The organism is Nocardiopsis sp. JB363 (assembly GCF_900143625.1).
Lineage (GTDB): Bacteria > Actinomycetota > Actinomycetes > Streptosporangiales > Streptosporangiaceae > Nocardiopsis.
Genome location: NZ_FRFF01000008.1, coordinates 1 through 42,390, shown reverse-complemented (window position 1 = coordinate 42,390; position 42,390 = coordinate 1). Strand labels below are relative to the sequence as shown.

At 68.8% G+C, this 42,390-nt stretch carries 44 protein-coding genes; 25 read left to right on the top strand and 19 right to left on the bottom strand.

The annotated features are described in order from the left end of the window. Nucleotides 1-117 precede the first annotated feature (117 nt). The 12 genes from BQ8420_RS02410 to BQ8420_RS02360 are packed head-to-tail and all read left to right on the top strand — an operon-like array spanning nt 118 to nt 9,880. Entirely contained in the window at nt 118-576 is a 459-nt protein-coding gene (locus BQ8420_RS02410) for a hypothetical protein (protein WP_235005878.1), read from the top strand. After that, the gene (locus tag BQ8420_RS02405; RefSeq protein ID WP_087096137.1) at nt 570-1,442 is read left to right on the top strand and encodes a hypothetical protein; all 873 of its coding nucleotides are present in this window, start codon (nt 570-572) and stop codon (nt 1,440-1,442) included. The genes BQ8420_RS02410 and BQ8420_RS02405 overlap by 7 nt, the downstream gene beginning before the upstream one ends. Before the next feature lie 40 nt (nt 1,443-1,482). Next, nucleotides 1,483-2,157 (top strand): SAF domain-containing protein, encoded by a 675-nt coding sequence (locus BQ8420_RS02400; protein WP_087096136.1) that lies wholly within the window; start codon nt 1,483-1,485, stop codon nt 2,155-2,157. Then, a complete protein-coding gene (locus BQ8420_RS02395) occupies nt 2,157-2,903 on the top strand; it encodes a hypothetical protein (RefSeq protein ID WP_087096135.1) in 747 nt (248 codons plus the stop codon). Before BQ8420_RS02400 ends, BQ8420_RS02395 begins: the two co-directional genes overlap by 1 nt. Beyond that, nucleotides 2,900-4,258 (top strand): CpaF family protein, encoded by a 1,359-nt coding sequence (locus BQ8420_RS02390; RefSeq protein WP_087096134.1) that lies wholly within the window; start codon nt 2,900-2,902, stop codon nt 4,256-4,258. The genes BQ8420_RS02395 and BQ8420_RS02390 overlap by 4 nt, the downstream gene beginning before the upstream one ends. Further along, entirely contained in the window at nt 4,246-5,103 is an 858-nt protein-coding gene (locus tag BQ8420_RS02385) for a type II secretion system F family protein (RefSeq protein ID WP_087096133.1), read from the top strand. The genes BQ8420_RS02390 and BQ8420_RS02385 overlap by 13 nt, the downstream gene beginning before the upstream one ends. Beyond that, the gene (locus BQ8420_RS02380; protein WP_200815762.1) at nt 5,100-5,993 is read left to right on the top strand and encodes a type II secretion system F family protein; all 894 of its coding nucleotides are present in this window, start codon (nt 5,100-5,102) and stop codon (nt 5,991-5,993) included. The genes BQ8420_RS02385 and BQ8420_RS02380 overlap by 4 nt, the downstream gene beginning before the upstream one ends. Nucleotides 5,994-6,015: 22 nt before the next feature. Then, nucleotides 6,016-6,189 (top strand): hypothetical protein, encoded by a 174-nt coding sequence (locus BQ8420_RS32175; RefSeq protein ID WP_200815761.1) that lies wholly within the window; start codon nt 6,016-6,018, stop codon nt 6,187-6,189. A gap of 9 nt (nt 6,190-6,198) precedes the next feature. Further along, nucleotides 6,199-6,558: a TadE/TadG family type IV pilus assembly protein gene (locus tag BQ8420_RS02375; RefSeq protein WP_200815760.1), complete on the top strand. Its 360-nt coding sequence runs from the start codon at nt 6,199-6,201 to the stop codon at nt 6,556-6,558. Then, the gene (locus BQ8420_RS02370; protein WP_087096132.1) at nt 6,555-6,965 is read left to right on the top strand and encodes a TadE family protein; all 411 of its coding nucleotides are present in this window, start codon (nt 6,555-6,557) and stop codon (nt 6,963-6,965) included. Before BQ8420_RS02375 ends, BQ8420_RS02370 begins: the two co-directional genes overlap by 4 nt. Further along, nucleotides 6,962-7,375: a TadE/TadG family type IV pilus assembly protein gene (locus BQ8420_RS02365; protein WP_087096131.1), complete on the top strand. Its 414-nt coding sequence runs from the start codon at nt 6,962-6,964 to the stop codon at nt 7,373-7,375. Before BQ8420_RS02370 ends, BQ8420_RS02365 begins: the two co-directional genes overlap by 4 nt. A 21-nt stretch (nt 7,376-7,396) precedes the next feature. Next, nucleotides 7,397-9,880 carry an OmpA family protein gene (locus BQ8420_RS02360; RefSeq protein WP_087096130.1) on the top strand — a complete coding sequence of 828 codons (2,484 nt, stop codon included), beginning with the start codon at nt 7,397-7,399 and terminating at the stop codon, nt 9,878-9,880. Nucleotides 9,881-10,050: 170 nt separating this feature from the next. On the opposite strand, the gene BQ8420_RS02355 is transcribed toward BQ8420_RS02360, so the two are convergent. After that, nucleotides 10,051-11,862 carry a BCCT family transporter gene (locus BQ8420_RS02355; protein ID WP_087096129.1) on the bottom strand — a complete coding sequence of 604 codons (1,812 nt, stop codon included), beginning with the start codon at nt 11,860-11,862 and terminating at the stop codon, nt 10,051-10,053. A gap of 610 nt (nt 11,863-12,472) precedes the next feature. Between BQ8420_RS02355 and BQ8420_RS02350 the strand changes: the two genes are divergently transcribed. After that, complete coding sequence (locus BQ8420_RS02350; RefSeq protein WP_087096128.1) at nt 12,473-12,706, top strand: hypothetical protein; 234 nt, start codon at nt 12,473-12,475, stop codon at nt 12,704-12,706. A 259-nt stretch (nt 12,707-12,965) separates the two neighbouring features. Here BQ8420_RS02350 and BQ8420_RS02345 read toward each other — a convergent pair whose 3' ends face one another. After that, complete coding sequence (locus BQ8420_RS02345; RefSeq protein WP_160049264.1) at nt 12,966-14,039, bottom strand: aromatic acid exporter family protein; 1,074 nt, start codon at nt 14,037-14,039, stop codon at nt 12,966-12,968. Between the two features lie 114 nt (nt 14,040-14,153). On the opposite strand from BQ8420_RS02345, the gene BQ8420_RS02340 reads away from it, so the two are divergent. Next, nucleotides 14,154-14,993 (top strand): SMP-30/gluconolactonase/LRE family protein, encoded by an 840-nt coding sequence (locus BQ8420_RS02340; RefSeq protein ID WP_235005879.1) that lies wholly within the window; start codon nt 14,154-14,156, stop codon nt 14,991-14,993. Between the two features lie 235 nt (nt 14,994-15,228). On the opposite strand, the gene BQ8420_RS02335 is transcribed toward BQ8420_RS02340, so the two are convergent. From BQ8420_RS02335 to BQ8420_RS02325, 3 genes are all read right to left on the bottom strand, one after another. Beyond that, nucleotides 15,229-17,148: a S9 family peptidase gene (locus BQ8420_RS02335; protein ID WP_087096127.1), complete on the bottom strand. Its 1,920-nt coding sequence runs from the start codon at nt 17,146-17,148 to the stop codon at nt 15,229-15,231. Nucleotides 17,149-17,255: 107 nt separating this feature from the next. After that, on the bottom strand, nt 17,256-18,008 hold the full coding sequence (locus tag BQ8420_RS02330; RefSeq protein WP_087096126.1) for a MerR family transcriptional regulator: 753 nt from the start codon (nt 18,006-18,008) through the stop codon (nt 17,256-17,258). Nucleotides 18,009-18,083: 75 nt separating this feature from the next. Continuing rightward, nucleotides 18,084-18,461, bottom strand: coding sequence for a MerR family transcriptional regulator (locus BQ8420_RS02325; protein ID WP_087096125.1), 378 nt, complete (start codon nt 18,459-18,461; stop codon nt 18,084-18,086). A 214-nt stretch (nt 18,462-18,675) separates the two neighbouring features. Between BQ8420_RS02325 and BQ8420_RS02320 the strand changes: the two genes are divergently transcribed. Together BQ8420_RS02320 and BQ8420_RS02315 are read left to right on the top strand one after the other, a co-directional pair. Further along, on the top strand, nt 18,676-19,701 hold the full coding sequence (locus BQ8420_RS02320) for a triacylglycerol lipase (RefSeq protein WP_160049263.1): 1,026 nt from the start codon (nt 18,676-18,678) through the stop codon (nt 19,699-19,701). Nucleotides 19,702-19,822: 121 nt separating this feature from the next. Further along, nucleotides 19,823-20,290 carry a MarR family winged helix-turn-helix transcriptional regulator gene (locus tag BQ8420_RS02315; RefSeq protein ID WP_087096123.1) on the top strand — a complete coding sequence of 156 codons (468 nt, stop codon included), beginning with the start codon at nt 19,823-19,825 and terminating at the stop codon, nt 20,288-20,290. 58 nt (nt 20,291-20,348) lie between these two features. Here the strand turns inward: BQ8420_RS02315 and BQ8420_RS02310 are convergent, their stop codons facing one another. Together BQ8420_RS02310 and BQ8420_RS02305 are read right to left on the bottom strand one after the other, a co-directional pair. After that, nucleotides 20,349-21,074 carry a flavodoxin family protein gene (locus tag BQ8420_RS02310; protein WP_087096142.1) on the bottom strand — a complete coding sequence of 242 codons (726 nt, stop codon included), beginning with the start codon at nt 21,072-21,074 and terminating at the stop codon, nt 20,349-20,351. 83 nt (nt 21,075-21,157) lie between these two features. Next, a complete protein-coding gene (locus tag BQ8420_RS02305) occupies nt 21,158-22,207 on the bottom strand; it encodes a methyltransferase (RefSeq protein WP_087096122.1) in 1,050 nt (349 codons plus the stop codon). Between the two features lie 122 nt (nt 22,208-22,329). On the opposite strand from BQ8420_RS02305, the gene BQ8420_RS02300 reads away from it, so the two are divergent. From BQ8420_RS02300 to BQ8420_RS02285, 4 genes are all read left to right on the top strand, one after another. Then, nucleotides 22,330-22,959: a TetR/AcrR family transcriptional regulator gene (locus BQ8420_RS02300; protein ID WP_087096121.1), complete on the top strand. Its 630-nt coding sequence runs from the start codon at nt 22,330-22,332 to the stop codon at nt 22,957-22,959. A 153-nt stretch (nt 22,960-23,112) separates the two neighbouring features. Next, nucleotides 23,113-23,250: an N-acetyltransferase gene (locus tag BQ8420_RS02295; protein WP_235005876.1), complete on the top strand. Its 138-nt coding sequence runs from the start codon at nt 23,113-23,115 to the stop codon at nt 23,248-23,250. Between the two features lie 355 nt (nt 23,251-23,605). After that, a complete protein-coding gene (locus tag BQ8420_RS02290) occupies nt 23,606-25,492 on the top strand; it encodes a S9 family peptidase (protein ID WP_087096120.1) in 1,887 nt (628 codons plus the stop codon). Between the two features lie 166 nt (nt 25,493-25,658). Next, nucleotides 25,659-26,987 (top strand): MFS transporter, encoded by a 1,329-nt coding sequence (locus BQ8420_RS02285; protein WP_087096119.1) that lies wholly within the window; start codon nt 25,659-25,661, stop codon nt 26,985-26,987. 113 nt (nt 26,988-27,100) lie between these two features. Here the strand turns inward: BQ8420_RS02285 and BQ8420_RS02280 are convergent, their stop codons facing one another. The 3 genes from BQ8420_RS02280 to BQ8420_RS02270 form a co-directional block, all read right to left on the bottom strand. Continuing rightward, a complete protein-coding gene (locus tag BQ8420_RS02280) occupies nt 27,101-28,207 on the bottom strand; it encodes an LLM class flavin-dependent oxidoreductase (RefSeq protein ID WP_087096118.1) in 1,107 nt (368 codons plus the stop codon). Nucleotides 28,208-28,359: 152 nt separating this feature from the next. After that, complete coding sequence (locus tag BQ8420_RS02275; RefSeq protein ID WP_235005875.1) at nt 28,360-29,235, bottom strand: DUF5996 family protein; 876 nt, start codon at nt 29,233-29,235, stop codon at nt 28,360-28,362. A gap of 260 nt (nt 29,236-29,495) precedes the next feature. Continuing rightward, on the bottom strand, nt 29,496-29,933 hold the full coding sequence (locus tag BQ8420_RS02270; protein ID WP_087096141.1) for a CoA-binding protein: 438 nt from the start codon (nt 29,931-29,933) through the stop codon (nt 29,496-29,498). A 529-nt stretch (nt 29,934-30,462) separates the two neighbouring features. Between BQ8420_RS02270 and BQ8420_RS02265 the strand changes: the two genes are divergently transcribed. Then, nucleotides 30,463-31,074: a flavodoxin family protein gene (locus BQ8420_RS02265; protein ID WP_087096117.1), complete on the top strand. Its 612-nt coding sequence runs from the start codon at nt 30,463-30,465 to the stop codon at nt 31,072-31,074. Nucleotides 31,075-31,101: 27 nt separating this feature from the next. Here the strand turns inward: BQ8420_RS02265 and BQ8420_RS02260 are convergent, their stop codons facing one another. Next, the gene (locus BQ8420_RS02260) at nt 31,102-31,782 is read right to left on the bottom strand and encodes a GntR family transcriptional regulator (protein ID WP_200815758.1); all 681 of its coding nucleotides are present in this window, start codon (nt 31,780-31,782) and stop codon (nt 31,102-31,104) included. Between the two features lie 80 nt (nt 31,783-31,862). Here BQ8420_RS02260 and acnA point away from each other — a divergent pair, with 80 nt between their 5' ends. Then, complete coding sequence (acnA, locus tag BQ8420_RS02255) at nt 31,863-34,577, top strand: aconitate hydratase AcnA (RefSeq protein WP_087096116.1); 2,715 nt, start codon at nt 31,863-31,865, stop codon at nt 34,575-34,577. 70 nt (nt 34,578-34,647) lie between these two features. Here the strand turns inward: acnA and BQ8420_RS02250 are convergent, their stop codons facing one another. The 8 genes from BQ8420_RS02250 to BQ8420_RS02210 all read right to left on the bottom strand — a co-directional run bounded on the left by BQ8420_RS02250 (nt 34,648) and on the right by BQ8420_RS02210 (nt 40,929). Continuing rightward, nucleotides 34,648-36,189: a tripartite tricarboxylate transporter permease gene (locus tag BQ8420_RS02250; protein WP_087096115.1), complete on the bottom strand. Its 1,542-nt coding sequence runs from the start codon at nt 36,187-36,189 to the stop codon at nt 34,648-34,650. A 1-nt stretch (nt 36,190) separates the two neighbouring features. Further along, nucleotides 36,191-36,736: a tripartite tricarboxylate transporter TctB family protein gene (locus BQ8420_RS02245; RefSeq protein ID WP_087096114.1), complete on the bottom strand. Its 546-nt coding sequence runs from the start codon at nt 36,734-36,736 to the stop codon at nt 36,191-36,193. Nucleotides 36,737-36,761: 25 nt separating this feature from the next. Beyond that, nucleotides 36,762-37,772 carry a tripartite tricarboxylate transporter substrate binding protein gene (locus BQ8420_RS02240; RefSeq protein WP_087096113.1) on the bottom strand — a complete coding sequence of 337 codons (1,011 nt, stop codon included), beginning with the start codon at nt 37,770-37,772 and terminating at the stop codon, nt 36,762-36,764. 34 nt (nt 37,773-37,806) lie between these two features. After that, nucleotides 37,807-38,193, bottom strand: a complete 387-nt coding sequence (locus tag BQ8420_RS02235; protein ID WP_087096112.1) for a universal stress protein — start codon at nt 38,191-38,193, stop codon at nt 37,807-37,809. Nucleotides 38,194-39,076: 883 nt separating this feature from the next. Continuing rightward, entirely contained in the window at nt 39,077-39,271 is a 195-nt protein-coding gene (locus tag BQ8420_RS02225; RefSeq protein ID WP_087096139.1) for a hypothetical protein, read from the bottom strand. Between the two features lie 225 nt (nt 39,272-39,496). Continuing rightward, nucleotides 39,497-39,823, bottom strand: a complete 327-nt coding sequence (locus BQ8420_RS02220; RefSeq protein WP_087096111.1) for a hypothetical protein — start codon at nt 39,821-39,823, stop codon at nt 39,497-39,499. A 62-nt stretch (nt 39,824-39,885) separates the two neighbouring features. After that, nucleotides 39,886-40,437 carry an ATP-binding protein gene (locus tag BQ8420_RS02215; protein WP_087096110.1) on the bottom strand — a complete coding sequence of 184 codons (552 nt, stop codon included), beginning with the start codon at nt 40,435-40,437 and terminating at the stop codon, nt 39,886-39,888. Between the two features lie 3 nt (nt 40,438-40,440). Next, the gene (locus tag BQ8420_RS02210) at nt 40,441-40,929 is read right to left on the bottom strand and encodes an ATP-binding protein (RefSeq protein ID WP_143847068.1); all 489 of its coding nucleotides are present in this window, start codon (nt 40,927-40,929) and stop codon (nt 40,441-40,443) included. A 185-nt stretch (nt 40,930-41,114) separates the two neighbouring features. Between BQ8420_RS02210 and BQ8420_RS02205 the strand changes: the two genes are divergently transcribed. The 3 genes from BQ8420_RS02205 to BQ8420_RS02195 all read left to right on the top strand — a co-directional run bounded on the left by BQ8420_RS02205 (nt 41,115) and on the right by BQ8420_RS02195 (nt 42,324). Next, nucleotides 41,115-41,873 (top strand): Scr1 family TA system antitoxin-like transcriptional regulator, encoded by a 759-nt coding sequence (locus BQ8420_RS02205; protein ID WP_087096108.1) that lies wholly within the window; start codon nt 41,115-41,117, stop codon nt 41,871-41,873. Then, on the top strand, nt 41,870-42,055 hold the full coding sequence (locus tag BQ8420_RS02200; protein ID WP_087096107.1) for a DUF397 domain-containing protein: 186 nt from the start codon (nt 41,870-41,872) through the stop codon (nt 42,053-42,055). The genes BQ8420_RS02205 and BQ8420_RS02200 overlap by 4 nt, the downstream gene beginning before the upstream one ends. 86 nt (nt 42,056-42,141) lie before the next feature. Beyond that, on the top strand, nt 42,142-42,324 hold the full coding sequence (locus tag BQ8420_RS02195) for a DUF397 domain-containing protein (protein WP_087096106.1): 183 nt from the start codon (nt 42,142-42,144) through the stop codon (nt 42,322-42,324). Nucleotides 42,325-42,390 lie beyond the last annotated feature (66 nt).

Sequence of the window (42,390 nt, the reverse complement as noted above, 5' to 3'; positions counted from 1 at the left end):
CCCGACCCCGACCCCGTCCCCACCCCGCCTCGGTTCCGCATCGCCTGCGGAGTACATCGAAGGGATCAGGCCGCGATGAGTTCCGGCTCGGCCCATATGACGGCTTACGCAGCCGTTTTGCTCTTACTCTGTGTCACCGGTTGCTCCATAGCCGCCCCGGAGGCCGAGGAGGCCACCGACACCGAACCCTCCGCTTCCCCCGCCGGTGAGGAGGAGGACGCCCTGGCCGCCTACACCGGAATGTGGGACGCCGTGGTGGCGGCCTCCCACGGGGACGAGGAGGCCTCACGCGCCCTCGACGACCACGCCGTCGGAAGCGCGCGCGAACTCATGCGCACGGCCCTGGCCGAGGCGGCCGCCGGCGGCGAGACCGAGGGGGAACCCGCCTTGGACCCCACCATCGACGTCGAGGGCCCCGAACGCGCGGTGGTCGACGACTGCGTCGACGACTCCGACTGGGGAACCGGCGGGACCAAGGGAACGGCGGGAGCACGACGCGTGGACGCCACGCTCATCCACGACGGACTCGCCTGGCGCGTGTCCGAACTGCGCATCTGGGAAGCAGGATCATGTTGAGACCACTACCCCCCGCGGCGGCCACGGCCGCCGCGGTGCTGGTGCTCGCCACCGTGAGCGCCGCATCACCTGCCCACGCCGACGACGGTTCCTTCCTCGGCAGTGTCGAGTGCGGGAGCTCCGGCGGCAACGGCTGTCAGATCCGGTTGCAGTGGCTGCTGGAACACGGCGGGGCCCCGGGCACACCCGGCACCGACGGGTCCGGCGGCGCCGGCACCGGTACGGGCTCGGACGAATACGGCCACGTCGATTGGGACGCCATCGACTGGGACGACATCGGCGTCGACTGGGAGAACGACATCGACTGGGGCGCCATGGACTGGGACGCCATCTTCGCCGAGGCGGAAGAGGGCGAGGAGGGCACCGACCCCTTCGCGACACTGGAGGAGGCCATGGCCTCCTTCGAACTCCCCGAACCGACGATCGCCACCTCCCCGGGCACCGACTCCCTGATCCTGGTCAACGCCCCGCTGTGGCTGTGGGTCGAACCCGAGGGATGGGACGCCGAATCCGTCTCCGCCGAACTCGGCCCCGAGTCCCTGACCGTGACGGCGGCCCCCGTACGCACCGTCTGGACCATGGGCGACGGCACCACCGTGGAGTGCGAGGGCCCCGGCACACCCTTCGACGCGACGACGCACGAAGCCGACTCCGAGTCCCCGGACTGCGGGCACGTCTACACCTCCGCCTCCGACACCTCCGACGCGACGGGTGAGACCACCCGAACGGTCACCGTCCACGTGCTCTGGGACACCGAGTGGAGCCTCTCCAACGGTGACAGTGGTGCCCTGGACGGACTCGTCAGCACCTCCGAGGTCGACCTCACCGTCCGTGAATCCCACGGACTGGTCACGGACACCCAGTGACCACGGACACCCGGTAACACCGAGAAGAACTGAGACAGACGTGGTCGAGACGACGACGGCCCCGCCCCTCCGGGCGGGGCGCCCCGCACAACAACCCCCCACCGTACGGCTCTCCAGCGGAGGCCCCAAGCGTTGGCGCTGGCTGCTCTTGGCGCTGACCCTGACGACGGCGGGCGCGCTCGGCGGGGTCATCGCCCTGGAACGCCTCGATGACCGGACCGGGGTCGTGGTCGCCGACGGCGACCTGTCCGCCGGCCACATCCTCACCCTCTCCGACCTGCGCGTATCCGAGATGACCATCTCCTCCGACATCTCCTTCGTGGACGCCGGACGGATGGAGGAGATCGTCGGGCAGACCCTCACCCTGCCCGTGGTCGAAGGCGGTGTCGTCCCCGAGACCGGGCTCGGAAGCGACGCGGAGTTCCCCGAGGCCGACCGGGCCCTGGTCGGCGCCACCCTCCAGCCCGGGCGTTTCCCCGCCTCCCTGGGCGCGGGCGCCAACGTCTCGGTGATCGTCGGCGGTGGCGAGGAGACCGAGGAGGGCGCCCCCCAGGCCTACCTCGCCCTGGTACGCACCCTCACCCCCGACCCCGGGGTCGAGGGTGCCGTCAACGCCGAGCTGCTGGTCTCCTCCGCCGACGCCGCGCGCATCGCCGACGCGGCGGCGGCCGGGCAGATCAGCCTCGTCCAGGTCCACCCGCGTGGAGGGCAATGATGACCCGCACGGTCGCCCTCTTCTCCCTGGGCGGATCCCCGGGCGTGACCAGCGTGGGCATGGCCCTGGCCGGGGTCTGGCCGGGGGAGGAGCCCGGGGTCCTGATGGAAGCCGACCCCGCCGGGGGAGCGCTCTCCGTCTGGCGGCGCGTCCCCACCGAACCCGGACTCACCAGTCTCGCCGCCGCCCTACGCCGGGGCAGCGCCGACCTGGAGGAACACACCCAGACCCTGCCCGGCGGCCTGCGGGTCTGCCCGGCGCCGGTGACCGGCGAACCGGCCGATGGCGCGGTGCGTCTGCTGGGCCGTCAACCGCTGTCGTTCTCCACCATGGCCGCGCCGGTCGTCGTTCTGGACCTGGGGCGCCTGACCACGTCCTCCCCGGCCCACGCCCTCGCCGCGCGGGCCGACCACACCGTGCTCGTGGTCTCCGAAGGGCTCACCGAGCTGCGTCGCGCCCGTGAGCACCTGCTCTCCCCGACCTTCCCCGGCCGTGACCTGCGCGTGGTCGTCTCGGGTGGCAGGGGCGGCGTGGGCGAGATCGCGGACGCCCTCGGCCCGGCCGTGTGGGGACGCGTTCCCGCCGATGACCGCTCGGCCCGGTTCCTACGGGGTGAGGGCGACCTCGCCCGTCCCCGGCGCCGCCCTCTGTTCAAGGCGGTCGGCGCCCTGGCGACGGAACTCGACGCCACCGAACCAGAGCGGCCGTTGCCTTCCGTGCCACAGGCGCCGGAGGTGACGGTATGAGCCACCCCGACGGCATCGGAGTGTCCGAACTCGACCGTTTCCTCGACCCGGAGGCCGGCCGGAACGAGGCCCGATGGGTCGCCTACGTGTCCGCCGAGACCGCCAGGCGCATCACCGACGAGACACGCGGCGAGGACCCCGACACCCCGGCCGAGCACCGCGCCCGCGCCGACCGGATCATCGCCAACATCCTCGACGAGGAGGCGCGCGCCGCCCTGGCCCGGGGCCGCGCCCTGCTGGCCCCCGAGACCGAGGCCGCCATCGCCGCCGCCTCGCTCGCCCAGGTCACCGGGGTGGGGCCCCTCCAACCCCTGCTCGACGACCCGGAGATCGAGAACATCAACATCAACGGTGTGGACGCCTGGGTGCGCCTCGCCGACGGCACCCGCCGCCTGCACGCGAACCTGTTCGACGACGTCGAGGACGTCGTGGTCCTGGTCCGCCGTTTGGCCGCCGAGTCCGCGAGCGGAGAACGCCGCTTCGATCCGGGCGCGCCCATCCTGGACCTGCAACTTCCGGGCGGTGAGCGCCTCAACGCGGTCATGGCGGTCTCCCGTCAGCCGTCGGTGTCGATCCGCCGGCACCGGCACACGCATTCGTCGCTGCGCCGACTGGAGAAACTCGGCACCCTCGACCCCGCACTGGTGTCCCTGTTCCGGGCCGCCGTCGCCGCGCGCCGCAACATGGTCGTCACCGGAGGCACCGGCGCGGGCAAGACGACACTGCTGCGCGCCCTCGCCTCGGAGATCGAGCCGACCGAACGCCTGGTCACCATCGAGGACGTCTTCGAACTGGGCCTGGACAAGGACCGCGAGGCCCACCCGGACTGCGTGGCGTTGCAGTCCCGTCCCGCCAACATCGAGGGCGTCGGCGAGATCACCATCGCCGACCTGGTCCGCACCGCGCTGCGCATGTCACCCGACCGCGTCATCGTCGGTGAGACGCGGGGCAGCGAGACCGTACCCCTGCTCAACGCCATGAGCCAGGGCAACGACGGCAGCCTCACCACCCTGCACGCGGCCGGCTCCGCGGGCGCCTTCACCAAGCTGGGCGCCTACGCCGCCCAGTCCGCCGAACGTCTGCCGCTGGAGGCCACCGCCTCCCTGGTGGCGTCGGCGGTGCACCTGGTAGTGCACGTGTCGGCCCTGCCCACCGGCGAGCGCAGGGTCACCAGCGTCCGCGAGGTCGTGGGCGCGGAGGGGCAGAACGTGGTCTCCAACGAGATCTACCGCTACTCCTCTCGCCAGGGTCGCCTGGACGCCGCCCCGCCCAGCCCCGACACCCTCGACGTGCTCACCGACCACGGCTTCGACCCCCAGACCTTGTACGCGCGGACGGCGGGGTGGGGCCGGTGAACACGCTCCTGCTCGCCACCGCCGGCGGCGTCGTCGGCCTCGGTGTGTTCCTGCTGTGCTTCTGGGCGGCTCCACTACTGGTCGAGCGCGCCCGTGACCGTAGACCCCTGCGACTCCCGCGCCCGGGCAAGGTCGTCTTCGCGGTCGCCGCCGGTGTGAGCGTCTGGTTCCTCACCGGCTGGCCCGTGGCCGGGGTGCTGGCCGCCGCCGGGCTCTGGTGGGCCCCGCGACTCTTCGGCGGCGACGCCGAACACAAGGAACAGGTCGAAGGGGTCGAGGCGGTCGCCGCCTGGACCGAGATGCTCCGTGACCTCATGGCCGGCTCCTCTGGCCTGCACCAGGCGATCGCGGCCACCGCGCCCATCGCCCCCGAACCACTGCGCGAGGCCGTCCACCGGCTCGCCGACGACATGCGCGGCGGCCGTGAACCCCAGGAGGCGCTACACGTCTTCGCCGAGACCGTGGACAACCCCACCGGTGACCTGGTCGCCTCGGCCCTGTCCATGTCGGCCACCCGTCACGCCACCGACCTGGGTGTCCTGCTCGGCGCGCTGGCCGAGTCCGCCCGCGACCAGGCGGCGATGCTGGTCAAGGTGTCCGCGAGCCGGGCGCGGCTGCGCACCTCATCGCGCATCATCATGGGCGCCACGCTCGGGATGGGGGCGTTCCTGCTCCTGTTCAACCCCGAGTACCTCGCGCCGTTCGACGGCTTCCTCGGCCAGACCATGCTTGCGGGCATCGGTGCCCTGTGGGCCACCGCCGTGGTGTGGATGACGCGCATGTCCCGCTTCTCCCTCGGCCCGCGCGTCCTCGCCCCCGACCCGGCCAAGGAGGCCGCCCTGTGAACCCCGTGACCGCGGCGGCCCTGGCGGGCGCCGCACTGGGCTTGGCGCTGTGGGCGCTGGCGGCGGCCCGCTGGGCTCGGCCGAGCCTGGCCGAACGTCTGAGCGACCCCGAACCGACCCCCGTGGAAAGACCGCGGCGACAAGAGGACGGGTTCCTCTCCCGAATCGGTCGGGTGGGCGTCCCCCTGCTGCGGGCGGCGGGACTCCCCGGCCCCCGTGCCGTACGGAAACTGCGCGTGTGCGACCGGGCGGCGGGCGGCTACCTCGCGGAGAAGGTGTCCGGGGTCGTGGTGGGCCTGGCCTTCCCCCCGCTGGTCGGCATGCTCCTGGCCTCCTTCGGCGTGCTGCCCCCGACCTTCGTCTCCCTGCTGTCGTGGGGCGGCTTCCTCGTGCTCATGTGGTTCGCCCCGGACCTGTCCCTCAACGACGAGGCGACCAAGCGCCGAGAGGAGATGCGTCGCACCCTGTCGGGCTTCGCCGACCTCGTGGTGGTCTCCCTCGCCGGGGGCGCGGGGGTTAGTGGAGCCCTCACCGATGCCTCCGCGCACGGCGGGGGCTGGGCGATGACCGCCATTCGTGACGCACTACGGGAAGCCTCCCTCACCCGGACCCCCACCTGGCGGATCCTGCGCGACCTCGGGGAACGGTACGACACCCCCGAGTTCGCCGAACTGTCCGCGAGCCTGCACCTGGCCGGCGCCGACGGCGCCCGGGTACGAGGCTCCCTGGCGGCCAAGGCCAGGACCCTGCGCGTGCAGTTCCTCGCCGAGATGGAGGCCACCGCCCAGTCCGCGACCGAACGGATGAGCCTGCCCGTCGTCCTGCTGTTCACCGGGTTCCTGGTCCTGCTGGGATACCCGGCCATGAGCCTCATCCTCTTCCAAACCTGACCCGCTCACCTGGAGAAGCACCATGCAAGACCTGTACGTCCGCATCCTCGCCGCGCTGACCCCGCCCAAGGACGACGGTGGCTACTCGACCGAGACCGTCATCATCACCGCGGTGCTCGTCGGTATCGCCCTCGCCGCGGTCGGTGCCATCGGCAGCGTCGCCAGCGAGCAGATCGCCCTCATCGGCGGCGAGTAGGAGCCACCGTTGCGTCAGTACGAAGACGACCGGGGCAGCGCCGAGCTGGCGATCGCCGCCCCCGCGCTCCTGCTCCTGGTGATGCTGGTCGTCCAGGCCGCACTGTGGACGCATGGCGAACACGTCGCGGCCGACCTGGCACGGCGCACCGCCGAACAGGCGCGCACCGTGGAAGGGGCCACGACGGCGGCCCCGAGTGCGGGAACGGTCCTACAGGACGTCGACGTCTCCGTCGACCGCGGCACAGAGGAGGTCCGCGTCACCGTGACCGGCACCGTCCCCAGCCTCGTACCGGGGGCGACCTGGTCCGTCGAACACGTGTCGGTCGCCCCCGTCGAACGCTTCGTCCCCAGAGGTGACACACCGTGAGGAACCATGACCGGGGCTCCGCGTCGGTGGAGCTCGCCATCGTCACACCCGTCCTGCTGCTCTTCGCGATGCTGATGATCTTCGCCGGGCGCACCGTCGACGCGGGCACCACCGTCGACGAGGTCGCCCACGCCGCCGCCCGAGCGGCCTCCCTGGAACGCACCCCCGGGGAGGCCTCGGCGGCGGCGACCACCATCGCCTCCGCGACGCTTCGGGAACAGGGGTTGGCCTGCTCCGACCACGCGACCAACGTCGACCACGGTGGTCTCACCGCCGGTGGGGCGGTCTCGGTGACCGTGACCTGCACGGTGAGCTTCTCCGACCTGCTCGGGGTCGCCTTCCCCGGCAGCCGCAGCATCGAGGGCGACGCCACCGTCGCCGTGGACACCTTCCGGGGGACCCCATGAACACCGCCACGACGCGGGACGACCGCGGCCAGGTGAGCGCCTTCGTCGTGATCATGGCGCTCGCCTTCCTCCTCTGCCTCGGACTCGTCTACGAAGGCGGGGAACTGCTCCAGGCCCGCCGCCAGACCGCGACGCTCGCCCAGGAGGCAGCCCGCGTGGGCGCCCAACAACTCGACTGGGAGACCTACCGGGAGGGCGCCGAGGAGGTGCCGCTGGACGCCGCCACGGCGGCCTCGGCGGCCCAGGCCTTCCTCGGCTCCGCCGGAGCCGACGGCACCGTCAACGTCAGCGGCGACACCGTGACCGTGACCTGCGCCCTGCCCTACTCGTTCAGTCTGCTCCCCGCCGGCTCGACCACCGTCGAGACCACGGCCACCGCACGCCCCCACACGCAGCCCACCACCCCTTGATCCCACCACAGTGAGGCGGAGATGCACCCTTTGAGCCGGCTCTGCGCGGTCGTGTTCGCGCTCGCTTTCCTGATCGCCCCTCCCTATGTGCTGCTCTGGCACGTGGCCTGGCCCGAGCCGCCCATCTCCTGGGACGTGGCCCTGGCCCACCTGCGCGGGTGGCGGGCCCCACCGGGCGTGCTCACCGCCGCGCTGATCACGGCCTTGTGGGCGCTGTGGGGACTGTTCGCGCTGGCGATCATGGCCGAGGTCGTGGCGCGCCTGCGCGGTGTCGCCCTGCGTCTGCGCCCGCTCGGGCCGCTCCAGGCGATCGCCGCCACGGCCGTCGCGGCCACCGCGGTCACCCCCGCCGTCGCGTTCGCCGACACTGTCGCCCCGGCGGAGCAGAACGAGGACGAGGGCGAGGGCGAGGGCGAGGTGCCCGGGGCCACCCTTGACGATACGGAACAGGGGCCCGTCGAACGGACCCGCACCGTCAGCGGGTTCGAACTGGGGTCCGCGGAGCTGACCGAGCAGATGCGCCAGGACTTGGCGCCCACCGTCGAGATGCTCGGAGACCACTGGGACCCAGATGTTCCCGTCCGGATCATCGGCCACACCGACCCCAGCGGTGACGCCGAACGCAACCAGGAACTGTCCGAAGAACGGGCCCGGGCGCTCGCCGACCACCTGACGGAGTCCCTGGGCGAGGACGCCCCCGACACCGAGGTCACCGGTAAGGGCTCCGACCAGGAGATCGAGGGACCGGCGCAGACCCAACGCCGAGTCGAGATCGCCTACACCCTGGCGCCCACTCCGGCGCCCTCCCCACAGGGAGAGGACCAGGGAGAGACCGAAGCCGAGACCGAACAACCGGTCGTCACCTTGGACAACGCCTCCGCCGCCACCGAGGAGGACGGCCCCCGCGTCGTCGTCCTGGAGGTCCCCGACGGCGGCATCGCCGCGACCGTGGCCTTCACCGGTCTGGCCGGGGGCTACCTGCTGGGCAAGCGGGGCTCCCTCGTGCCGAGGATGGCGCTCAGCCTGCCCCGGCCGCGCCTGCGCGCCGGACGCCCGCATCGTCTGGCGCTCCCACCGACGCCCGAGCGTCCCGTGCCCACCGACGAGATCCACGAGCGCGTGACCCTGGAACTGGACCATGTACCCGGCCTGGGCCTCATCGGCAAGGGCGCCGACGCTGCGGTCCGACGCCTCATCGCCAACGCCCTGGACCCGGCCGAGCCTCTCGCGGTGCGTGTCCTGATCATCGAACGCGAGGTCGTCCGGCTGTTCGGCGCGACCGGTCGAGACCTGCTAAGCGACCGGCCGTGCGAACCGGTGACCATGGTTCCCACGATGGAGGACGCACTGGCGTTCCTGGCCTCGGAACTGCACGCCATGGACGCGCGGGAGCGGGCGCCTCTCGCCCTGATCGCCTCCCCCGACCCGCGCCACGAGCACGCTCTGTCCGGATTGCTGCTGCACGGACAGCACCGTGGCGTCACCGCGGTCATCCTGGGCAGCTGGCCACTGGGCGGCAACTGTGTGGTCGACGCCGACGGGCTGATCTCACAGACCAGCCAACCGCTCAGCACCCTGTTCCACTGTTCCTGGGCCGGGTCGACCGCGGAGGAGGTCCGCGAGGCCGTCATCACCTACCACGAGGTGGACCAGTTGCTGTCGGAGCGGACGGAACGACCATCCTCACGTCGTCAAACCGAGATGTCGGAAGCTGCACGCGGTCGTCCTGTACTCGTCGCTGAGGACTGGGCCGATGACGACGCGTTCACGCCGGTGGGTGATAGCGCCGTTTGGGGTCGGCTCACCCGGGCCTGGAACGAGGAACCCGCGTCCTCGGCTGACGAAGGCTTCGACGAGGCCGTGACCGCCGGCGCGGTGGAGGGCGTGATCACAACCGAGGACACGGGCCGCGAAGCCGGGCACAGGGATGGGAGCGTTCCGGACGACGGAGCCGTTATCGCTGCCGCCTTCGCTGTCTTCCAAGACACGGGTGGAGGTGCCGGCCCGGCCGCTGCCGACGACTACGACGACTCCTGGTGGGAGGAGACCCCATCGGCCATCCCTGCCCTGGGTACCGACATGGACGAGGTCACGGACGTCGCCTCACGTAAGGTGGCCCCCCAGGAGATGGCCCCCGCCCCGGAGACCCGAGAGGGCAAGGAGACCCGGAAGGACGAAAAGGTCCGCCACCAGCGCGTGCCCGGCCGCAAGGCCGGAAGGGTCCGTGTGGTCCGGATGGACGGACCCTCGACCTCGGACACACCGGGGGAGCACTCGGCCTCAATTCCCGAGCGGCCCCGCACGACACAGCGGCCCCTCAAGGAATCCGGGCCGATCCCACAGGAGCCACAGCAGTCCCGCGTCGTCGTCGCCGCGCAGGCCGTCGTCGACCCGGGCATGGCCGGCCATGAATCACCGACCTCCGACAGTCCACAGCCGGTCAAGCCGCGCAGGCCGCGTAAGGCAGGCCCGCGGATGCCCCGGCGGCCTCGAACAGAGGGCTGAGCAAGACCCGGACGGGCGGTTTCGCGCTTTCGTGCGAGCCCGCCCGTCCGGGTCATGTGTCCGTTCGGTTCAGCTCCGGCCACCGCCGGGGGTCGTGGGCATACCCAAGCCGCCACTTATGTCGAAGGCCTCCGGTACGTCCCGCGTCAGGTGGGCCCGGAGTTCTTCGCCTACTCGGAGTCCTTCGGACCCTCGTCTTCGGACCGCGGCGGCTGCTTCCGTTGGAGGTCCTTGCGCTTGGTCGAACCGGTTCGTGCCGACAACGTGCCGTGTGTTCCGGTGATCCGGGCCTGCTTGACGTAGGGGTCGCGCAGGACGGGCGGCTCATCGAGGGCTTCGGGCTCGACGACGACTTCCGAGGTGTCGTGTTCGTCCTCGTCCTGGCGACGTTCGTACTCCTCCGGTGGCAGGACCTTCTTCCACCGGCGCATCCGCACCTGCGGCAGCTCTCCGGCGTCCTCCCTCAGGGCGCGATACATCGCGTACATCTGGAAATAGCCCATGACGAAGAAGGGCAGACCGACGAGGACGATGATCTTCTCCAACGCCTCCAGACCGCCGGTGCCGGAGAAGACCAGCAGGGTCGCGGTCACCACCGCGATGGCGATGGCCCAGAAGATGCGCTGCCCCAACGGGTTGAAGTCCTCATGGCCATTGGCCATCGTGTCGGCGACCAGGGCCGCGGAGTCCACCGAGGTGATGAAGAAGACGATCACCAGGATGATGGCGATCACCGAGGTGAAGCCGACAGCGGGGTAGTGCTCCAAGAACGCGAACAGCGCTCCGGGGATGTCCTCCTGTTCCACGACGCTTTCCACCAGTCCGCCGTCTCCGTGGAGTTCGATGTCGAAGGCGGAGAAGCCGAAGATGCCGAACCACAGCACCGAGAAGCCGGCCGGAACGAGAAGCACCCCTGAGACGAATCCGCGAATGGTCCGTCCCCTGGAGATGCGGGAGATGAAGATGCCCACGAACGGGGACCAGCTGATCGTCCAGGCCCAGTAGAACACCGTCCAGTCGGCCTGCCAGCCGGAGTCGGCGAAGGTGTCGTTCCATAGGGCCAGTTCCGGCAGGTTCATCAGGTAACTGCCCAGCGACTCGATGGTGCCCTTGAGCACGAAGAGGGTGGAACCGGTGACCAGGATGAACACCAACATGGCGATGGCCATCCAGATGTTGATGTTGGACAGGACCTTGATCCCACGGTCCAGCCCCAGAGCGACGGAGATCATCGCGACCCCGCCGACGACGCCGATGATGATCAATTGCCACATGGCGCTCTCGGGGATGCCGAACACCCTGTTGATCCCGCTGTTGATCTGCAGGGCGCCCAATCCGAGAGAGACCGCGATGCCGAAGACCGTTCCGACGATGGCGACGATGTCGATGAATCGGCCGATCGGTCCGTGGATCCCCTCACCGATGATCGGTTGGAAGATCGAGCTGACACGTGGCGGCAGGTTCCGTTTATGGATGAAGTAGGCGAAGCACAATGCTGGCAGCGTGAAGATGGCCCAGGTGTGCAGGGTGAAGTGATAGAATGTGAAGTTCATCGCGTCCGCGGCGGCACCGGCTGTTTCCGGTTCGATGCCCAAAGAGGGACCCCGCGGGGGGTCGCCGAAATGGCTGATGGGTTCGGCCACGCCCCAGAACATCAGGATGCTACCGATGCCGGCGGCGAAGAGCATGGCGAACCACGCAGGTCCGGAGTGCTCGGGCGGCTCGTCGTGCGGACCCAGCTTCACCCGGCCGAATCGGCTCAGGGCGATAAAGATCAAAAAGCCCAGAAACAGGGTGAGGCCGAGAATGTAGAACCAGCCCAGGTTGGCGTACAGCCATTCCGAAGCGACGGTGACGGCCGCGTCGAGTGGCTCGGTGAAGACGATGGTTCCGACCACAAAGGCGATGATCACCGCGGCCGATCCGAAGAAGATCGAGGGTGAGGTACGCAGTCTCAGGAAGTCGTGTAGGCGGGTCAGCAAGTAAACTTCTCCTCGTGCTCGACGCTGACTTAACGGGGTCAAGGTCAGGTGACTCGGCCAGAGTACTGTTCCCGCCGAAGTATTGCTCCTCTCGGCGAGACCATGGCGCCCCGTGCCCGTTTTTGGCGTTATGCGAATTACGTCCCGATAATGGCGATGCGATGTGCAGTCAGGAATACGACCGGGGGAGCAGCGGAGGGCGATCACTCTCGCGGGACGCCCGCGGGGGAGTGGCTCGGTCGGGTGATCGACGATCGTTGGGCGCCACACTGAACTTTCGTTGCCCCACAGCGCGCGGACGTGAACGTTCGTCGGGGTCCGCTTCGTCCCCAAGACGGATGGTTCGACGTCGTCCGTCTAGTAGGTTGATCGGTGTCGGCGAGTAACCACTCGATCACGCGTCGCTCGGAATCCGGGCGGTAGCCACGATCAGGCTCCTCGGGTCGGATCGGCCCTACGGCCGACCTGGGCGACGACGTGTCCGATGAGAGGACCTATCGGGCTCCGGCCCGTGAGTCCGGGAAGAACCGACCGCCCCGAGCGGTCAGCACGGCCTCTCCTCGCCGGGCGCGGGGAGAGTACACAGAAATCCACATTTTGGAGGAAACACATGTCCTTCTCGCAGCGCATCGCCGCCGGACTCGCGATCGGAGCGGCGGCCCTGGCCCTCCCGTTCGCCGCGAGCCCCGCGTACGCGGCCGACTGGGAGATCGCCGGTGGGTTCGGTGAATACGAAACGTGCTTCCTTGAGGGCTACTCCTACATCTACGAGGAAGACAACCACGACTTCACCGAGTTCAAGTGCGAGCGGAACGGTGACGTTTGGCAGGTCTGGGTGCGCTGACCCCGGTGCGCTCATGACTCCCCCACGCGGCGGTGCCGGCTGATTCCGGCCACCCGTCGTTGACATGGAGTTTCGCCCCACCGGAGCCCTTCCGGTGGGGTCTTTCGCGTCGGGGCGTGAACGCGAAGGACCCGAGGCCAGGCACTCCGGACGCCCCCCGCATCGCCCAACGCCGCAGGCGGTCGACCATAGGACCGCACTTCCACATGCCCCATCGGGGACAAGAAGGACGGTAGGCGCCGCGAACCGATAACGCGCCCTACGTCGCCGTTCGGCGAAGCGTCTCGCAGAGGATGCCGATGGCGCTGATCGCCGCGTCGGTCTCCGGACCCGAATCCGCCAGGTGCGTCCGGAGCCCGGGAAGGGTCTCGTGCAGCTCCTCGGCTCGGAGCGCCGCCGCGTCCCAAAAGGCCGCCGCCCCCCACGTGCCGTCGGTGGGAGGGGCCTGCGCCACACGCGCGAACACGTCCGCGATGTCACGTACGACCGAGGCCAGAACCGTCTGTGACCCCTCGGGTGCGGACAGCACCGTCGTCGCTACGAGCGTGCACATCACGGCCACGCCCTCCAAGGGGCCGGCAGCCTCGACCCGCGTCCGGGTCCGTCGGCGCAGATACACCCCTCGGAGGGTGCGGTCAACGATGTGGAGGGCGGCCGACCGAGCCGATTCCAGGTCCGCGATGGCGGTGTGCGTCGAGACGAGCGCGTCCTGGACCTCGCTCTGTGCGTCGTCTCGCTGGTCCGCGACGTGAGCGGTCCTGGCCAATAGTCGGTGCAGATGGAAGGCCAACGCGTGCTCGGCCTGGGAGAGCAGGCGCAGCGGATGGGTGGGGAACACCAACTGGCTGAAGACCAGTGCCACGCCTACGCCCAACGCGGCGTCGAAGAGCCTTTGCGGTCCGCCATCCCCGCCGTAGGGGATGGTCACGGTGAGGATGGCGGCGGCCGCGGCCTGGGCGATGGTCACCCGGGCGGCGCCCACCGCGACGGCGATCAGCATCGCGACCAGGGTGGCCACGACCAGCGCCATGCTGGGTGCACTGACCAGCCACACCGCCGACGCACCGACGACGATGCCGATCAGGGTGCCGGTCAGCAGGTTCACCGCCTGCACCCCGCGGACCCCGAAGCCGGTGTTGAGCGCGACCACGGCGGCGATCGGGGCGAAGAACGGATGATGGTCCCCCTCCACCAGCCACCCGGCCAGGGCCCAGGCCAGTCCCGCGGCGGCCGACTGCTGGAGCACCGACCAGACGTTGGTGCGCACCCGGTCCCAGGCGGGGCGCCAAAAGGACCTGGGTGTCGGACCTGACCGATCGGGTGCGGAACTCATATCCTCACTTATTGTAGATGAGACTGTCGCTGTGTGTGATTGTCCTAGGTGGAATGCCGGATACGACGTCTGGTCGGGTCGGACCGCATGACGGAGGAGGACGCGATCTTGAAGGTGGAACGAGTCACCGATCCGATCACCGAGCATGGCGAGGGGCCTTGCTGGTCCCCGTCCTGGGGCGGGCTGCGCTGGGTGGACATGACCCGCGGTGACGTGTTGGGCCTGACGCCCTCCGGTGATGTCTCCCGAAGGCACGTGGACGACGTCGCCGCGGTCGTACGCCCCCGCGCCGGTGGGGGAGCGATCGTGGGCGTGGAGCGCGGAGTGGCGCTGTTCGACGATCAGGGCGAGGAACAGCGCCGGGTCGAGATCTGGTCCGATCCGGGCATCCGCATGAACGAAGGCGGCTGCGCCCCCGACGGAACCTTCTACTGCGGATCGATGGCCTACGACAAGACACCGGGGACGGCCGCCCTCTACCGCCTCACACCGGAGCTGGAGGTGACCACAGTCCTTCCCCGCGTCACCATCTCCAACGGCATCGACTGGTCGCCCGATGGCCGATTCGCCTACTACAACGACACCGACACCGGTTGCGTCGCCGTTTTCGACTGGGACTCCGACCGTGGCCTGACGGACCGCCGTGTCCTGGCCCGGATACGGGACGGTGGCCTGCCCGACGGCCTGGTCGTCGACGCGGAGGGCGGCATATGGACCGCGATCGTCAACGCCGGCCAGGTGCATCGCTACACTCCCGACGGTGAGCTGGACGAGGTGATCTCGCTGCCGGTCCAGAAGGTCACGGCGTGCACCTTCGGTGACGCGGACCTGGGCACCCTCTACATGACCACGTCCCGGGAAGGCCTGGAACCGGATGAGGAACCGTGGTCCGGCTCGCTCTTCAAGGTCCGCCCCGGCGTCGACGGCCGTCCGGTCCGGGAGTTCGCCGGATAGCGGTGGGCCGAGGAACTCGGTTCGGTGCCTCGGGGCCCTGGTCCCAGGTCGCCGGCTCCACGTCATCCTGAGGACCCGGGTCAGGACACGGCGGTCGGTCAGGCCGCGTCAACGGGACCCTACGTCGACCCCCGTCGACATGTACACCGTGGTCCTGGCCCCGCCCCGTCCCGCCGGACAGCCGTCGCCCGCCGGGGTTCCGCGCACACCGCGCGGGACCCCGGTGGTTCGTGGGTCAGGACGTGATCGAGGATCGGCCGCCCAGGTGGCGGGCGAGGAAGCGTTCGAGCGTGCCGTACAGCTCGATGTTGCTGTCGGCGTTGATGAACCAGTGCCCCTCGTTCTCGTTCAGTAGGTACTCGACCTCGGCGCCACGGGCGCGGAGCGCGTCGACGATCCGGTCGGAGTGGCGGCGGGACACCCGGACGTCGTTGGCGCCGTGGATGAGCAGCACCGGCGCGGTGATGTCGTCGACCCGGCTGATCGGTGAGCGGGCCAGCATGTCGGCCCTCTGTTCGGGGACCTCGGGGTCACCGAAGTAGCGCAGGTAGTTGTTGACGAGGCTGCGGCGGACGAACGGGACCACCCCTTCGGTGAGCTCGGCCAGGTCCGACATACCGGTGTAGCTGACCGCGGCGGCGAACCGGTCCGGGGTGAAGGCGGCCCCTACGAGGGCGGCGTAGCCGCCGTAGGAGGTGCCGTAGATACCGACCCGGTCGGGGTCGGTGTGGCCTTGGGCGACGGCCCAGTCCACGGCGTCGAGCAGGTCGTCGTGCATCTTGCCCGCGAACTCGCCGATCGCGGCCTGGGTGTGGGCCTTGCCGTAACCGGTGGAGCCGCGCATATTGACCTGGAGCACCGCGTAGCCGCGGTTGGTCAGGAACTGCACCTCGGGGTCGTAGACCCAGCTGTCGCGGTACCACGGCCCCCCGTGCACCAGCACCACCGTGGGCAGGTCGCGCTGCTCGCTCCCGATCGGCAGGGTGAGGTGGACGGGCAGGGACAGTCCGTCGCGGGCGGTCAGCGTGATGGGGGTGACCGGGGCCAACCGGGCCGGGTCCAGGTGCGGGAAGGGCCGGAACAGGCGCCGAGCCCGCCCCGTGCCGTGGTCGTAGAACCAGGTCACGCCGGGATCGCGGTCGTGGGTGAAGTCCACGACCCACTTCTGGCCGGTGGCGTCGTTGGACACGAACGCCAGGTCGCCGTCGGAGAGCTCGGCCAGGTGCGGCAGGACCTCGGCGAAGTGCGCGTCCAGCGGGTGGATCTCCTGGCGGGCGCCGAGGTAGCGGGCGCCGAGCAGCGCCCCGGTGGTCGAGTGCACGATCACGGAGGAGGGGACGCGAGGGTCGGCCTCGGAACGTGGGGTGTCCAGGTCGAAGTCGGGGTGGCTGTCCACGTCGGTCTGCTCACCGGTGTCCAGGTCGAGGTGGACCAGGCGGGTCAGGTCCGAGCCGGCGGCCGAGCCGATCCACAGCCCCGTGCCGTCCGGGGTGGGCACGATCGGTGTGACCCCGAAGGGGGCGTCGGTGCCCAGGAACCGTGCGATCGGGCGCGGCTCGCCCTGGTCCCACCGCGAGAAGACGTGGTCGCCGTTCTTCTCGATGGTGTGGGCCACGACCCGGCTGCCGGTGGCCACCCAGCCGAAGACGTCGCCGGGGTTCTCGGCGACGGTGGTCAGATCGCCGGTGTCCAAGTCGAGTTCGAACAGGTCGATCAGATCCGGGCGGCGCTTGTTGAGCTGCACGAAGACCGTCCCGGGCCGGTCCGAGGACAGGCTGATGTCCAACAGTCGCACACCCTCATAGGGGGTGAGGTCGACCTCGGGCTCGTGGGGGCGGTAGAGGTCGATGCGGTACAGGTGGGCGTTCTCGTCGCCGTTCTTGTCCTGTTGGAAGAGCAGGTAGCGGCCGTCGGTGGTCCAGAAGGCGGCCTCGATGTTGCGCTCGGGGTCGGCGGTGACGCGTAGTGCCCCCGAACCCTCGCCGTCGTCGGGGGTGGACCAGTCCGAGTCCGGGTCGCGGACGAACACGTTGAGCCGCCCCTGCCAGGGGGCCAGGTAGGCGACCTTGGTGCCGTCCGGGGACAGCACCGCCCGGCTGCGGCTGGGCGGGCTGAAGAACTCCTCGACGGCGATCAGTTTCGACGGGGTGGTCATGGTGGATCCTTCTGGCCGATGGATGCGAGCACGGCCCAGTCAAAACTCCGACGTCGCGTCGGAGTCAAGGCCGTAGGGCATGGACCGGACCACAGGGCTCGGTGGAGTCAGGGCTCGGCCGGTCGCTGCTCGTGCTCCAACCGCCGCAGGACCCGCCGCAGCACCCGGTGCTGGACGGGTGTGAGTGTCTGCTCGTTCAGTTCGTCCAGCAGGGCGGAGGCCTTCGGGTCGGGCTCGGGCGTACCGGCCAGCCGCTCTGACAGCGGTGCCAGCCCGGTGGTCCAGTCGTCGATCAGGGACGCGACCTCGTCTTCCGGGGTGTCGGGGCCGAGGACGTAGAACCGCGCCGTCAGCGGTTCCAACCGCTCGATCATCTCCCGGTCCGCCCCTTCGAACAGGGCGGCGAGTTCCGCTGGGCCGCCCTCGCCGAGCAGGTGTCCGATCAGGACCAGCTGTTCGTGTTCGTATCGGGCCATCTCCTCGGGCACCCCGGCCTCGGGGGCGGAGCGCAGCACCGACAGTTCCGGGGGCAGATCGGGTGGGGAGCCGCTACTGCGCAGGGCGGCGATGTCGGCCCTTCGGGCGTTGAGCCGTTCGATCTCGGCGGCCGCTTGGCGGTCGAGTTCGTCCAGCAACTCCTCCACTGCCGCCGGATCGTCCAGTACCGCCGGCAGCGCGGACAGGGGTACGCCCAGCGCGGTCGACCTGGTGATCCGCAGGAGCCGCACGAGGTCGCTCACGTCGTAGCGCCGGTAACCCCCGATCGAGCGCGGGGGCTCGGGCAGCAGACCGATCTGGTGGTAATGGCGCAGCGTGCGGACGGTGACGCCGGCCAGTTCGGCGAGTTCACTACTGAGCATCGGACGACTCCTAAGAGTTCAGGCCGCGCGGCGCGCGCGGGACGATCACACCCGGTGGACGGGAAGGTCGAGAGATCAGCCCGCCCGGTTCTCCGGCAGCCGAGCGCGATGCTCCCGAGCAGTGTCCATCAGAGCGTCCAGGGCCTTTCGCGCCCGCAGTAGATCCTCGATGCCGCTGGTGATGCGCAGGCGCTCCCGTGCCAGGCGTTCCATCGCGCTGTCGAAGTTCTCTTCCAGAGGCGTGTCGAAGCAGGGCATCATCTCGGCGATGGCACGGCTGGTCGCCCCTGCCGCGAGGAGCCGTCGCACGAACTCCACCCGTGGAACGGCGTCCTCCGCGAAGTGGCGCTGTCCGCTGTCGCTGCGGGTACTGCCGATCAGACCCTTCTCTTCGTAGTAGCGCAGTAGCCGGACGCTCGCTCCGGTCCGTCGTGAGAGCTCCCCGATCCTCATACCGCTCCCTTGGTGAACTGCGACACATCGCTTGCCTCTCACATTGATGTGAGGTTTTAGCGTCGCCAACGTACCCGGTTCGGTCGCGATTCCACGACCGTTCTGACCGGGGCATCGTCTCACCCACCACTGAGGAAGTTCTGTCGCCATGAACACCGAGGGACCGACCATCGACACGGAGCCTCTCCGTAAGAACCTGTTTCGGCGAGGGCGGATGAAGCGCGATCTCGCAGCGTTGCTGCTGGCACTCGCCATTCCGGTGACGGGCTGTGCCGCGCTCGGCATAGGCCAGGAAGCGCCATCGGACACCGGCGCCTCCGACAGCGGCCCATCCGATACCGGCGAGCCCGGGACCGGCCCGGAACTCACGGTGTCCGCCGACGAGCTCGCCGCGGCGTTCGACTGCTTCGAAGGTCCAGGTGACAGCGAAGCGGCTCCCGCCCTGCTGATCCCGCCGACCCTGCTCACGGCGGACGAGACCTTCTCCTGGAACCACCTTCCCTGGCTGAACGAGTCCCGAACGGTCTGCACCATCGAGCCGCCCGAGAACTCCACCGCGGACATGCAGGTCTCGGCCGAGTACGTCACCCACGCCATCCGCAGCACCTACGAACAGCACGGTGAGGAGATCGACGTCCTCGGGTTCAGCCAGGGCGGGGTCCTCGGGCGCGCCGCCCTGCGTTTTTGGCCCGACACCAGGGACATGGCCGACGACCTGGTGACCCTGGGCTCGCCGCACCACGGCAGCACCGCGACCCACTGCACCACTGAGGTGGAGTGCCCGCCCGCACTGTGGCAGATGGACCCGGACGCGCAGTTCATCGCCGAGCTCAACTCGTCGCAGGAGACCTTTGCCGAGGTCAGCACCACCAGCATCCTGAGCACGACCGACGACACCGTGCATCCGGCCACCACGGACGAATCCGGGGCGTCCGTACTCGCCGGTGAGAACGTGCGCAACGTGGCCGTCCAGGAGCTGTGCGCGGACAACGAGTCCGATCATCTGGCACTCGGCACGACCGACCCCGTCGCCGCGGCCCTGGCCCTGGACGCCTTCGACAACCCGGGCCCGGCCGACCCCGAGAGGATCACCGACCAGGTGTGCGCCGCCCAAGCGCCCCAGGTCGACGCCGAGACCGCTGCCGAGGACCTGGAACGGTTGGCGGCCGCCATCGGCGAGACCCTGACGGGAACGCCGACCGTGGCGGAGGAACCGCGGTTCGTCCTGCCCACCGGTTAGGACCGCTCGCGCGATGGTCGAGGCTCCGTGCGATCCACGGAGCCTCGACCGCCGGGGTTCATGGAGGACGTCATACGAGCTCTGATAGGTGAAATGTCAACAGTTTCGATACACTGCGTCCATGTATGAGACACCGCGCGGGCTCGACCCGGACGAGCAAGCTGCCTGGGACAGTTTCATCCGCATGCAGGAAATCCTCATAGGGCGGCTGACCCGTCTCGTTCGGGCCGACTCCGGGATATCCGCGTCCGATTACATCGTGCTCGCCAAACTCACCGAGGCGCCTGACGGACAGATGCGCTTCCTGGAACTGGCCAAACTCGTCGAGTGGGAGAAGAGCCGCATGTCCCACCAGGTCACGCGAATGGTGAAGCGCGGGCTCGTGGCCAAGGAGGAATGTCCCGAGGACGCGCGCGGAGCGTTCATCGTCGCCACTCCGGCCGGCTACGAGACCATCCAGGACGCCGCGCCCGTACACGCCGAGCACGTCCGCCGTCTGTTCATCGAGGCCCTGACGCCGAACCAGCTCAACACGTTCGCCCGGCTCTCCCAGCGCGTCCTGGAGCATGCGGAGAAGCAGCCGGACTGAACCGGCGAGACGGCGTTCGTCCGGATCCGCGGGACCCTCCCAGGAAGATCACGGGTGATCAGCGGTGTTCGGGGTTGGCGTTGTCGGGACTACAGCCGGCGTCCCAGGCCGAGCGCTGGTTGCCGTAGGCCGGGAAGCCACCGGCACGGCGGAGCATCGCGGCCGTGTGCATCAGGTTGTGGGTCATGAAGCTGATGTTGCGGTTGGCGAAGTCGTTCTCCGGGCCGCCGGAGCCCTCGTCCAGGTAGGACGGGCCGGGGCCAACCTCACCGATCCAGCCCGCGTCGGCCTGGGGCGGGATCGTGAAACCGATGTGCTGCAGGCTGAAGAGGATGCTCATCGCGCAGTGCTTGAGGCCGTCCTCGTTGCCGGTGAGCAGGGTGCCGCCCACGCGCCCGTAGTAGGCGTACTGGCCCTGCTCGTTGAGTACGCCGGAGTAGCCGTAGAGCCGCTCGATCACCCGGCGGGTCACCGAGCTGTTGTCGCCCAGCCAGATCGGCCCGCCGATGACCAGGATGTCGGCGGCCAGGACCCGCTCCAGCAGCGCGGGCCAATCGTCGGTCTCCCACCCGTGCTCGGTCATGTCCGGGCGGACGCCGGTGGCGATGTCGTGGTCGACGGCGCGGAACTGGTCCACGCCGACCCCGTTCGCCGCCATGATCGCCGCGCTGCGGTCGATCACCCCCTGGGTGTGGCTGAGTTCCGGGGACCGGTTGAGGGTGCAGTTGATATAGAGCGCGCGTAGCCCGGTGAAATCGGGCTTCTCGCTCACGGGCGGGATCATGGTGAGTCCTTCCGGTGATTCGGTCGTGCCGACCGGCAACGTCGTGCCGACCGCAGACTCGGTGAAAGTCCGGTAGGCGGTCCTCAACCGGTCTTGAGGGTTGCCTCGATGGCGCAGTAGCCGCCGGCCGGGGCCACGACGGTCCTGTCGACGACGAACCCGGCGGCGCCCAGAAGGGCCGTGTACTCCGACTCGGTACGTTCCCGCCCGCCCGCCATCGTCAACATGATCAGATCGCTCAGCTTGCTCGGGTGCTGCTCGTCGCCCAAGGGCAGTAGCGACTCGATCACGACGAGCCGGGCGCCCGGTCGGGCCGCTTCCGTGATGCGCGCGAGCAGCCGAGCGCAGTCCTCGTCGGGCCAGTCGTGCAGTACCGCGGAAAGCAGGTAGACGTCGGCCGAGGGCACCCCGGCGAAGAAGTCGCCGCCGACCACGCTCACCCGGTCGGCCAGTCCGGCCGCGCTCATCCGGGCGGTGGCGGCGGGGACGATTCCGGGCAGGTCCAGAACGACGCCGCGTCGCCCGGGATCGTCGGCCAGGAGAGCCGCGAGCACCGAACCGTCGGCCCCGCCGATGTCCGCGACGACCTCGCCCTCCGGCAGCCGGTAGTCGGACAGCAGGGCCTGACGCGGCCCCCCGTTCAGCTCCGCCATCGCGGAGGTCAGGCCGGGTAGGTGTTCGGGGTGCTCGCGCAGGTAGGGGACGAACTCCTGGCCGTGACGCAGCGCGAACCCGGTGCGGCCGGTCCGCAACGTACCGAGGAGCTCCCCGAACGCCTCGTAGTGGGTCTCCATCCACATCAGCGCGGTTCCGCGCACGGAACCGGGGGTTTCCCCGGCCAGGGTGGCGCCCAGATCGGTGACGGCGAAGCGACCGTCCTCCTGGTGGGTCACCACGCCGACGCCGCTGAGGGTGTGCAGGACCCGGCGCAGCGGCTCCTCCAGCACGCCGCTCTTCTCCGCCAACTCGGCCGCCGTACGCGGTCCCGCGAGCAACTCGGTCGAGAGATCGAGCTTGGCGACCACGTAGAGGGCCTGGGAGACGGCGAACCCTGACAGCATCCCCGTCATCTGGGCGGAGAGCGCTCCGGAGGATCGCTCGTTCGAGGGGGCCGATGTCGTTTCTGAGGCCATGGTGAATCTTGTTCCCTTCGGTTCGGGCCGCACGCTCAGCGGCGCGGTCCCGCTGTCGACCAGAATTGAGGTTAGAGGGCATGCATTGAATGCGTCAAGTGTGTAGCAGATAGGATTCACGGATGTCTTCCGAGCCCAGGGCCTACCGCTCCCCCCGCCGCGAACGCGACGCCGCCCGCACTCGCGAGGAGATCCTCGACGCGGCGCGGAGGCTGTTCGTCAGCCGCGGGTACCTGCGAGTGACCATGTCCGATATCGCTCGTGAAGCCGGTACGGCGGTCAAGACCGTGTACGCCAGCGCCGGTACCAAGACCGAACTTCTGCGCGAGCTGCTCAGGCTGGACGTGGCCGAATCCACGGCCCCCGAGACCATCGAGGAACTCCGCACCGTTCCCGACCTCGCGACGGCCGTCGCCTGCCTCGCCCGGGGAACCCGTTCCGACCACGAGCGCTTCAGCGACTCGATCGATCTGCTGTACGCCTCGCTGGGTGACGAGGACGCCGGCCGGATCTGGAAACAGGTCAGGGAGAGCTACCGTGGCGCGCTGAACGAAGCCGCGGCCGTCCTCGTCGCGAAGGGGCTGGTGTCCGAGCGTCTGGACGTCGAGGAGGTCTCGGACCGCCTCTGGTTCTGTTTCGGGATCGCCGCCTGGCGCACCCTGATCAAGGACTGTGGCTGGGACTACGGGCGAGCCCAATCCTGGCTCGGCGCCCAGGCGGTCGCGGCCCTGGGGGAGTCGGAGCCCGGCTGACCTCATTCGTCGGATCGCCCTTGCCGCCCAACGGTCTCTTGGCGGCCGGGCAGTCGGTGCTCCGGCGCCGGCGATGCGCAAGATCGAACCCCAGTGGTTGAGTAATCAACCACCTTGGATTAATGTGCCGCTCACCGGAAGTCGTCAAAAGGAGTGCGCACGGTTCTCGACGAGACCCGGGCCGCGGGCCTGCGGGCGCTGCCGACCCGCCCCTTCTTCGCGGGCTGGATCTCCCGTCACCCGGAGTACCAGGAGCTGGTGTATCAGTCCCGGAGCAGGGTCAGCGACTGAGCGGATTCCGCTCGGAGGGCGGCTACGGCCGCACGTGGGGACGTACCGCGGCTTCGCCTGGCCCGGGCCGGCACCGGGTCCGGGCACCTCCTCGACGCGGAGGTCCCCCTTCGCGTGCAGCCGTGCCGCCTTCAGGGTGTCCCAGTCCTCTGCACGGCCGCGTGGCCTTCCTGGGCCCACGTCAAGGCTCTCACCAGGGACGACAGTCGTGGTAGTGACACCGCGTCATGTCCACACCCCTACGAACATCATGCGGAGGAGCTGACGCGGCGGCACTACCCGGCGAACGGCCCGGCGGCTTGAATCGGAGTGCACCTGATCAGAGGCGACGCCGCGGAAGCAAGGACCGGAAAACATGGCACTCCCCAAGCTCCACACCATCGAGGACCTCTTCGACTCTCCGCGGCGCACCAGCGCGTCGATCTCTCCGGACGGCACCAGGATGGCCTTCCTCGCGCCCTGGAGGAACCGGCTCAACATCTGGGTCCAAGACCTCGAACCCGGCTCCGAGCCCCGGCCCGTCACCGCCGACGAGACCCGCAGCGTACAGAGCTTCGAGTGGGCCGACGACCCGCGCCGGCTGCTCTACCTCCAAGATGACGGAGGGGACCAGAGGTGGCACCTGCACCGTGTCGACCTCGACACCCCGGGGTCGGAGGCGGTCGACCTCACCCCCTTCCCCGGAACCACGGTTCTGGGATTCGCCCCCTCCCCGGTCCGCCCGGGGAAGGTGACCCTGCTGCTCAACACTCGCGACCTCGGGACGTTCGACTCCCACGAACTCGACATCGCCACGGGCGAACTCGGCCTACTGGCCCAGAGCCCCGGCCCCGGCAAGGTCTGGGTCCAGGCCGGCGACGGTGCGATGTTCCTGTCCGAGCTGACCGCCGAGGGCGACGTGGAGTTCTCCCGCCGCGACCCGGTCACCGGTGAGGCGCGCAAGGTCCTGGAGTGGAAGGGCGCCGACTACCCCGTGGGGTCGCCGTGGCAGATCACGCCGGATGGGACCGGCATGTGGATCGTCTCCAACCGGGGCACCGACCGCACCCGTGTGGTCCGGGTCGACCTGGCCACCGGCGAGGAGACCGAGGTGGACAGCCACCCGACCTTCGACGTCGACGCGCGCATGATGGTCGACCCGGCCGTGCCCGAGCCGCTGATCCGTGACCACCAAGGGGAGCTGCTGGGGGTGCGCTACCTCGGCGAGCGCCAGGTCATCCACGCCCTGGACCCGCACTTCGCCGAGGTCCTGACCCACCTGGAGAAGCTCTCCGAGGGCGACCTGTCCCACGTGTCCTTCGACCGGGACGGCCGGCGCTGGGTCGTCTCCTTCGAACACGACATCGACCCCGGCGCCACCTGGTTCTACGACCACGCCACCGGGGAGTCCCGACTGCTGTTCCGGCCCTACCCGCACCTGGACCCGGAGACCCTGGCACCGATGCGCCCGGTCACCATCACCGCCCGCGACGGGCTGAAGCTGCCCTCCTACCTCACCCTGCCCGTCGGCATCGACCCGACCGCCCTGCCGCTGGTGCTGCTGGTCCACGGCGGCCCCTGGGCCCGCGACTCCTGGGGTTACTTCCCACCGGCCCAGCTGATGGCCAACCGCGGCTACGCGGTGTTGCAGGTCAACTTCCGCGGATCGACCGGGTTCGGCAAGGCGCACACCCAGGCCGCGATCGGTGAGTTCGCGGGCAAGATGCACGACGACCTGATCGACGGCGTGGACTGGGCGGTGGCCCAGGGCTACGCCGACCCGGACCGGGTGGCGATCGTCGGCGGCTCCTACGGCGGCTACGCGACGCTGGTGGGGGTCACCTTCACCCCGGACCGCTTCGCCGCGGCCGTGGACGTCGTCGGGGTCTCGGACCTGGCCAACCTCATGCGCACCCAGCCCGAGTTCGTCCGTCCCGGCCTGATCAACAACTGGTACCGCTACGTCGGCGACCCGGAGATCCCCGAGCAGGAGCAGGACATGCTCGCCCGCTCGCCGATCACCCGGATCGACCAGGTCCGCACCCCGTTGATGGTGGCGCAGGGGGCCAACGACCCGCTGGTCGTCAAGGCCGAGTCCGACAACATCGTCGAATCCCTGCGCTCGCGCGGCGTGGAGGTCGAATACATGGTCGTCGAGGGCGAGGGGCACGGGTTCGTGAACCCCGAGAACCAGATGGCCGTGTTCGAGGCCGCCGACCGATTCATCGCCCAGCACCTGGGCGGACGGCCCGGGCAGAGCTGACCGCCGCACCACCGAGCGACTGGTCACGCCGGACGGCTCCGCGACCGGTCCGCGGGGCTGACCGGTTCGTCCCGACGGCTCCGTACTTCACGGAGCCGTCCCACCAGCTCGCGCGTGCCAGCCGTCCCGGGCACGCGCGACCGACTCCCTGAGGAAGCAGGCCACCGTGCGCCGCAGCCCGACGATCTACTTCACCTCCTACGCGTTGTCCCTTCTGGGATCGGGGATCGCGAGCGTGGTCATCCCGCTCCTGGTGCTCGACCGCACCGGAGACGTGCTCGCGGCGGGGATCATGGCGACCGTGGGTATGGCCGTGTCCGCGTTGACCGGGCTCTTCTCCGGGCTGCTCGTCGACCGGGTCGACCGGCGCGCGGTGTCGGTCATCGCCAACCTGCTCAACGCCCTGTCGATGGCGGCGCTGCTGGTCATCGACCTGGTGTGGGGCCTGAACCTGGCCTGGTTCCTGGCCATGGCCGTGGTCGGGGCGTTGATCCGGGTTCCGGGGATGACCGCCCAGGAGACCATGCTGCCCACCCTGGCTCGCCTCGGTGAAACCGAGCCGGGTCGGAACGGGCGCCCGGTCCGCCCGGTCCGCCCGGTCCGCCCGGTCCGGCTGGACCGGCTGGTCGCGGTCCGCGAGACTGTGGGCAACGTGCTCGTGCTGGCCGGCCCCGGCCTGGGCGGGTTCTTGGTCGCGCTGTTCGGCCTGTCCCCGGCGATCCTGCTCGCCGCCGCCGTGACCAGCCTGCTCGCCGCACTGAGCATGCTCGTTCTCGACCCGCGGGCCGGACGGGTCCCGCCCCGAGACCCCGTCCCGGCCGACGCCGCCGGGGGCTCGCTGCGACGGGCGGCGGCCGACCTGGCCGACGGGTGGCGGTTCCTGTTCCGCAACCGGCTGGTTCTCGGGTCGACCCTGGTCACCGGGGTGTTCATCGCGGTCCTGAGCGTCCTGCAGACCACCCTCATGCCCGCCTACTTCACCGAGCAGGACCTTCCCGAGTTGACGGGTCTGACCCTGAGCGCGATCGCCGCGGGCAGTATCGGCGGCTCCGCGCTCTACGCCGCCTTCGCGCTCCGGGTCCGCCGACGGGTGTGGTTCGTGATCGGCATGCTGGGCGCGCTGGTCGGGTTCGCCGCGGTGGGAAGTATGGCCTCCCCCTGGTTGGTGCTGGGCGGCGCGGCCCTGGCCGGGTTCCTCTTCGCTCCGGCCGGAGGCGTGCTCGGGGTGCTGACCATCGAGGCCACCCCGGACGCCATGCGCGGCCGTGTGCTCGGCGCGCAGAACACCGTGATGCTCTCCGCGCCCGCCCTGACCAGCGCACCGCTCGCGGCGGTGGCCTCGATGGCCGGGTTGCCCGTGGCCGGGGCCGTGATCGCGGTCCTCGTCGGGGTCACCGCGTTGGCCGCCTTGGTCGCACCGGCGTTCCGTGGGATCGACGACCTCGGCTCCGAGCCGGAGGAAGCGGACCTCGCGCCTTCCGCCGTCGAAGCGTGACGTGCGGGTGTTCGATCCGAGGCCCGGTCCTGGAAGCGGAGAGGGGGAATCGACGAGCGGAAGCCACGACCGGTCGGTTCCCGGCCCCCTCCGTGCGGTTGTCCTATTGCGGCTCAGCCCTCCGTTACCACCGCGGAGACGTCCTCGGCCTCGCGAGCGGCGAGCAGCGAGGCATGGGTGGGGGCGTCGGGCACGTCGGCCGGCCGGTTCCTGGCGAATTCCCTCCTCAGCTCCGGCAGGATCTCCTCGCCGAGGATGTCGAGTTGCTCCAGCACGGTCTTCAGGGGGAGCCCGATGCCGTCGACGTTGAACAGCTGGCGCTGGAAGTCGCCGAAGTTCTCGCGGAAGGTGAGGGTCTTGTCGATGATTTGCTGCGGGCTGCCGACGGTCAGCGGGGTCTCGTCCATGTACTGCTCCAGTGACGGTCCACCGCCCATCTGGGGGGAGCGGTCGAAGTAGGGGCGGAACTCCCGTACGGCGTCCTGGGAGTTGGGCCGCATGAAGATGTGGCCGCCGACGCCGACGATGGCCTGCTCGGGGCTGCCGTGGCCGTAGTGGGCGTAGCGCCTGCGGTAGAGGTTGATCAGCTTCTGGAAGTGCCGCTTGGGCCAGAAGATGTTGTTGGCGAAGAAGCCGTCTCCGTAGAAGGCGGCCTGTTCGGCGATTTCCGGGCTGCGGATGGAGCCGTGCCACACGAACGGCGGCACGTCGTCGAGCGGTCGCGGCGTGGAGGTGAAGCCCTGCAGCGGGGTGCGGAACTTCCCTTCCCAGTCGACCACGTCCTCGCGCCACAGACGGTGCAGGAGGTTGTAGTTCTCCAGCGCCAGCGGGATGCCCTCGCGGATGTCCTTACCGAACCAGGGATAGACCGGGCCGGTGTTGCCGCGCCCCATCATCAGGTCCACCCGGCCGTCGGCCAGGTGCTGGAGCATGGCGTAGTCCTCCGCGATCTTCACCGGGTCGTTGGTGGTGATCAGGGTGGTGGACGTGGACAGGATGATCCGCTCGGTCCGCGCCGCGATCCAGCCGAGCATGGTGGTCGGGGACGAGGGCACGAACGGCCGGTTGTGGTGCTCGCCGGTGGCGAACACGTCCAGCCCGATTTCCTCGGCCTTCTGCGCGATGGCCACCATCGCCTTGATCCGCTCGTGCTCGGTCGGCGTTCGGCCGGTGGTGGGGTCCTGTGTCACGTCACCGACGGTAAAGATCCCGAACTGCATCGCACTTGCCTCCCTGCGGTCGCTGTGTCGACCGGCGTGGTGAACGAGATGCCGGACCTGGTCTCTCGTGTTGCTTCGGCATCGTCATCGTTCGGTTGATGAATCAACTTTATACTGCGGAAGTTCTCATTGATCCGTCGGTGGCCGCCCGGTCAGGCCCCGCCGTTCCCCGGAGTCGCGGAGGTTCCGTGCCAGCGCAGAGGGTCGTCCTCCAGCGCGGGACGGTCCCAGCGTCCGAGGTTCGCGGCGGCTTTGTAGGTGCTGTGCAGGAACTCGGCCACGGCGCGGTCGGGGTCGGGCGCGGTGCGGGCGGCCTCGTAGGGGAACAGGAACTGCTGGAACTCGGTGCTGTGGTAAGAGCCCTCGGGGCCGGGTGCCTGCTCGGCGAAGCCCTCGGGTGCGGGGTAGGCGTAGGAGTAGAAGGCGCCTTCCTCACCGCCGCCGGGCCAGAAGCCGCAGCTGGACAGTTCCCGGGAGTAGCCCTCGACCATGACCCAGTCCCCGCAGTTGGGGGCCCCGCCCGGGTGCTCGGGGGCCGGCCGTCCGGAGAAGCGGGTACAGGCCAGGTCCATCCCTCCCCAGAAGAAGTGCACCGGGCTGACCTTGCCGACGAAGTGCGACCGGAATTCACCGATCACCCGGTTGGCCTGTAGGAGCTGACGCCAGAACAGGGTGACCGCCTCGCCGTCGTAGGAGGCGTGCTCGTGGTCCTCGGCGAAGGGGATCGCCGGGTCGACCTCGTTGGGGATCGGCCGGATCGGCGCTTCGATCCCGAGCCGGTCCAGGAGCCGGGAGTAGAACGCGGCGACGGTCATGGGCCGCAGTGGGAAACCGTCCGTACCGCCGTCACTGCTGCGGACCTCGATCCGGTGGCCGACGAAGTCGAACTCGATCTCGAAGGCCCCCGAACGGTAGGGGACGGTCGAGGTGGTCAGCCCGCGCGGGCTGACGTACAGGGGCACCTGCCACCAGTGGTTGACCAGCGGGGCGTGGGCCATGCGGATCTTGCCCACGATCTGGGTCCACATAGTAGATGATGAGTCAACTTCATGGTGAGGGCACCCCTGGGCCGGGGTTCGGGTTCGTGTGCTGTCGGCGCGTCGTGCGAAACGCTGATGCAGATGAGGTGTCATCTGCATGGTCGGCGAAGTCCCGTCCGAGGCCCAGAACACGAGCCGCCGGAGGAGAGCGCTTTCCCGCTGGTCGACCACCAGCAGTTCCGGCCGTGGTCGCGGAGTGGCAGTTACAGGCCACCCGGCCCAGGCGGCCCGGGCCTGCGAAACGGCGCTCAGGCGTCGCGCTTGCCCCACTCGATCGCGGGGCAGACGTCCATCACCATCGGCAGACCGGCATCCGTCGTACGTCGGAACGCCTCTTCGTCGACGACCCCCAGCGGGAACCAAACGCTGCCCGCCCCGATCGCGACGGCTTGGTCGGCGAACGCCCCAGCAGCCTCTGAGCGGCGGAAGACATCGACGACGTCGATGGTCCCGACCTCGGCGGCCGCCTCGGTGAGCGTCGCGTAGGCCTTCTCCCCGAGGACCTCCCCGCCCTCAGCGGCGACCCCGGGGTGGATCGGAACGACCCTCTTGCCCTTGGCCTGCAACAACTGCGCGATCGGGTAGGCGGTACGCCCTGTGTCGTTCGACAGCCCGACGATCGCCCAGGTCTTGGTGTCGTCGAGGAAGCGGTCGATGGTCTTCGGGTCCTGCCATGCCTTGGTCATGTCGGTGGAGAACAGCCCCGACACACCACTGATTCCCACTGTCGCGCGGACAGAGTGCCAGGGGAGCGGAGCACACCTCGCACACTCCGCCCGCCCGCGTCACCATGTACGTCAGCGAAGGCCCCGAGTGCCCCGGCCCTGCGCAGGTCGGTGCTCGTGTTCCGCCTGCTCATTGCCGACCGTGGCGCGTTCGTGTGTGATCGGTTCGAGCATGTCGTGACGGAACTCGGGCAGTGCGGGGTGCGGGTGTGGTCACCCGAGGCCGGGGCCTGTCGATCCGGGTGATCCGACGCATGGATACGGACAGTTCCCCCGGACCCGTGTCGGCGGTGGTCGGCCGATGAAGTGCGACGGGCTCAAGTGCTGTGGTCGGACAAGGGGGCGCGAGCCATGCGCATGTTCGGGAGCTTGCCCTGCCACGGATGCTGCTCACCAGTGGCCTTGAAACCGTGATGTCGGTAGAAACGGATGACCCGCTGAAGCGCTGAGCTTGCAGAAGAACAAGACCGGTGGTGGGTAGGGTGCCGCCATGTCTTCCGATCTTCGGGCCTTCGCCCTGGTGTGCAGTCTCAAGCCCACTCCGGACCCTTCCAGCAGTGAGTTGCTCGCCCGGCAAGTGCTCGACGAACTCTCCGGCCACGGAGTCCGGGGCGAGTCGGTGCGGGTCGTCGATCATCGGGTCAGCCCTGGTGTGGCGGTCGACATGGGGCAGGGCGATGAATGGCCGGAGCTCCGGCAAAAGCTGGTGGACTCCGACATCCTGATCCTCGCCACGCCGACCTGGGTGGGCCACATGTCGAGTGTCGCCCAGCGGGTGCTGGAGCGGATCAACGCCGAACTCTCCGAGACCGACGACCAGGGGCGGCCGTCGATGTACGGCAAGGTCGCCGTGGTGGCCGTCGTCGGTAACGAGGACGGAGCGCACAAGATCGTCGCGGACTGCGTGCAGGCGCTGAGCGACACCGGGTTCACCATCCCCGCCACAGGGTCCACCTACTGGAACTCCGAGGCGATGAACCCGAAGGACTACATCGACCTCGACAGCACTCCGGAAGCCGTGGCGACCACTACGGCGACGGCGGCCCGCAACGCCGCGCACCTCGCGCGCCTGCTTCAGGCGCAGCAGTATCCGGCCTCCTGAACGGCCGCGAGAACGATCCGGCACTGATCAGCTGCCCGAGGTCTCCGTTGACCGCAGCTTTTCCATCGCCTGTCGGCCGAGGCTGCGGGAGATGTGCTCTCTCATGACGGCCTCGGCCGCTGCCGGCTCGCCGTTGATCACTGCGTCGGCGAGCGCCTGGTGCTCTTCTCGCACACGCTCGATCTCCGCCTCGGTGTCGGACCGGTACTTCAGTGTGAACTGACGGTATCGGTCGGCCTTGTCCCACAGGCTGTCGAGGATCTCGATCATGGGGTCGTTGTGCGAGGCGCGGTAGACGGCGCGGTGGAACTCGCGGTGCGCGATGAGTGCCGGAAGCTCGGCGGTGCCGGTCAGCGGGTGCAAGGCGCTGACAGCCGTACGGATGGCCGAGATGTCACCCTCGGTGCGCCGTTCTGCGGCCCACCGTGCGGCGAGGGGGTCGATGTTGAGGCGGACCTCGTACAGACTCTGTGCCTCGGAGAATGTCAGCTCGGTGACCCGGGCGTCCTTGTGCGTGGCCAGCACCATCAGCCCTTCGCTGGCCAGGCGTTTGAACGCCTCGCGCACCGGGGTGGTCGAGATGCCCAGCTCCGCCGCGATCCCCTCCTGGTTCACGGCGGCCCCGGGGCGCAGCTCATCGGAGAGGATGCGCTGCTTCATCTCCTCGTAGGCGTATTCGCTCTTGCTGAAGACCTGCTTCGGTGCCACGTGTTCCGTCCTCTCTGAGGGACATGATAGCGGCAGATCGCGCCTACTTACATCGTGTAGCCTATAGGCTAGGAGGTTCGATGTCGATCGATTCACACCACAGCCGACGTAGGCTGCGGACCGCTGGCGGCAGCGTCGATTTGTTCCATCTCGAAGCCGTGCCGGGGACAGAGGACCTGTCCTTCGCGCACAAGGTCATGGTGGAGAACCTGCTGCGCCACGAGGACGGCGACCTCGTCTCGGTCGCCGACATCAAGGCGGTCGTCGAAGGTCGGTCCGGTACACACGAAATCGCCTTCCACCCCTCACGGGTCTTCCTCCACGACACCAACGGCGTGCCCGTGCTCACCGACCTGGCCGCGATGCGCGACGCGGTGGCCGAGCGGGGAGGGGATCCGGGCCTCATCGACGGTGTGGTCCCCGCCGAGCTCACGGTCGACCACTCGGTGTCCACGGACTTCTTCGCGCGGCCCGACGCCCCTCTGCTCAACGTCCGGCGCGAGTACGAGCGCAACGGTGAGCGCTACCGCTTTCTCAAATGGGGTCAGCAGGCGCTGGGCGAGCTGAAGGTCGTTCCGCCCGGCGCGGGGATCATGCATCAGATCAACGTCGAGTACCTCGCCCGGGTGGTGGAGGTCCGCGACGGCCTGGCCTTCCCCGACACCGTGACCGGGACCGACTCCCACACCACCATGGTCAACGGACTGTCGGTGCTGGCCTGGGGCGTGGGCGGCATCGAGGCCGAGGCGGCCATGCTGGGTCAGCCCGTCTCCCTGCTCATCCCCCCTGTGGTCGGGGTCGAACTGGTAGGTGAGCTGCGCCCGGGGGTGACCGCCACCGACCTGGTGCTGACCGTGACCGAAAGGATGCGCCACCTGGGCGTGGTCGGGTCCATCGTCGAGTTCTTCGGGCCAGGCGTGGCCGCAACCAGTCTCGCCACCCGCTGCACCCTGGCCAACATGAGCCCTGAGTTCGGGTCGACCGCCGCGATCTTCCCGATCGACCAGCGCACAATCGACTTCCTTCGGCTCACAGGGCGAGACGAGGAGCGGGTTCTCCTGGTGGAGGCCTACGCCAAGGAACAGGGGCTCTGGCACGATCCGCTCCGCCGCCCGCGCTTCGACCGCACGGTCACGGTCGACCTGGGCGAGATCGTGCCCAGCCTGGCTGGACCCCGGCGCCCGCAGGACCGACTGGACCTGGGAGACACCGCACGCGCGCTGGACCGCTCCTTGGCCGATTCGGGTCGTTCCCCGAGCGAACCCGTTCCCGACTCCGCGCCGACCACAGTCCCCTCCTCTGTCGCTGTTTCGATCCCGGAGGTCGACAACCGGCCGAGGGACGGTGCGGTAGCGATCGCCGCCATCACGTCCTGTACCAACACCTCCAACCCGGCGGTGATGATGGCCGCCGGTCTCCTGGCACGCAACGCGGTACGCCGCGGGCTGCGCCCCCGACCTTGGGTGAAGACGAGCCTGGCCCCCGGTTCCCGTGTGGTGGTGGACTACCTGGAACGTGCCGGGCTGATGCGGGACCTGGAGAGCCTGGGGTTCGGGTTGGTCGGGTTCGGCTGTATGACGTGCATCGGCAACTCCGGGGCCCTACTGCCGGAACTGGAGTCCGAGGTCAGGGATCAGGGCCTGGTGGTCGCCTCGGTGACCTCTGGGAACCGCAACTTCGACGGCCGCATCAACAACGACGTCTCCCTGAACTTCCTCGCCTCGCCGCCCCTGGTGGTGGCCTTCGCCCTGGCGGGCACAGTGGATATCGACCTGACGGCGGAACCGCTCGGCATCGGTCGGGACGGCGAGCCCGTCATGCTGTCCGACCTGTGGCCGACCGAGGCCGAGGTGGAAGCGGTCTCCTCGACCTCCATCGAACCGTCCATGTACACCGAGGTCTACCGCACTCTCTTCGACGGCGACGAGAACTGGCAGGGCCTGGCCGCCCCCGAGGGACCGGTTTTCGCCTGGGACCCCGCATCGACCTACCTCCAGCGGCCGCCGTTCCTGGACCGCGTGGCCGGCTCCGCGGCCTCCAGGGCTACAGGGCATCGCGACATCGCCGGTGCCCGGGTCCTGCAATTGCTCGGCGATTCGGTGACCACCGACCACATCTGCCCTGCTGGGCGCATCCCCTCCACGAGCGCGGCCGGAACCTTCCTCACCGAGAAGGGTGTGGCGGTGCGGGAGCTGAACACCTACGCCTCGCGGCGCGGCAACTGGCAGGTGATGAGGCTGGGCGGGTTCGCCAACCCTCGGCTGGAGAACCGCATGACCCCGGATCTACCGGGGGGCAGGGCCGTGGACTTCGGTTCCGATGGAGGGGAACGCGTCGTTGACGCCGTCCACGTGGTCGCCGACCGCCACTCGGAGCGGGGCCAGGACATGATCGTGATCGGCGGCAAGGAGTACGGGACCGGTTCGTCTCGTGACTGGGCGGCCAAGGTCACCGCCCTGCTGGGCGTGCGGGCCGTGATCGCCGAGTCCTTCGAGCGCATCCATCGCTCCAACCTGGTCGGTATGGGTGTGCTGCCGTTGCAGTTCGAGGACGGCCAGAGCGCACAGAGCCTGGGCCTGACAGGGGAGGAGGAGTACACCTTCACCGGGATGGAAGGCCTCCAGGAGGTCCCGGCGGTCCTGGAGGTCACCGCGCGGCGCTTGACCAACGGTGAGGTCGTGGAGTTCACGGTGCGGGCACGGTTGGACACCTCGCGCGAGCAGCTCTACTACCGTCACGGTGGGTTGCTGCCCTACATCCTGGAGCAGGCGCTTCAGAGGCTGGGAAGCGACTGAGCGTCCACAAGAGTCCACACGATCGAGGGCCGCCCGGAGAAATCCGGGCGGCCCTCGATTCCGAGGTGTGTCAGGCCTTGTCGTGTGCCTCCGTCTCCTCTTCGGCCACGGGGCGGGCGGGATCGGCCGGGCGCATCCGGCGCCACACGGTCCAGACCAGCCCCAGCAGGAGCAGGCTGTACAGGGCGATGGTGATCGGGCTGCTGACCAGGGTCAACGGGTTGTTGCCGGAGTTGGCCATGGCGTCACGCAAGGAGTACTCCGCCAGCGGGCCCAAGATCACCGCGATGAGGATCGGGGCCAGCGGCACACCGGTGCGCCGCATGACGAAGGCCAGCACACCCAGGACGCACATGATGGCCAGGTCGGCCCGGCTGGCACCGGTGGCATAGACACCGAGGCTGGCGAAAACGGTGATGCCCGCGTACAGGTAGGACTGGGGCAGCAACAGCAGCTTCGCCCACAGTGGGGCGAAGGGCAGGTTGATGATCAACAACACGACCGTGGCGAGCAACAGACCGGCCAGCAGTGCCCAGACGGTGTCGCCGTTGCGCTCGAACAGCAGCGGACCCGGCTGCATCCCGTACTGCTGGAAAGCGGCCAGCAGGACAGCCGCGGTCGCCGAGGTCGGCAGACCCAGGGACAACAGCGCGCCCATCGCGCTGCCCGCGGTAGCGTTGCCCGCTGCCTCCGGAGCGGCCACGCCCTGGATGGCACCCTTGCCGAACATCGGCTTCTTGCGCCGCTTGTCCAGTTGGCGCTCGGTGCTGTAGGCGAGGAACGTGGGGACCTCGGCTCCACCGGCCGGGATGATCCCGAAGGGCACGCCGATGCCGGCACCACGCAACCAAGCGGGCAGCGCGGCGCGGAATTCCCTCCCGGACAGCCAGGGGCGTCCCTTCGAGGAGACGAGTTCGTGTGCGCCGCGGTGCCCCACCCGTCCGGCGGCGTGGAGCACCTCTCCCACCGCGAGCACGGCCACGGTGATCACGACGATGCTGATGCCGTCGAAGAGCGCCGGAACCTCGAAGGTGAACCGCGCGGTGCCGGTGGACTGGTCGGTGCCCACCAGGGCCAGGGCCAGGCCGATCGCCAGCGCGGCCAGACCCTTGAGAGGGGATTCGGAGACGATGGCCGAGATGGCGACGAAGGCGAACAGCGCCAGGGCGAAGTACTCGCCGGGGCCGAACCGGGTCGCCAGATCGGCCATGGTGGGAGCGAAGAACACCACCAGGGTGGTGGCCAGAAGACCGCCGATGAACGCGCCGATGGCGGAGGTGGCCAGGGCCTGCGGGGCCCGCCCCCCGCGGGCCATGGCGTGGCCCTCGAAGGTGGTGGCGATCGCGGTGCTGTTTCCCGGGGTGTTCATCAGGATGCCCGCGGTGGAGTCGCCGAACAGCCCGCCGAAGTAGACGCCGCTGAACAGGATGAGCGCGGCGAGCGGGTCCAGGGTGAAGGTCATCGGCAGCAGCAGCGCCACGGCCATGGCCGAGCCCAGGCCGGGCAGCACGCCCACAGCGGTGCCCAGGAAGGCGCCGAGCGTGATCCAGAGCAGGTTCATCGGGGTGAAGACGTCGCCGAAACCGCCGAGCAGGTTGGTCAACTGGTCCATGTCACCAACCACCCAGGAGGCCGGAGGGCAGGTTGAGGTCGAGCATGCCGCTGAAGACGATCTGAATGATCGCCGCCATGACGAAGCCGACGGTGAGGTTGCGCAGTAGGTTGCGGTTGCCCAGACCGGTGGCCACGGCCGTGAACATCAGGGTGGCCATGATGAGCCAGCCCACGATGTCGATCAGTGCGCTGAAGGCGATGATCCCGAGCAAGACCAGGCCGACGGCGCGCCAGTTGGTGCGCTCCTGGGCGGCCAGGGACCGGCGGCGCTCGGGGGTGCGACGGAGCGCTGCGGCGATCAGCAGCGTGCCGATGACCGTCGCGAGCGCGGCGACGAACCAGCCGAAGCCCTGCGGGCCCAGTAGGCCCCCGTCGCCGATGACGTCCATCCCGAGGTTGCCGAGCCCCAGGACCGTCGCTATGGCCAGCAGAATAGCGCCGATGAGCAGTTCGCCGCGCCCCTCCCAGAAGGAGAGGGATCGAACGGGTCCGGCTTCTCCCGGAGGGTCGGCGGCGGGGGATGGATCGAGTGTTGTATCGGACATGTTCTCCTCCGTGGGGTCCTGGGACTCAGGTCTCGTCGATGAGGCCGAGGTCGATCATGAGCGCGCGGATCCGGGTTTCCTCCTCGGTAATGAAGTCGCTGAACTCCTCAGGACCCGCCCAGCTGGGATCCCACCGATTGCGGTCGATCGCCTCCTGCCAGGAGGGCGCCTGGTACATCTCCTCGGTGATCTCCAGGAGTTCGGCCTGCTCCTCCTCGGAGATTCCGGGCGCGGCGACGATGCCGCGCCAGTTGACCAGGTTCACGGAGGGGTAGCCGAGCTCGGAGGCAGTGGGAATGTCCACGCCTTCGAGCCGTTCGGGGGCGACCACGGCCAAGGCGCGCAAACGTTCGCCCTCGATGAGGTCGCGGAAGTCGTTGAAGCCGCTGACCCCGATCTGGACGGTGCCGTTGGCGTCCGAGAGCAGGGACAGGGTGAGCTCGCCGCCGCCGGCGTGCGGGGTGTAGTGCAGACCCGCTGGATCGAGTTCGGCCGCCTCGGCCAGCTGCCCGGCCACCAGGTGGTCGGGGGAGCCCGCGGAGCCTCCGCCGACGGGGATGTCGGGGTCCTCACGCCAGTCCTCAAGGAAGTCGTCGAGCGTTTCCCAGGGCGAGTCGGCGGGAACGGCGATGACCTGGAAATCGTCGGTCAGTCGGGCGATCGGGGTCACGTCGCTCAACCGGGCCGAGGACCCGCCCATCTCCACACCGCCCACCATCGCCGCCCCGGTGATCATCGCGGTGGTCGGGTCGGCTTCCAGCTGTTGCAGCTGACCCAGGCCGATGGTGCCTCCGGCCCCGGGGACGTTCACCACCTGGACGCTGTTGACGACCGACTCGGTTCTGGCCGCCTGCTGGAATTCACGAGCGGCCAGGTCCCAGCCTCCCCCGGCCGCGGCCGGGGCGATCACGGTCAGAGCCGAACGAGCCAGTGAGCCCTGATCCTGGCCCGCCGCGTCCTGGACCGCGAAGAAGCCGGTCGTCAGCACCAGGACCGCGCCCACGGCGGGGGCGATGAGCCCCTTGTTGCCGATCATGAAGAACCCTCACTCCTCGTTGTGGCCACGCTTGTCAGGACTTCACCGCGAGGACCGGGCACTTCGCCTCCAGGATCAGGCGCTGGGCCGTGCTGCCCATAAGAAGCTTGCCGATCGCGGAGCGGTGGCGGACACCGATGACCAGGAGTTCCGCGTTCTCGTTTTCGACCAAGCCCAAGAGCGCCGCCGCCGCGTCGGAGTCGGCCAGGTGCACCGAACGTGCCTGGACACCCTCCTGCTGTGCTCGCTCGGCCAGCTCTTGAAGCGCGGCCGTGCCCACCGCGCGGGTGTCGGCTGGGGCATCGTTCGAGGCGGCGTTGGCGATCACCAGCTCCCGCCCCTGGAGGGCGGCTTGTCGCACCGCCGCCTCGAACGCGGCCTCGGCGGAATCCACCGGGGCGTGGGCCAGCACAACCGTCATCCTGATCCTCCTCGAATACTGCCGTGACCAGCATCACAGCCTGTAGTGTATAGGCTGTATCATTCTTCGCATCCCGTCAACTCCTCGGAAACAGTGACGAAACGGTTGCAGAACGTCACAAGTCGGGGCCTGGTGATGTGCTCGGGAGTCCTCGCGTCGGGCTCATAACGCGTTAGGGGTTCATGGTCGCGTCCGGGGCCCCGCCGAAGGCCACCACCTCGGGGACCGGTGAACTGGTGGGGATGATCCTTCTCGGGCTCGGGTCCGGGATCGTCACGGCGATCGGCGCTCGGCGCTCACGCTCTCCCGAGCACTGCGTCGGAGAATCGCATCGCGGACGCGGGCGCTATCCAGGAAAGCGCTTTCGCGCTGGGTGCCGGCACTGGTATCGCAACCCTCGGGGGCGTAGCCGTCCATCATGCTGCCCCGTCCGCCGCGGGTCCTCCACAGAAGCGCGATCTACGGGTCCGGGGTGGACAGCGCTCTGGGGATCGCCGCATTCTTCTACGGGCGCTTCGCGCTCGCAGCCGGCATCCACCTCGTCAGTACGGTCAGAAACCGACGCAGCAGGGCGGAGCAGAGCGTCTCTTGAAACCGTCGCGGCGGTGTAACGGTGGTCCTCGACGGCTGCTTTCCAGAGGTGGGCCAACTCCTCGGTGAGTGCGACCAGGTGGTGTCGGTAGATGCCGGTGAGTCAGTAGGGGTGGGCCGGGATCGCACGATCGACCTTGATCGGCGCGACCAGGGCATGTCTCGACCCGCGGTGAAACCTCACCCGCCATCACGCACCAACTCGTACATCCGACTGTGGACGGCTGGGCACTTCACCCCGCTGCTGTTCGCTTGGGGATGGGAGTCGGCGAACGCCGCACCCACGGTCGTGCTACTGGGACCGCTGGTGGGTCTTCCACGCCCGGTGGAGTTCACGCCGGCGCTCGTATTCCTTCTTCGCACGGATCCGCGGATCGGTTTCGAGGGTCAGAGCCGGCGGGCCCATGACGTGTAGGAGCGCGTAGTTGATCCGGAATCCCGTCCTGTAGGGCAACGAGAACGAGTCTTTTCCACGCGGCTTGTCCATGGTCATCTACTTCACTGTTCGTCGGGAACGCGGACGTACGCCGCTGGAGTGCAATCGAGCAGAGAATCCATCGCCGTGAAAGCCGCGGTCTTCCCCGCCCAGCAGCGTAGCCGTCCGGTTTTCACCGTCCTGGCCGGCCCTCCCTGTACGAGCACGGCAACCGAACGGCGTCACGGTTCGAGGGTCCGGTGGGTCGACCGGTGGCCCGGCCTCCGGCGGAGGTTTTCAGCGGTGGGCCCACAGGTGGGTGAGTAGATCGTCGAAGGTTCGGGCTTCGACCATCCCCGAGGTCGAGGCCACCCAGAACGACTGGGTCGCTTCCCCGAAGAAGATCATCAGGTGCGGGTTCCGGGCCTGGAGCCGAGCGGCCTGGCGGTGCTCGTAGGTGAACTCGGTGCGGTGCCCACCCAGACGAGGGAGCGTTCGCGCCCGCCCGGCGCGGCAGGTGCGGTGTGCGCAGGAAGCGCAGTTCGGGTCGGGTGCGCTGGTTCGGAAGGGGTTCTTCGGGCGAGGGTCCAGCGGGCGTCGGGGCGCGGGGATGGGATACGTCATGGATCCTGCTTTCGGTAGGTCTGGAATTCGGGGCTGTCGGGTTCAGAAGCGCCGGGAGTTGTTCAGGGCGCGTCGTTCCAGGGCGAATCGGTCAGGTCGTACGGGAGGAAGAACCAGACCCGACGCCGGGACACGAACCCGTCGTCACCCCATTGGGGCGCGAGGTGATCGACCAGGGCGAGGCCTCGTCCGCCATCCGACTCCGAATCGAGCCCGTGAGGGGCGGGGCGTAGATGGTCGCGGACGGTGGGGGAGGCATCGGCGGTGCCTTGGTCTCGGCAGGTCAGGTGGAGTCCGGTGCGGCGGCGTTCGCAGCGCAGGGTGTAGTGGCCCAGGGGGCGGCCTGATCGGGTGTGCCGGAGGGTGTTGGAGGCCAGTTCGCTGCCCAGGAGGGTGAAGAGGTAGCGGAAGTCGGGGTCACGGTGCCCGGCGTCCGTGTTCAGGAACGCGCGGACCAGCGGCATCCACTGAGGTGAGGAGCCGAACTCGTAGCTGCGGACCCGGTAGGCGGCTCGGGTCGGGTCGGGCTGGAAGTAGTGCCTGTACCTGGCCGGGACCAGTTCGCTCAGGGGGAGGGTGACCTCGGGCAGGCGTGGCGTCGCGATCGTGGTCATGGATCAGAGGGCCCTTCGGGAGTTCGGGTCGGTGGTGTCGAGGACGACCTGCATGGTCAGCGCGCGTATGCGGTGTCCGTCCCAGGTCCAGGAGAAGTCCCAGTACACGGAGAGCCGCTCGACGAGGGCGAGACCGCTGTGCGGGGCGTGGACGAGGCGGTGGGGGTAGCTGATCAAGGGGTCGTCCGGACGCGGTCCTTCGTCGGTCACGTACAGGTGAGGTAAGAGGGGGAGGGTCTGGTCGAGCACGACACGGACGGTGCCGCCGGGTAGCCCTGAACTTGAGTGGTGGTGGGCGTTGTCGACCAGCGCTCGGGTGATCTGGATCAGCGGCGCGGCGTGGTGGGGGAGCGCGGTGCGACACCAGGTGAGGAGGGGAGTGGGGGCGAGGGTGTGCCCCAGGAGAATTCCGGACCGGCGCGAGTTCGGGAAATGGAGCAACCGGGGATAGGGCTCGTCCGGTGTGGGCGGTCGGGCCTGGGTATCTTGCATTCTTCTCACTTCGGGTAATTTGGGGCGATTCACCTGCCCCGGGGCTCTTCTGTGTCACGTGCTGCCCGGGAATGCCTCGGTCTTCGGTGAGTCCAGGTTCCAGGCAGGAGCTGAGATCCCATAGCTACTGTGAATTACTCGGGATCTTTGGTGTCTTGATGGAATTACCTGGGTATCGAAGTGGTATGACCCCCAATCCTTTCAGCGAGGCACTGGCCCGATTTCGAGACCTGGCAGGGCTTACGCAGAAGCAGCTTGCGCAAAAGACTCATATGGCACATAGCAGCATCAACCGTTGGGAGAAGGGAGGAAGTCTTCCGAAACGGGATCGCGTGGAAGCTCTGGATAAAACCCTGGATCTGAATGGGAAGCTGATCGCTGCTTGGCGCGCGGCACGGGGTGGCAACGGGCTTCCTGAGTGGGCACGGGACCTCGATGCCATCGAACGAGCTGCCAGGTGTGTCACGCTGGTCAGCCCCTCGCTGGTTCCGGGCATGTTGCAGTGCAGGAGCTATGCCCGCAAGGTCTTCCGCGCCGGGCAACCGCTAGCTCCGAAGGAGCAGGTCGACCAGTTGGTCACACTTCGATACGAACGCCTTGAGGCGCTGTCGGATTTACAGGTCACGGCGGTCTTTCCTGCCGCAGCGGTGTCCGGACTTCCAGATCCGGTCCGTCGTGAACAGGCCTCTCATCTGCTCGACTGGGTAGCGACCGAACGCGTGACCATGCACTTGGTCCCGGAGGGCACTGTGATGCTCGCACCCACGTCGCCCCTCATGGTGTACTCAATGAGAGAAAATGAAATCGTGGTCGCGAGTGATCACGCACTCGGTACCGTGATACACGCCGACGCCCACAACCGCGCTGAAGTTTTCAGCAGCGCCGCCCTGGGGGCGGCCCTCCCGCCCACTCTGTCGATTGACCTTCTGGAGAGCCTGACATGAAGCAGCACATCCCTGGCGAGTGGCACAAGGCTACGTACAGCGCGAATGGGTCGCACTGCGTGGAAGTACGTGAGCACGCCAGAGGCGCAGACGTCCGAGACTCACAGAACCGTGAAATCGGAACACTCGACTTCGATTCTCATGAGTGGAATGCCCTCCTGGGCTCCCTCCCTCACCACTAGTCACTCTGGAGTTTTGAGAGCAGGAGTGGGCGACTACTCCGGTCGCTCGAATATTGGAGTGAACGCTCGTTGAGGAAGGCTGTGCAATGCCGCTGACGGAAACCTGGAACAAGTCGTCGTACAGCAACGGTACGGGTGGTGACTGCGTGGAAACTCGGGCCACAGGCCAGGGCGCCGCTGTGCGCGATACGCAGAATCGTGACCTGGGGAAACTCGATTTTTCCGCCGAGGAGTGGGCCGCTCTCCAAAGCTGCCTGCGAGCCGGTTGACCCCGTACGGAAACGGTCCCCGTCACTAGGCACTGTTTTTGAACGGGTCAGGTCGCGCAATCAGAT

What these genes read in the sequence shown, in the direction of transcription:
- BQ8420_RS02405 (WP_087096137.1), top strand. Translation starts at nt 570, where the DNA reads ATGTTGAGACCACTACCCCCCGCGGCGGCCACGGCCGCCGCGGTGCTG.
- BQ8420_RS02395 (WP_087096135.1), top strand. Translation starts at nt 2,157, where the DNA reads ATGACCCGCACGGTCGCCCTCTTCTCCCTGGGCGGATCCCCGGGCGTG.
- BQ8420_RS02390 (WP_087096134.1), top strand. Translation starts at nt 2,900, where the DNA reads ATGAGCCACCCCGACGGCATCGGAGTGTCCGAACTCGACCGTTTCCTC.
- BQ8420_RS32175 (WP_200815761.1), top strand. Translation starts at nt 6,016, where the DNA reads ATGCAAGACCTGTACGTCCGCATCCTCGCCGCGCTGACCCCGCCCAAG.
- BQ8420_RS02365 (WP_087096131.1), top strand. Translation starts at nt 6,962, where the DNA reads ATGAACACCGCCACGACGCGGGACGACCGCGGCCAGGTGAGCGCCTTC.
- BQ8420_RS02360 (WP_087096130.1), top strand. Translation starts at nt 7,397, where the DNA reads ATGCACCCTTTGAGCCGGCTCTGCGCGGTCGTGTTCGCGCTCGCTTTC.
- BQ8420_RS02350 (WP_087096128.1), top strand. Translation starts at nt 12,473, where the DNA reads ATGTCCTTCTCGCAGCGCATCGCCGCCGGACTCGCGATCGGAGCGGCG.
- BQ8420_RS02345 (WP_160049264.1), bottom strand. Translation starts at nt 14,039, where the DNA reads ATGAGTTCCGCACCCGATCGGTCAGGTCCGACACCCAGGTCCTTTTGG.
- BQ8420_RS02335 (WP_087096127.1), bottom strand. Translation starts at nt 17,148, where the DNA reads ATGACCACCCCGTCGAAACTGATCGCCGTCGAGGAGTTCTTCAGCCCG.
- BQ8420_RS02330 (WP_087096126.1), bottom strand. Translation starts at nt 18,008, where the DNA reads ATGCTCAGTAGTGAACTCGCCGAACTGGCCGGCGTCACCGTCCGCACG.
- BQ8420_RS02325 (WP_087096125.1), bottom strand. Translation starts at nt 18,461, where the DNA reads ATGAGGATCGGGGAGCTCTCACGACGGACCGGAGCGAGCGTCCGGCTA.
- BQ8420_RS02320 (WP_160049263.1), top strand. Translation starts at nt 18,676, where the DNA reads ATGAAGCGCGATCTCGCAGCGTTGCTGCTGGCACTCGCCATTCCGGTG.
- BQ8420_RS02315 (WP_087096123.1), top strand. Translation starts at nt 19,823, where the DNA reads ATGTATGAGACACCGCGCGGGCTCGACCCGGACGAGCAAGCTGCCTGG.
- BQ8420_RS02310 (WP_087096142.1), bottom strand. Translation starts at nt 21,074, where the DNA reads ATGATCCCGCCCGTGAGCGAGAAGCCCGATTTCACCGGGCTACGCGCG.
- BQ8420_RS02305 (WP_087096122.1), bottom strand. Translation starts at nt 22,207, where the DNA reads ATGGCCTCAGAAACGACATCGGCCCCCTCGAACGAGCGATCCTCCGGA.
- BQ8420_RS02300 (WP_087096121.1), top strand. Translation starts at nt 22,330, where the DNA reads ATGTCTTCCGAGCCCAGGGCCTACCGCTCCCCCCGCCGCGAACGCGAC.
- BQ8420_RS02290 (WP_087096120.1), top strand. Translation starts at nt 23,606, where the DNA reads ATGGCACTCCCCAAGCTCCACACCATCGAGGACCTCTTCGACTCTCCG.
- BQ8420_RS02280 (WP_087096118.1), bottom strand. Translation starts at nt 28,207, where the DNA reads ATGCAGTTCGGGATCTTTACCGTCGGTGACGTGACACAGGACCCCACC.
- BQ8420_RS02275 (WP_235005875.1), bottom strand. Translation starts at nt 29,235, where the DNA reads ATGTGGACCCAGATCGTGGGCAAGATCCGCATGGCCCACGCCCCGCTG.
- BQ8420_RS02270 (WP_087096141.1), bottom strand. Translation starts at nt 29,933, where the DNA reads ATGACCAAGGCATGGCAGGACCCGAAGACCATCGACCGCTTCCTCGAC.
- BQ8420_RS02265 (WP_087096117.1), top strand. Translation starts at nt 30,463, where the DNA reads ATGTCTTCCGATCTTCGGGCCTTCGCCCTGGTGTGCAGTCTCAAGCCC.
- acnA (WP_087096116.1), top strand. Translation starts at nt 31,863, where the DNA reads ATGTCGATCGATTCACACCACAGCCGACGTAGGCTGCGGACCGCTGGC.
- BQ8420_RS02250 (WP_087096115.1), bottom strand. Translation starts at nt 36,189, where the DNA reads ATGGACCAGTTGACCAACCTGCTCGGCGGTTTCGGCGACGTCTTCACC.
- BQ8420_RS02245 (WP_087096114.1), bottom strand. Translation starts at nt 36,736, where the DNA reads ATGTCCGATACAACACTCGATCCATCCCCCGCCGCCGACCCTCCGGGA.
- BQ8420_RS02240 (WP_087096113.1), bottom strand. Translation starts at nt 37,772, where the DNA reads ATGATCGGCAACAAGGGGCTCATCGCCCCCGCCGTGGGCGCGGTCCTG.
- BQ8420_RS02235 (WP_087096112.1), bottom strand. Translation starts at nt 38,193, where the DNA reads ATGACGGTTGTGCTGGCCCACGCCCCGGTGGATTCCGCCGAGGCCGCG.
- BQ8420_RS02225 (WP_087096139.1), bottom strand. Translation starts at nt 39,271, where the DNA reads ATGGACAAGCCGCGTGGAAAAGACTCGTTCTCGTTGCCCTACAGGACG.
- BQ8420_RS02220 (WP_087096111.1), bottom strand. Translation starts at nt 39,823, where the DNA reads ATGACGTATCCCATCCCCGCGCCCCGACGCCCGCTGGACCCTCGCCCG.
- BQ8420_RS02215 (WP_087096110.1), bottom strand. Translation starts at nt 40,437, where the DNA reads ATGACCACGATCGCGACGCCACGCCTGCCCGAGGTCACCCTCCCCCTG.
- BQ8420_RS02210 (WP_143847068.1), bottom strand. Translation starts at nt 40,929, where the DNA reads ATGCAAGATACCCAGGCCCGACCGCCCACACCGGACGAGCCCTATCCC.
- BQ8420_RS02205 (WP_087096108.1), top strand. Translation starts at nt 41,115, where the DNA reads ATGACCCCCAATCCTTTCAGCGAGGCACTGGCCCGATTTCGAGACCTG.
- BQ8420_RS02200 (WP_087096107.1), top strand. Translation starts at nt 41,870, where the DNA reads ATGAAGCAGCACATCCCTGGCGAGTGGCACAAGGCTACGTACAGCGCG.
- BQ8420_RS02195 (WP_087096106.1), top strand. Translation starts at nt 42,142, where the DNA reads ATGCCGCTGACGGAAACCTGGAACAAGTCGTCGTACAGCAACGGTACG.